General features: G+C 62.3%; 52 protein-coding genes and 3 tRNA genes (1 of these 55 running past the window's edge). 26 read left to right on the top strand and 29 right to left on the bottom strand.

All coding sequences use genetic code 11. From position 1 onward, the window contains the following. Positions 1-196, top strand: partial view of an acyl-CoA carboxylase subunit beta gene (locus QMK17_RS13210; RefSeq protein ID WP_283509721.1) — the 3' portion only. 1,349 nt of this gene lie to the left of the window's left edge; the window shows 196 of its 1,545 coding nt (coding positions 1,350-1,545); its start codon lies beyond the left edge, outside the window; its stop codon occupies positions 194-196. A 175-nt stretch (positions 197-371) separates the two neighbouring features. Here the strand turns inward: QMK17_RS13210 and QMK17_RS13205 are convergent, their stop codons facing one another. From QMK17_RS13205 to QMK17_RS13175, 7 genes are all read right to left on the bottom strand, one after another. Next, positions 372-1,337, bottom strand: a complete 966-nt coding sequence (locus tag QMK17_RS13205; protein WP_283509720.1) for a hypothetical protein — start codon at positions 1,335-1,337, stop codon at positions 372-374. 316 nt (positions 1,338-1,653) lie between these two features. Then, positions 1,654-4,965 (bottom strand): arabinosyltransferase domain-containing protein, encoded by a 3,312-nt coding sequence (locus tag QMK17_RS13200; protein ID WP_283509719.1) that lies wholly within the window; start codon positions 4,963-4,965, stop codon positions 1,654-1,656. Positions 4,966-5,052: 87 nt separating this feature from the next. Beyond that, on the bottom strand, positions 5,053-8,265 hold the full coding sequence (locus QMK17_RS13195) for an arabinosyltransferase domain-containing protein (protein WP_283509718.1): 3,213 nt from the start codon (positions 8,263-8,265) through the stop codon (positions 5,053-5,055). Positions 8,266-8,302: 37 nt separating this feature from the next. Then, the gene (locus tag QMK17_RS13190) at positions 8,303-10,084 is read right to left on the bottom strand and encodes a glycosyl transferase (RefSeq protein WP_283509717.1); all 1,782 of its coding nucleotides are present in this window, start codon (positions 10,082-10,084) and stop codon (positions 8,303-8,305) included. A 35-nt stretch (positions 10,085-10,119) separates the two neighbouring features. Beyond that, positions 10,120-12,111: a galactan 5-O-arabinofuranosyltransferase gene (locus tag QMK17_RS13185; RefSeq protein ID WP_283509716.1), complete on the bottom strand. Its 1,992-nt coding sequence runs from the start codon at positions 12,109-12,111 to the stop codon at positions 10,120-10,122. Next, complete coding sequence (locus QMK17_RS13180; RefSeq protein WP_283509715.1) at positions 12,112-12,876, bottom strand: decaprenylphospho-beta-D-erythro-pentofuranosid-2-ulose 2-reductase; 765 nt, start codon at positions 12,874-12,876, stop codon at positions 12,112-12,114. Then, positions 12,873-14,324, bottom strand: a complete 1,452-nt coding sequence (locus tag QMK17_RS13175; RefSeq protein ID WP_283509714.1) for an FAD-binding oxidoreductase — start codon at positions 14,322-14,324, stop codon at positions 12,873-12,875. The genes QMK17_RS13180 and QMK17_RS13175 overlap by 4 nt, the downstream gene beginning before the upstream one ends. A 73-nt stretch (positions 14,325-14,397) precedes the next feature. On the opposite strand from QMK17_RS13175, the gene QMK17_RS13170 reads away from it, so the two are divergent. Further along, the gene (locus QMK17_RS13170) at positions 14,398-14,907 is read left to right on the top strand and encodes a GtrA family protein (RefSeq protein ID WP_442972756.1); all 510 of its coding nucleotides are present in this window, start codon (positions 14,398-14,400) and stop codon (positions 14,905-14,907) included. A gap of 38 nt (positions 14,908-14,945) precedes the next feature. On the opposite strand, the gene QMK17_RS13165 is transcribed toward QMK17_RS13170, so the two are convergent. From QMK17_RS13165 to QMK17_RS13150, 4 genes are read right to left on the bottom strand one after another with little or no spacing between them, the layout of a single operon-like run. After that, positions 14,946-15,533 carry a dTDP-4-dehydrorhamnose 3,5-epimerase family protein gene (locus tag QMK17_RS13165; protein WP_283509713.1) on the bottom strand — a complete coding sequence of 196 codons (588 nt, stop codon included), beginning with the start codon at positions 15,531-15,533 and terminating at the stop codon, positions 14,946-14,948. A 13-nt stretch (positions 15,534-15,546) separates the two neighbouring features. After that, complete coding sequence (rfbA, locus tag QMK17_RS13160) at positions 15,547-16,416, bottom strand: glucose-1-phosphate thymidylyltransferase RfbA (protein WP_283509712.1); 870 nt, start codon at positions 16,414-16,416, stop codon at positions 15,547-15,549. Between the two features lie 45 nt (positions 16,417-16,461). Further along, positions 16,462-17,316, bottom strand: coding sequence for a hypothetical protein (locus tag QMK17_RS13155; protein WP_283509711.1), 855 nt, complete (start codon positions 17,314-17,316; stop codon positions 16,462-16,464). Then, the gene (locus tag QMK17_RS13150; protein WP_283509710.1) at positions 17,317-18,081 is read right to left on the bottom strand and encodes a hypothetical protein; all 765 of its coding nucleotides are present in this window, start codon (positions 18,079-18,081) and stop codon (positions 17,317-17,319) included. Positions 18,082-18,167: 86 nt separating this feature from the next. Between QMK17_RS13150 and rfbB the strand changes: the two genes are divergently transcribed. Beyond that, positions 18,168-19,172 (top strand): dTDP-glucose 4,6-dehydratase, encoded by a 1,005-nt coding sequence (gene rfbB, locus QMK17_RS13145; protein WP_283509709.1) that lies wholly within the window; start codon positions 18,168-18,170, stop codon positions 19,170-19,172. Here the strand turns inward: rfbB and QMK17_RS13140 are convergent. The 5 genes from QMK17_RS13140 to QMK17_RS13120 are packed head-to-tail and all read right to left on the bottom strand — an operon-like array spanning position 19,169 to position 24,761. After that, a complete protein-coding gene (locus QMK17_RS13140; RefSeq protein WP_283509707.1) occupies positions 19,169-20,002 on the bottom strand; it encodes a glycosyltransferase family 2 protein in 834 nt (277 codons plus the stop codon). The genes rfbB and QMK17_RS13140 overlap by 4 nt on opposite strands. Further along, complete coding sequence (locus QMK17_RS13135) at positions 20,003-20,503, bottom strand: GtrA family protein (RefSeq protein WP_283509705.1); 501 nt, start codon at positions 20,501-20,503, stop codon at positions 20,003-20,005. A gap of 42 nt (positions 20,504-20,545) precedes the next feature. Continuing rightward, a complete protein-coding gene (locus tag QMK17_RS13130; RefSeq protein WP_283509703.1) occupies positions 20,546-21,469 on the bottom strand; it encodes an NAD-dependent epimerase/dehydratase family protein in 924 nt (307 codons plus the stop codon). Beyond that, on the bottom strand, positions 21,466-22,485 hold the full coding sequence (locus QMK17_RS13125; RefSeq protein WP_283509701.1) for a glycosyltransferase: 1,020 nt from the start codon (positions 22,483-22,485) through the stop codon (positions 21,466-21,468). Before QMK17_RS13125 ends, QMK17_RS13130 begins: the two co-directional genes overlap by 4 nt. A gap of 11 nt (positions 22,486-22,496) precedes the next feature. Then, on the bottom strand, positions 22,497-24,761 hold the full coding sequence (locus tag QMK17_RS13120; protein WP_283509699.1) for a hypothetical protein: 2,265 nt from the start codon (positions 24,759-24,761) through the stop codon (positions 22,497-22,499). Positions 24,762-24,901: 140 nt separating this feature from the next. Here QMK17_RS13120 and QMK17_RS13115 point away from each other — a divergent pair, with 140 nt between their 5' ends. After that, the gene (locus QMK17_RS13115) at positions 24,902-26,743 is read left to right on the top strand and encodes a glycosyltransferase (RefSeq protein WP_283509697.1); all 1,842 of its coding nucleotides are present in this window, start codon (positions 24,902-24,904) and stop codon (positions 26,741-26,743) included. Between the two features lie 69 nt (positions 26,744-26,812). Here QMK17_RS13115 and QMK17_RS13110 read toward each other — a convergent pair whose 3' ends face one another. Genes QMK17_RS13110 through QMK17_RS13090 form a run of 5 tightly spaced genes read right to left on the bottom strand, consistent with a single transcriptional unit; the run spans position 26,813 to position 30,937 of the window. Then, a complete protein-coding gene (locus tag QMK17_RS13110) occupies positions 26,813-27,667 on the bottom strand; it encodes a TylF/MycF/NovP-related O-methyltransferase (RefSeq protein WP_283509695.1) in 855 nt (284 codons plus the stop codon). 47 nt (positions 27,668-27,714) lie between these two features. Further along, positions 27,715-28,617 (bottom strand): galactofuranosyltransferase GlfT1, encoded by a 903-nt coding sequence (gene glfT1 / locus QMK17_RS13105; RefSeq protein ID WP_283509693.1) that lies wholly within the window; start codon positions 28,615-28,617, stop codon positions 27,715-27,717. Next, the gene (wzt, locus tag QMK17_RS13100) at positions 28,610-29,407 is read right to left on the bottom strand and encodes a galactan export ABC transporter ATP-binding subunit Wzt/RfbE (protein ID WP_283509692.1); all 798 of its coding nucleotides are present in this window, start codon (positions 29,405-29,407) and stop codon (positions 28,610-28,612) included. The genes glfT1 and wzt overlap by 8 nt, the downstream gene beginning before the upstream one ends. Positions 29,408-29,419: 12 nt before the next feature. Next, positions 29,420-30,295, bottom strand: coding sequence for a galactan export ABC transporter permease subunit Wzm/RfbD (gene wzm / locus QMK17_RS13095; protein WP_283509690.1), 876 nt, complete (start codon positions 30,293-30,295; stop codon positions 29,420-29,422). 54 nt (positions 30,296-30,349) lie between these two features. Continuing rightward, a complete protein-coding gene (locus tag QMK17_RS13090) occupies positions 30,350-30,937 on the bottom strand; it encodes a bacterial proteasome activator family protein (protein WP_283509688.1) in 588 nt (195 codons plus the stop codon). A gap of 219 nt (positions 30,938-31,156) precedes the next feature. Here QMK17_RS13090 and QMK17_RS13085 point away from each other — a divergent pair, with 219 nt between their 5' ends. Then, complete coding sequence (locus QMK17_RS13085) at positions 31,157-32,362, top strand: cysteine desulfurase-like protein (protein ID WP_283509686.1); 1,206 nt, start codon at positions 31,157-31,159, stop codon at positions 32,360-32,362. A gap of 43 nt (positions 32,363-32,405) precedes the next feature. On the opposite strand, the gene QMK17_RS13080 is transcribed toward QMK17_RS13085, so the two are convergent. Next, positions 32,406-33,392 carry an NAD(P)H-quinone oxidoreductase gene (locus tag QMK17_RS13080; protein ID WP_283509684.1) on the bottom strand — a complete coding sequence of 329 codons (987 nt, stop codon included), beginning with the start codon at positions 33,390-33,392 and terminating at the stop codon, positions 32,406-32,408. A gap of 155 nt (positions 33,393-33,547) precedes the next feature. Next, positions 33,548-34,582, bottom strand: coding sequence for an L-glyceraldehyde 3-phosphate reductase (mgrA, locus tag QMK17_RS13075; protein WP_283509683.1), 1,035 nt, complete (start codon positions 34,580-34,582; stop codon positions 33,548-33,550). An 84-nt stretch (positions 34,583-34,666) separates the two neighbouring features. Between mgrA and QMK17_RS13070 the strand changes: the two genes are divergently transcribed. Continuing rightward, positions 34,667-35,164 (top strand): MarR family winged helix-turn-helix transcriptional regulator, encoded by a 498-nt coding sequence (locus QMK17_RS13070; protein ID WP_442972755.1) that lies wholly within the window; start codon positions 34,667-34,669, stop codon positions 35,162-35,164. Positions 35,165-35,202: 38 nt separating this feature from the next. Further along, positions 35,203-35,289, top strand: a tRNA-Ser gene (locus QMK17_RS13065). A gap of 38 nt (positions 35,290-35,327) precedes the next feature. Here the strand turns inward: QMK17_RS13065 and QMK17_RS13060 are convergent. Both QMK17_RS13060 and QMK17_RS13055 read right to left on the bottom strand, forming a co-directional pair. Next, on the bottom strand, positions 35,328-36,470 hold the full coding sequence (locus QMK17_RS13060) for a tyrosine-type recombinase/integrase (RefSeq protein WP_283509680.1): 1,143 nt from the start codon (positions 36,468-36,470) through the stop codon (positions 35,328-35,330). After that, positions 36,470-36,991 carry a helix-turn-helix domain-containing protein gene (locus tag QMK17_RS13055; protein WP_283509679.1) on the bottom strand — a complete coding sequence of 174 codons (522 nt, stop codon included), beginning with the start codon at positions 36,989-36,991 and terminating at the stop codon, positions 36,470-36,472. The genes QMK17_RS13060 and QMK17_RS13055 overlap by 1 nt, the downstream gene beginning before the upstream one ends. Before the next feature lie 129 nt (positions 36,992-37,120). On the opposite strand from QMK17_RS13055, the gene QMK17_RS13050 reads away from it, so the two are divergent. The 7 genes from QMK17_RS13050 to QMK17_RS13020 all read left to right on the top strand — a co-directional run bounded on the left by QMK17_RS13050 (position 37,121) and on the right by QMK17_RS13020 (position 40,612). Beyond that, on the top strand, positions 37,121-37,351 hold the full coding sequence (locus tag QMK17_RS13050) for a DNA-binding protein (RefSeq protein WP_283509678.1): 231 nt from the start codon (positions 37,121-37,123) through the stop codon (positions 37,349-37,351). Further along, positions 37,351-37,926, top strand: coding sequence for a hypothetical protein (locus tag QMK17_RS13045; protein ID WP_283509676.1), 576 nt, complete (start codon positions 37,351-37,353; stop codon positions 37,924-37,926). The genes QMK17_RS13050 and QMK17_RS13045 overlap by 1 nt, the downstream gene beginning before the upstream one ends. Further along, positions 37,923-38,789, top strand: coding sequence for a tyrosine-type recombinase/integrase (locus QMK17_RS13040; protein ID WP_283509674.1), 867 nt, complete (start codon positions 37,923-37,925; stop codon positions 38,787-38,789). The genes QMK17_RS13045 and QMK17_RS13040 overlap by 4 nt, the downstream gene beginning before the upstream one ends. After that, a complete protein-coding gene (locus QMK17_RS13035; protein WP_283509672.1) occupies positions 38,789-39,016 on the top strand; it encodes a hypothetical protein in 228 nt (75 codons plus the stop codon). Before QMK17_RS13040 ends, QMK17_RS13035 begins: the two co-directional genes overlap by 1 nt. Next, on the top strand, positions 39,013-39,786 hold the full coding sequence (locus QMK17_RS26480) for a helix-turn-helix domain-containing protein (RefSeq protein ID WP_442972754.1): 774 nt from the start codon (positions 39,013-39,015) through the stop codon (positions 39,784-39,786). The genes QMK17_RS13035 and QMK17_RS26480 overlap by 4 nt, the downstream gene beginning before the upstream one ends. Before the next feature lie 200 nt (positions 39,787-39,986). Continuing rightward, a complete protein-coding gene (locus tag QMK17_RS13025; protein ID WP_283509670.1) occupies positions 39,987-40,154 on the top strand; it encodes a hypothetical protein in 168 nt (55 codons plus the stop codon). A 140-nt stretch (positions 40,155-40,294) separates the two neighbouring features. Further along, on the top strand, positions 40,295-40,612 hold the full coding sequence (locus QMK17_RS13020) for an HNH endonuclease signature motif containing protein (RefSeq protein WP_283509669.1): 318 nt from the start codon (positions 40,295-40,297) through the stop codon (positions 40,610-40,612). A 5-nt stretch (positions 40,613-40,617) separates the two neighbouring features. On the opposite strand, the gene QMK17_RS13015 is transcribed toward QMK17_RS13020, so the two are convergent. Then, the gene (locus QMK17_RS13015; RefSeq protein ID WP_283509667.1) at positions 40,618-40,908 is read right to left on the bottom strand and encodes a hypothetical protein; all 291 of its coding nucleotides are present in this window, start codon (positions 40,906-40,908) and stop codon (positions 40,618-40,620) included. A 147-nt stretch (positions 40,909-41,055) separates the two neighbouring features. Here QMK17_RS13015 and QMK17_RS13010 point away from each other — a divergent pair, with 147 nt between their 5' ends. The 3 genes from QMK17_RS13010 (at position 41,056) to QMK17_RS13000 (ending at position 44,447) form a co-directional block, all read left to right on the top strand. Next, entirely contained in the window at positions 41,056-41,439 is a 384-nt protein-coding gene (locus QMK17_RS13010; protein WP_283509666.1) for a hypothetical protein, read from the top strand. Positions 41,440-41,683: 244 nt separating this feature from the next. Beyond that, entirely contained in the window at positions 41,684-42,895 is a 1,212-nt protein-coding gene (locus tag QMK17_RS13005) for a phage major capsid protein (protein WP_283509665.1), read from the top strand. A gap of 328 nt (positions 42,896-43,223) precedes the next feature. Further along, on the top strand, positions 43,224-44,447 hold the full coding sequence (locus QMK17_RS13000) for a Fic family protein (RefSeq protein ID WP_336620148.1): 1,224 nt from the start codon (positions 43,224-43,226) through the stop codon (positions 44,445-44,447). 595 nt (positions 44,448-45,042) lie between these two features. Here QMK17_RS13000 and QMK17_RS12995 read toward each other — a convergent pair. Beyond that, positions 45,043-46,212, bottom strand: coding sequence for an MFS transporter (locus QMK17_RS12995; RefSeq protein ID WP_283509663.1), 1,170 nt, complete (start codon positions 46,210-46,212; stop codon positions 45,043-45,045). 1,336 nt (positions 46,213-47,548) lie between these two features. Between QMK17_RS12995 and QMK17_RS12990 the strand changes: the two genes are divergently transcribed. After that, a complete protein-coding gene (locus QMK17_RS12990; protein WP_283509662.1) occupies positions 47,549-48,529 on the top strand; it encodes an arabinofuranosidase in 981 nt (326 codons plus the stop codon). A 15-nt stretch (positions 48,530-48,544) separates the two neighbouring features. Here the strand turns inward: QMK17_RS12990 and QMK17_RS12985 are convergent, their stop codons facing one another. Continuing rightward, positions 48,545-49,459, bottom strand: a complete 915-nt coding sequence (locus QMK17_RS12985) for a pseudouridine synthase (RefSeq protein WP_283509660.1) — start codon at positions 49,457-49,459, stop codon at positions 48,545-48,547. Between the two features lie 58 nt (positions 49,460-49,517). Here QMK17_RS12985 and QMK17_RS12980 point away from each other — a divergent pair, with 58 nt between their 5' ends. The 3 genes from QMK17_RS12980 to QMK17_RS12970 all read left to right on the top strand — a co-directional run bounded on the left by QMK17_RS12980 (position 49,518) and on the right by QMK17_RS12970 (position 52,415). Further along, positions 49,518-49,724 (top strand): DUF3072 domain-containing protein, encoded by a 207-nt coding sequence (locus QMK17_RS12980; RefSeq protein ID WP_283509658.1) that lies wholly within the window; start codon positions 49,518-49,520, stop codon positions 49,722-49,724. A gap of 48 nt (positions 49,725-49,772) precedes the next feature. Further along, complete coding sequence (locus tag QMK17_RS12975; RefSeq protein ID WP_283509657.1) at positions 49,773-51,155, top strand: DUF2252 domain-containing protein; 1,383 nt, start codon at positions 49,773-49,775, stop codon at positions 51,153-51,155. A gap of 222 nt (positions 51,156-51,377) precedes the next feature. Beyond that, positions 51,378-52,415, top strand: a complete 1,038-nt coding sequence (locus QMK17_RS12970) for an alpha/beta hydrolase (protein ID WP_283509654.1) — start codon at positions 51,378-51,380, stop codon at positions 52,413-52,415. A gap of 13 nt (positions 52,416-52,428) precedes the next feature. Here the strand turns inward: QMK17_RS12970 and hisC are convergent, their stop codons facing one another. Continuing rightward, entirely contained in the window at positions 52,429-53,490 is a 1,062-nt protein-coding gene (gene hisC, locus QMK17_RS12965; RefSeq protein WP_283509652.1) for a histidinol-phosphate transaminase, read from the bottom strand. A 91-nt stretch (positions 53,491-53,581) separates the two neighbouring features. On the opposite strand from hisC, the gene QMK17_RS12960 reads away from it, so the two are divergent. The 5 genes from QMK17_RS12960 (at position 53,582) to QMK17_RS12940 (ending at position 57,568) form a co-directional block, all read left to right on the top strand. Continuing rightward, positions 53,582-54,334 (top strand): dienelactone hydrolase family protein, encoded by a 753-nt coding sequence (locus QMK17_RS12960; RefSeq protein ID WP_283509650.1) that lies wholly within the window; start codon positions 53,582-53,584, stop codon positions 54,332-54,334. Positions 54,335-54,419: 85 nt separating this feature from the next. Further along, positions 54,420-54,509: transfer RNA gene (locus QMK17_RS12955), tRNA-Ser, on the top strand. Between the two features lie 63 nt (positions 54,510-54,572). Continuing rightward, positions 54,573-54,645, top strand: a tRNA-Arg gene (locus QMK17_RS12950). Between the two features lie 1,102 nt (positions 54,646-55,747). Further along, the gene (locus tag QMK17_RS12945) at positions 55,748-56,881 is read left to right on the top strand and encodes a type IV toxin-antitoxin system AbiEi family antitoxin domain-containing protein (RefSeq protein WP_283509649.1); all 1,134 of its coding nucleotides are present in this window, start codon (positions 55,748-55,750) and stop codon (positions 56,879-56,881) included. Between the two features lie 72 nt (positions 56,882-56,953). Beyond that, positions 56,954-57,568 (top strand): nucleotidyl transferase AbiEii/AbiGii toxin family protein, encoded by a 615-nt coding sequence (locus tag QMK17_RS12940; protein WP_283509646.1) that lies wholly within the window; start codon positions 56,954-56,956, stop codon positions 57,566-57,568. The last annotated feature ends 103 nt before the right edge of the window (positions 57,569-57,671 follow it).

Here is a 57,671-nt window from a genome sequence, read left to right as displayed (position 1 = left end):
GCCTGCAGTGCGCCAGCAGCTGATCAACTTCTACAACGAACACGTGGCGACTCCGTGGGTAGCTGCCGAGCGTGGTTACATCGACGCCGTCATCGAGCCGTCGAGCACCCGACTCGAGCTCCGCAAGGCGCTGAAGTTGCTCGAGGACAAAGAGGTTTTCAAGAATCCGCGGAAGCATCACCTTCTTCCGATTTAGACGGTTGCTTTGTCCCCTCCTTTCCGCATGAATGGACCACCGCAACGGTTAGCCGGTTGTAATGGTCCATTCATGTTGGCGGCCTTCGGTACTCGGCCGGCATGAATGGACCATTGCAAAGGTTAGACGGTTGCCATGGTCCATTCATGCGAGGGCGGCCGGTCACGAAAATCGCTCAGAGATCTTTCCACGGGCGAACGGTGAGAGATGGCCGCGGCCGGTTCAGTGCAAGTTGGTAGTGAGACCTCAGATCTGCCAACACCTTGGCGGGATTGTCCCGGATGTCCCGGGGTAGGTGAGACAGGACGATCAGGCCGTTTCCCTGCATTTCAGTCCGTCGCGCGATGGTTTTGGCGTGATCGGCAGGCGTCAAGTGATACGCCAATGAGTCGATCTCCCAGCAGAATCCGACTTCGTCGAGCAGATTGTCGGTGATGCACAGCAGCTTGCCCGACGCTGTATAGATCGCACAATTGTGCATCATCGGCGGAAGACCGCTGTCGGCGTACAGTTTCTGTGCTTGCAGCTCGGCCACCGAATGGGCATCGTCGCGGAGTTCTCCGACAACCCTTTTGCTGATTGCGCCGTGTCTGCGCGGACCCTCGGCGAGTTCGAGCGCAATGTCATCGAGCGTTGCGCCACCTCGCTGGACCACTTCAGCGATCAGCCGTACGCAATGCTCGTCGGTTTTGACCGCTCGTGTGGTGTCCGCAAGGCTCCGGACGAGCGGCGCGACGCGGAGGCTGCCCTTCTCGATAGCGTCGGGCATACGCCATGTCCGTTCGACTCGAACGAACGACTTCGATGCCCGACGAATACCTGCCGGGATCAGGACATGCACCTCGTTGGAAGTCCCGTCGGTGCCGTATCCGTGCGCTCCCAGTCCTACCTGTCCGGTGATGCTGGACTTGGGGCCGCCGTAGGCGAGCGCAGCAATCGATCGTTGCAGGGGCGACGGATATCCATTGTGCAACAGGTACACACCGGGAAGCAGTCGTTGCCACGGTCCGCCCGGCGCAGTGCGTGCGGTGAGCGAACTATCGGAGACCTTTGCTTCGCGAAGCTGGGCGCGAGTGGCCACGCCGTGCGTGCTGAGATCCTGTAGCTGTTGGGGCGAGCGAGCCCATGTCGGTTTCTTCATGAGCGCACTGTCCGAACTTGTACCGACACGAAAGTCTCGTTTTCGGGGATCGCAAGCTCACCTGTTGATAGGTGTTCCGGCTGTGTACAACTCGTTCGGATGGGCGATCGATCCGCCGAATGTGTCGGATTCGGATGCTAGAGGCTGGTCCGGTCCCTACTGCTTTGGCATCAATGGGCCATCGCAACGGCTAGACGGCTACAAGGGCCCATTCATGCCGACCGAATACGCAAGTCCACCAACATGAATGGACCACCACAACCGTCTAACCGTTGCGATGGTCCATTCATGCCGAAAAGGGCCCGGGAGCAAAAACCTACTTGTCGAACACCCTCAAGTTTCCGGGCGTCCAGAAGCCCGACCTGGTGGCTTCGCCGGTCTCGATGGTGGCAGGCACAGCGTCGGGGTAGTACTGCTCGTACCGTTCGAGGGAGCCCCAGTCTCGCGCCCAGTCGCGGTTCAGGTACGTCGGAACCGTCATGGGTTTGGCGAGGAGTTCGGCCCATCCGAGCGGGCCGCCGTTGTCACCGGACTGCCAGGTGTCGGTGGAGCTGACGGCCAACGGACGGTCGGGAAGGATGCGGTATCCCGGTACCTCGGCGACGCCGTACTGGTGGTCGAACGGCCTTTGGCACGGGAACTGAAGTCCGACAGCCCAGTCCAGCAGAACAGGCTGCTCGCTGCCGATGAGAGAGTTCAAATTCTCGAGCTGCGGAACGCGCGGCGGTGTGAACGCGAACCACTGGTCGCCGGTGAGGTTCGGATCGTTTGCGACGAGACGGACCGCGTCTGCGTCCTCGGGTAGATCCGCGATCGGAATGCGGAGGTTGCGCCACGACGGTGCGGGGCCGATATCTCGGGGGAGGTAGGTCCCCTTGACGTCGACGGCTCCGTTGGGCTGCCGGGTGCCGTACTCGACGAGCAGCGACTGACCGTACGTCGTGGCTCCGGTGTCGTCGATCGACAGAATGCGTCCTGCCGCGGAGACGACTATGAGCGGCGTGTTGTCCGAGCGTTCCGGAAGGGAGTACCAACTCGATGTCGCTTGTGCAGGTTCCTGGATGCCCGGCTGGTAGGAGCCCAGCACCGGCGTGGTGGCCGGGTCGAGTCCGAAGGGAAGTGCCGCGGTGGAGCCGTTGACTCCGCGATCGCCGATGCCGCCTCCCGTACCCGAACTCTGTCCTTCCTCGAATGCGGGCCCGACGCTCTGCTGATCGGTATTGCCTTGTCCTGGTTTGACTTCCACGGCGTCGGCGCTGAGGTCTGTGGAAATGCCGTTGGGGGTGAAGTTGGACGGGCTCTCGCCGCCAAGTGGTCCGGTCTCGGGGTCGAACGTCGCGGGTATCGGGTTCAGGACACCGGAGTTGGGATTCGATTCCACCAGAACGTCGTTGGCGAGTCCGCAGGTGTTGCCGACCAGTGATTCTATGTTCGAGCGAGCCAGGGAGTACGCCGGATACTGAGTCACCGCGCCCTTGACCAACGAGAGGACCTCGAACAACACCATCAAGCCTGCGATGACGGTCAGCGGCGCGGCGGCGAATTTCTTTATGCGCCTGCCGCGTTCGGTACCGGCACGTGGTTGGGGTGGTGCGTATCCCTCTCGAAGGTACTGCCAGGCGGCGAGCGCGAGTGCGGCGGCGAACAGAATGAGGAACACCGTGTTGGACTGGTGGCCGCTCAGCGACACCGTCTTGTCGAACCACGGAACTCCGTAGCTCGAGACGTACCAGTAGCCGTTGATCCCCGAGAACGACAGTGCCAGAACGAACGCCAGTCCCGCTAGGAATATTGTTCGGTTCCGGCGCGAGCGAAGGGCACTCGCCGAGATCGCGACGGCCGTCAACGCCGCGAGGCTGCCCGCGATACCCGCATACGACCCGAAGTGGTGAGTCCACTTGGTCGGATTGAACATCATGAAGAAAACGGTGCCGAATACGACGCCGATGAGGCGCCAGGCCGGACCGTTCGCGATGCCGGGGACTCGCCGGCGTCGCAGGAGAATGAAGAGCGTCGAGAACAGGCACAGCAGCATCACCAAGAATGCAAAGCGGCGCGCGACGGAGCCGTCGACAGTCTGGACGAACAGGTAGTAGTAGCGCAGGAAGTCTTGGTACCAGGCCTCGCTGGGGCCGATGGCCGTACGCACGCGAGTGGATTCGATGACCGTCGCAAACGTCTGGTCTGCGAAGACCACCACGAGAACGAGGAAGCCTGCCGCTGCCAGTGGCGCCAGCAGTGGCAGCGTCCCGACGAGCCGGTGACGGCGAACGACGATGCGGGCCATCGGCCGGGCACCTGCGAGGAGAGCAGCCACACACATCAGTCCGGTCGGTGCGGCGGCGAGGGTGAATGCTCCGATCAAGAACGCGGAGGCGGCAGGGAGTAGTCGTCCGGTCGCGATGGCGCGCTCGATCGAGCACCACGTCAGCAGCGCGCCGACGGCGACGATGGGCTCCGGGCGAAGACCGTTGTTGTACGGGAGCCAGAAGGCGAGGAACACCAGTCCGCCGGTCCAGAGGGCGACGTTCGACTTTCGGACAGCGCGCCCGAGGCGGGGGACGACCTCGCGGCTGATGACCATCCAGCACAGGACCGCCGCTATCAGTGCGGGGAGCCGCATCCACGGGCTCGCGGTCGAGACCTTGGCAAACAGTGCAAGCACGTCGTAGTACCAGCCGAACGGTGCCTCGGGTACCCCGAACCAGCGGAAGTAGTTCGCCATGTAGCCGGACTTCTCGGCGGCACGGGCCATCGTCAACAGATAGCCGTCGTCGGAGGTGTTCGCTCCGACGAAGTGCCAGCCGACGAGGACGCCGATGACGGTGACGTCGACGCCGGTGAACTTCCACCAGTGCGAAGGGAAGAAACGGCGATGGCGGCGGCCATCGATACCGTCGAGCCGCCCGAGCGCGCCCATCGCGATGATGGTGCAGACGGCCGCGAGGATCATCGCGAGCAGCTTGAGGATCGTGGGGCTGGACGAGAAGCGGGAATCGACGTCGATGGTGACGGACATCCCAGCGGGCGCGGCACCGTCGATGTCGGTGAAGAGTCCGACGACCTGGGGACGTAGATCGCCGTCGAGTCTGCCGCTGCGCGGGTTGCCCTCGTCGTCGAACAGCCCGGTGAATTCGGCGGTGGTTGCGTCGATGTTCGAGGTGATCTCGATGGAGCCGCACGGGGCGCTCTGGACGTCCGCACGCGGTGCCGTCGCGACGACGACGTTGCGGTCGAGGACATCGACCGATCCTGCGCTCACCCGCACGAACAGGCTGTTGAGCGCTGCTCCTTCACCCTGGGCAGGTGCTGTCGCTAGTAGCAGGCCTCCAGACGCCGGCAGACGATCGACGGCAGAGCAAGGAACCGTTGCGCTGAAGTCCAGAGGTGCCTGCGAGACAAGCGGCGCGTCTATATCGGCAATGGACCCCGCGTCAGGCCACTGGATGGTCGAGGTGGTCTGCACCACCGGCAGGAACGGCGTCAGGATCGCGAGGATGGCACCGAGCAGGCCGGTGACGATGGCAACCAGCCGCGTCGTACGCACCTGGGAGCGCAGATCGACCGCTGAACCCTTCGGCAACGGAGCGGAGGGCACGGCGGAGGTATCTGTCACGGCGTCGGGCACGATTCACGATGTTATGCGAGCGTGACCGAATCTCTGCATTCGCATCGTGATAGAACCGGGTAAATGCCGGTTTTATCCGGCCTGCCGTCAACCAACCCGGATCGGACCCTCCGTCTTCCATCCGCTGCGAGTGACGGTGTCGACCGTCAGATCGGCCGGGGTCGCGGATGGGTCGAGCGGGCTGAAACGCTCGAGGGAGCCCCAGTCGCGGTCGAGGTCGTCGCGAAGGTAGGTCGGGATGACCGCTGCCGACAGGATGAGCTGCTGCCAGCCGAGGGGACCGCCGCCGAACGCATCCATCACCGGACTGTGAGCTGTAGCACCGCTTCGATCCGGAAGAATCCGGTACTCGGGTACTTCAGCAACGCCGTCCTTGTGGTTGAACGGACGCTGGCAGGGGAAGCCGAGCGCGACGGTCCAGTCGAGCATCACCGGAACGTCGGGACCGATGACGTCGACGAGTGGAACAGTGCGCGGTATGCGGGGCGGTGTCACCGCGAGCCACTGGTCGGGCGAGATATCGGAATCCGTTGCGACCAGTCGAATGCGGTCGACGCCAGTAGGAATGTCCGACAGCGGCACGCGGAGATTGCGCCACGACGGTTGCGGACCGATATCGATCGGTGTGACCCGGCCGAGAACCTGGTCCCCCGCGGCATATTCGACTTCGAGCGGCTGCCCCGACGCGACGATGCCGTCGGAGTCGACCGACCGGATGCGCCCGGCCGCGCTGATCGCGAGGAAGTCGCCATCAGGAGTGGCGGGCAGCGAGAACCACTGTGTGGTGAGTGTCGCGGGCTCCGACGTGTCGGCGCCGTAGCTGCCGAGGACGGGGGTGCGCGATGGGTCGAGGCCGAATGGCAATGCGACCGAGCTTGCGTTGATGCCGGCGCCGGCGGTCGTGCCGCCTTCGGTTCCGGACGATCCGGCCGATTTCGGCGTCTGCTGATCGGTGTCGGAGTCGTCGCTGAATCCGCGTGTGCTCTCCTGCGACACGTCTTCGGCGTCGGCGGTCAGATCGTCCGGGATGCCGTCGGGGGTGAAGCCGGTGGTGCCTGGTCCTTCGAGCGAGTCCGCGACCGACGAGTCGATCGGGGTCAACATGGCGTCGTTGGGATCCTGTTCCACCAGAACATCATTGGCTAGCGAGCAGGAATTCCCGGCCAAGGCGTTGAGATTCGAGCGCGCCACCGAGTATGCGGGGTACTGGGCGAGGGCACCCTTGGCGAACGAGAGAACCTCGAACAGCACCACGAACGCGGCGACCACTGTCAGCGCCGATACGCCGAAGCGCGCCGATCGATTCGATGCCCGGTAGGGGGCGCGCAGGTGCTGCCAGCCGGCGAAGAGAAGGGTGAGCACGGTGAGTCCGAGGAAGGCCGTCGAGATGCCCTTGCCGAGAATCATCGGCGGCTTGTCGAACCACGGGATGCCGTAGCTGGAGACGTACCACCAGCCGTTGGATCCAGTGAAGGCGAGCGCGGTGAGAAACAACACCGCCGCCGTGAACAGGGTGCGGTTGCGCGGATTGTCGCGAGTGGCCGACGCGACGGCAATTGCGGCGACGGCGGCAAGTGACGCGGCCAGGCCTGCGTAGACGCCGAAGTGGTGGGTCCATTTGGTCGGGGTGAACATCATCAGCGCAAGCGCGCCGACGACGATGCCGACGATGCGTCGCGACGGACCGAGCGCGACCCCCGGAATGCGGCCATTACGACGCAGCATCACCACGACCGTGGTGATGACGCACAGCAGCATCACGAACACCGCGAAGCGGCGAGCAAGCGACCCGTCGGGAGTGATCTCCATGAGCGAGTCCCAGCGCGTGCGTTCTTCGAACCATGGGACGTTCGGCCCGACGGCGGCGCGCGCACGGGTTGCCTCGAGGACCGTCGAGAGGGTTTGGTCGGCGAACACAGCGGCGAGAATCACGACGCCCGAGGCGAAGATCGGCGCGAGAACGGCCATGAAACCCACGGCGCGCGCCCGCGCGAGGACGACGCGAACGAGTGGCCGTCCGCCGGCGAGGAGGGCAGCGACGCAGATCAGTCCGGTGGGTCCGGCGGCGAGCGAGAACGCAGCGATCAGCACGGCTATGGCAGCGGGGAGCAATCGTCCTGTCGCTATTGCGCGCTCGATGGAGCACCATGTCAGCAGCGCGCCGAGCGCGATGATGGGTTCGGGTCGAAGTCCGTTGTCGTACGGGAGCCAGAATGCAAGGAACATGAGCCCCGCAGTCCAGATCGCGACTTTGTCCGAGCGCACGGCGCGGCCGAGACGCGGAATCACCTCACGGCTGATCACGGCCCAACACAGCAGCGCCGCGATCAGGGCAGGGAGCCTCATCCACGGGCTGGCCGTTGACACCTTCGCGAAGGCCGCGAGCATGTCGTAATACGGCATACCGAACGGCGCTTCGGGCACACCGAACCAGCGGTAGTAGTTCGCCATGTAACCGGCGTGCTCGGATACCCGAGCCATGGTCAGCAGATAACCGTCGTCGGACGTGTTCGCACCGATGAAGTGCCACACCAGCAGAACTCCGGCAACCACCCCGTCGACGACGGTGACCCGTAGCCAGTGCGTTGGGAAGAAGCGGCGTCCGCGCCTGCCGTCGCGCAGATCGAGACGGTGCAGGGCGATCAGCGAGATGATCGTGAAGATGACCGCGGCGATCATCGCGAGCTTTTTGAGTACGGTCGGGGTCGACGAGAATCGCGAGTCGATCTGGACGTCGACACTCAGGCCTGCTGGAACGGCGCCCTGAAGTTCGGTGAAGACGCCGACGGTCTGTGGGCGCGAGTCGCCGCCGATTTCGCCGGTCGCCTCGGTACCAACGGCCGACGCCGTCGATCCGGTGGCGGTCGAGCTGATGTCCACCGATGAGCAGTCTGCAAGCTGGGCGTCGGTCAGCGTCAGAAGCACACGCTCGCGCAGAACCGCTTGCAGGCCACTATCGGTACGGGTGACGACGAGTCCGACGCCCTGCGCGTCGGGCGCGCCGGGTGCGGTGGTGGAGAGCAGGAGTGTCTCTGGCGCCGCAGTTTCGATCACCGGGCACGCTATCGACGCGTCGAAGGACAGCGGCGCGTACGACACCAGCGGCGCTTCCACCGAATTCAGCGTCCCGTTCTGCGGCCAATTGATCGACGTCGAATCCTGCGTGACCGGCAACAGCGGGGTCAGTATCGCGGCGAGAACGGCGATTACACCGGAAACGATGGCGACGATTCCCGCGGAGATGCGTGATGACGAGTTGCGGGACGTCGGGCGTGGTTCGGTGGTTACGACAGTGGACACGGTTCTCGATGCTAGGGCACGGCAATGTCGGTAGCGCTCAGCGCACGAGTGCGCGCACGTCCCAGATCCAGACGCCGTCGTGATATTCGGCGTCGATGTCCAGCAGATTTTCGACTGTGTCCCGTAGGGCAACGCTGTTGCGACCGGGTTGGAGGACGACCACGTCGGCGCCCCAGAACTGCAGGTCCTCGCGTGCGTTGGTCCTCTGATCCGCGGTGATTTCCGGGACTGTTCCCGAGTTCAGTACCGACCCGAGTAGCAGGGCCGTCGGGCGGTCGACCGCGCCGTACTTGGCTTTCTTGTCCTCGGAATCGCTCGGCCCGACGAAGTAGCCGCCTGCAAGGGGAAAGCTCATGCCCGCATCGATCTGCCATTTGAGAGGCCGTGCATCTTCGGGGCGGGGCAGGGGAACGGTGACGACCGATCCGTCGTCGACATAGTTCTTCCACTCGCCACTCGCGAAGAACGACGGCGTGGGTGTTCTCGAGACGGCGGTGAGTGGCGTCGGAATCAACGGTACGAGCGCCAGTGCCAACGCGGCGCACCAGAGTGCCGGTACCGGCCGCACGCCGCGCCTGAACGCCTTGTCCGTGGCAAGTACCAGCAGCAGTGCAATGAGTGGAATTGCCGCGAGCGCGAAGCGAGTTTCAAGAACGGATTCGACGAGAGGCTTGTCGGCGAGCCACTGCCATGGCAGTTCGACTTCGGCATCGTTCTTGCCGAGGAACAGTTCGGAACCAAGAGAGAGAACACTCATCACGACGACGGTTACCGCCGCTGCGCGGGCCCGGGACTCGCGCCACAGCCACAGTGCGGCCACACCGCTCAGTACGAGGACGGGCCACCCAAAGTAGGCGTTCTCTTCTGTTGCGTTGATACGAACGTTCTGGCCGGGCGTCGCGACCCCGCCGATGGACTGCGATGGGAACTGGAACAGCGCTTTGGCGTCGTTGCCCATGTTGCCGTGTTCGAGGAACGAGTAGCTCTGAGGCCCGAAGAACTGCCAGTACAGGGGATATGCGACGAGTGCGAGCGCGATGACGGCTGCGAGCGGGATCGGCGCTGCGACGCGGGTGATCACCGGCCAGATCTCGCGGGGCTTACCGGCGTAGTAGACGAGGGCGAACAGTGCGAAAGCGATCGCGAAGATCAGCAACGGTTCCTCACCGAGCATGATCTGCAGTGCGACGACCAGACCGAGCGCGACGGTCGTCTTTTTCGTGCCGTCACCCTTCGCGATGCGGACGACCAGGGCTGCGATGACGGGGAGCATGAACAGGACGACGAAGTTGGGGTGCCCGTTCGCGTGACTGATCATGCCGGGGGCGAAGCCGCACAGTGCGCCGCCGATCGCAGATGCTGCCCGTGAGCCGCCGACTGTCCGCGAGAACAGCCAGTACCAGGCATAGGCGGTGCCGGCGAGGCCTGCGGTGAGCGTGATCGCCCAGGTTACTGTCGGGCCGAAGAGCAACGTGACGGGTGCAAGAGGAATCGACAGCCCGAACATCGCAGTGTTGGCCATCAGGTTTACACCGAGCGGGTAATTCTGCAGATCGCTCGACATCGGGTTCTCGAGATGTGCCACCGAATGAGCGGCAACGGAGAAGAACCATTCCCACATGGCCTGGTCTTGGCCGCTGTTGTACAGGTAGCCGCTGCCGAGGTTGCGCCACTGTCGGTGCATCACGAAGAACGCGACGAGGGTGAACGCCCCGGCGGCCGCGACATCGCCGCGGTGAAGACGCGCCGAAGCGGCCTCGATTTTCGACGACAGAGCCGTCCGTGGCTGCTCCAGCACAGTCTGGTCGGTGTTTGTCATCGCGGTGAACGTTACGTGAACGTTATCGAGTTTACCTAAGAGATGCGGGTGACCAGCGCAAACGGTCCGATATCGGTGACCTGGAATCGCGGATCCTCGAAAAGCGTCTCGTCGAATTCCACGCTGTAGCGGCGCACGTTCGGATCGTTCGGATACACGTCCTCGGCAAGGCGCAGCGTGTAACCGTCGGCGCTCCGGCGAAACAGGAAGGCGTCGGGTGCTCGCCATTCGCTGCTGTCGAGTGCGGCGACGAGTTCGTCGGGCGTCTCCAATGTGGACCAGTCCTCGATGGCGGCTGCTCGACGGTCGAACTGTGCGAGCGGGTTCGCGTAGTGCGACGTCAGTGCCTGGAAACCGAAGTACGGGTAGTAACTGAGGAACGATGTGTCGGCAGTGAGCACCACGGTCTCGTCCCTGGGCTTGCCCAGCTGGTCGGTGAGTGCTCGGTCAATGTCGCCGTAGTACGACACCGCGCTCGGTGGTCGCTTGTCGGCGCGGATGCCGTCACCGTCCGTGTCGGAGTAGGCGACGGTGATCTCGGACTGCAGTACCTGCGGAATGTTCTGTGCGAACGACAGGGCGCCGACTGCCGCCACGACAACCGCCGCAATCTTGAACTTCGGTGGCTCGTTCACGGCCTGATAGATCGCTTTGGATCCTTCGAGAAAACCGAAAACGCCTGCTGCCCCGAGCAATACGATCAGCACAGATTCGAGCCGGAAGGACAGCAGAGTGGTGCCGGCGACGGTGGCTGCCATCGACAGCAGCGTCCACAGGTAGATGGCGAGAACGCCGACACCGAGGGCCTGTGCCCGCCGCGACGTTGCTGCGCGCACCGCGATCCACAGTGTCCCGGCCATACACAGCGCGCCGAGCAGAGAGAATTCGAACATCGGGAACGGCAGTGTCGCGCCCGATTCGGGCAGATAATGCAGCGCGGTGCCGGACGTAGACGGAGTGCCGGTGAGCGCGTCGATCAGATACGGCAACCACACGGTCAGAGCGACGAGTCCGGAGATGACCGCAATTCCTGCGAGCCGAATCACGACTGGAACGGCTGCTCGCCAGGTCTTGTCGGCTCTGATGCCGAGGAACGCCGATACGACGGCCATCAGCGTGATCGCGAACGCAGCCAGGCCGAGGTAGAGGGTGTAGAACGTCGCAGCGAGTCCGAGGAACAGGCCGGTGCCGATGACCGCGCCCCAGCCCCAGTTTTGCTTGCCCGGCTCTGGCGTCACCCCGGTTGGCATCACCCCGGTTGGCATCAATGGACCATTGGAGCCGTCTAGCCGTTGCGATGGTCCATTCATGCCGGCGCGGGCGGCCGAAAACGCCGATACCGGCCGGTTCAGCGCACCCCAAGCCAGCACAAAGGCCGGAGCGATGAGCAGGGCGATGACGGCGCTGTAGGCCTCCGGGGAAGCGTAGGCGAGAACTATTGCCGTGGTGACCGCGCTGACGGCCACGGCCAAGTCGGTTCGGATCAGTTGCTTCCACAGTGTGAAGGCCAGGACGGCGGTGACGGCGAGGAATCCGATTGCGAAGGGCTTGAACACTTCCCAGCCGTCCATGCCGACCAGGTTCGCGACGCGACCGCCGATCCAGAACCATCCGGCGGGGTAGAACGGCGGAATGTCCTGGTAGGTCATGTCTCGCAGCGCAGCAGAGTCGGTGAGCCGCGTGAGGTATTCGGTGCGAAATTCCTGGTCGACAGAGATGCCGAACAGGTAGAGCTTCGTTGCGGCCAACGGCATTCCGAGAGTGACTGTGACGAAGCCCGACAGGCCGGCCCACGTGAGGACTTTGGCCAACCACTCGCGGGTGCCGCGGCGGTACAGCACGATCGCCGCAGCGAACGCGACAGCGCAGACGACCTGGCCGAGCGTCGTCAATGCACGAGTGACGTTGGACGAGTTGAACGCAGGCCATTCGACCAACGAAAATGTGTACAACCCGACCGTCGCAACTACTACGGCGACGAGAGCGGCCAGTAGGCCGTCGACAGCCGTCCCGAGCGCTCGTTTCATCTAGATGGGGAGCTTGCGGAAGATCGGACGCGGTACGTGCCGCAGCGCGATCATGACGAAGCGGAAGGGACCCGGTGCCCAGACCAGGTCCTTGCCCTTCTGCGACGCGGAGACAGCCAGCTTGGCGATGTCTTCCTTGTCGACCGTCAGCGGCGCTTCCTTGACGTGAGCGCTGAACTTGGTGCGCACCATTCCGGGACGGATGACGGTGACGCGTGGACCGAATTCGCGCAGTGCTTCGCCGAGGCCGAGGTAGAAGCCGTCGAGACCGGCTTTGGTGGATCCGTAGACGAAGTTCGATCGACGCACACGCTCGCCGGCGACCGAGGACATGACGATGATGCGGCCATAGGCCTGCGCCTTCATCTTCTGGCCGAGAAGTACGCCGACCGACACCGATGCCGTGTAGTTGATGTTGGCGGTCAGCACTGCTTTGCGCTGGTCCTGCCACAGCTGCTCGGCATCGAAGTCCACCGCGAACGCGACGATTGCGACGTCGACGTCACCCTTCGACCAGGCCTCGTCGATGACCTTCGTATGTGCCTCGGTGTCGAGTGCATCGAAATCGATGACGTCGACGGACTTGGCGCCCTTGGTTTTCAGCTGTGCAACGGAAGCGTCACGGAGAGGGTCGTTCGGCAGAGCCGCGAGGATCACGCGGGCAGGCGACTTCGACAGGTACTCCTCGGTGATGGCGAGACCGATCTCGCTGGTGCCTCCCAACACGAGAATCGTCTGGGGGTTACCGACGGCATCTATCGTCACAGCAGTTCCAACCTTCTGGCCATATCGGAGGCGAAAACGCCTGTGGGGTCGACGGATCGGCGAGTCTTGATCCAGTCGTCGATCTTCGGGTACATCGCGTGGAAGGTCTCGGCGTCGGTGCGTGAGTCCTTGGCGGTGTAGAGGCGTCCGCCGAATTCGAGGACACGCTTGTCGAGCTCGCGAACGAACTCGTTGAGCCCCGCCTTGATGGGGAAGTCGACGCAAATGTTCCAGCCGGGGATCGGAAAGCTCAGTGGCGCTTTGTTTCCGGGGCCGAACAGCTTGAACACGTTGAGGAACGAGTAGTGGCCCGATCGCTGGATGTCGACGATGATCTTCTTGAACTCGTCGACGGCTTCCGGTGGGACCACGAACTGGTACTGCAGAAATCCATTGGACCCGTACGCCCGATTCCACTCACCGAACATGTCGAGCGGGTGGTAGAAAGCAGTCAGGCTCTGGACCTTGTTCCGGTAGTTGCCTGCCTTGCGATACCAGACCTCGCCGACGGCAGAGAACGTGTACTTGTTCGCCAATCCGTTCGGAAATACATCGGGGAACGTCACCAAAGGCTTCGCGTTGAAGCGAAGCGGATCCTTCTGCAGCTTCGACGGTAGCTGATCGAGCTTCGCCAATGATCCACGTGAAACAGCGGCACGACCGAGCTTCGGCGGCGCTGCAACAGCGTCGAACCACGCACTCGAGTAGTCGTAGTTGTTCTCGCTGCCGTCGCTGTGGAGGGCGATGGTCTCGTCGAGATTCTGGGTGACGTCGCCGTCGGCGATGAAGTACGCCGTCTCGGTCGGTGTCATCTCGATGGTCGCACGCAGAATGATGCCGGTCAGACCGTTGCCGCCGACCGTCGCCCAGAAGAGCTTCGCAGTCTTGCCCGTCGGAGTCAGATGCCTGATCTGGCCGTCAGCGGTGAGCAACTCCATCGAGCGCACGTGGTTGCCGAAGCTGCCGGCGCTGTGATGGTTCTTGCCGTGGATGTCTGTACCGATCGCGCCACCGATGGTGACCTGGCGGGTTCCCGGGAGCACCGGAACCCAGAGGCCGAACGGCAGAGCCGCCCGCATCAGCTGGTCGAGGTTGACGCCACCGTCTACATCGACGATGCGTGTCGATGCATCGATGCTGTGGATGCCGCTCAGTGCCGTCATGTCGATGACGAGGCCGCCGGAGTTCTGGGCATTGTCGCCGTACGACCGACCTAGGCCGCGAGCGATGACGCCGCGCCTGAGGTGAGAAGGCTTGGAGTCGTTCTGCTCGGCGACCTGCTTGACCGCGTTCGCGATCAGCTCGGGGTCGGAGGTGGCGAGCACCTCACCGGTCGAAGGCACGGTACGTCCCCATCCGGTGAGCGTGCGGGTCTGCGTGGGTAGCGGCGCAGTGTTCCCGGCCTGTGGTTCCAGGGGGAAGAGTGCGTCGTCGGCTGTCGTGGACATCGGTCTAGAGGGTACCCGGTCATCTGGGTCGCTCCGCAGGCTGCGCTCCCGGTTCCTCAGACGGCTACTCTCAGTGATCGTGTCCACCCCCGATGGTTCCACCGCCGACGACTGGTCAGCCGAGAACGACGAGTTGCATCATCACATCCCGCTTCCCGTCGAACTGCCGCTGACCGAAAATATCGCCGACGAGGCCCTCGACCTCAAGACGCAGGTCATCCGTTTCTTGGCGACGGGTGTGCTGTCGGCCATCGTCGATCAGGGCCTCAACCTGCTGCTTCATTTCGTTTTCGGTGTCGGCGTGACGCTGGCCAAGGCGATCGGCTTCGTGTTCGGCACCACAACGGCCTACTTGATCAATCGGCGATGGACGTTCAACGCGGCGCCATCGCGCGCACGATTCATTGCCGTCGTCGCGTTGTATGCCGCGACCTTCGGCGTTCAGGTCGGCATCTACACGTGGCTCTACCAGGCATTTCCCGACGGCTTCTGGTACTCGAACCTTGCGTTCGTGGTGGCTCAGGGGACCGCGACGGTGATCAACTTCATCGTCCAGCGCGTGGTGATCTTCAAGATTCGGTAATCCCGGCGGCGTCGCGCACGGGAGCACTCGACCCCGGATCAGCCGTCGAATGTAGGGAGGTAGCCGGCCTCGATGGCCTGCGCCAGTGACGGCGCAGCGCGGTCTTTGTCGGAGAGTTGGTACTCGAGGGGGCTGCCGTCGCGGGCGAGGGTGGGCCAGTCGATCCCGAGGCCGGTATCGAGGGGATTCACATCCCGATCCAAGGTCGGGGTGTACTCGATCGAGCACAGATACATCACCGTCGAACCGTCCTCGAGCGACAAGATCGCGTGCCCCAAGCCTTCGGAGAGGTAGACCGCGCGGCGGTCCACATCGTCGATGAGCACACTGTCCCACTGCCCGAACGTCGGAGACCCGACGCGTAGATCGACGATCACATCCAGAAACGCGCCCTTGACGCAGGTGACGTACTTCGCCTGCCCGGGCGGGGTATCGGTGAAGTGGATGCCGCGCAGCACTCCGGCTGCGGAGACCGAGCAGTTCGCCTGCTGCAGTTCAAGCTCATGTCCCACGGCTTCGGTGAAGGCGGAGGATTTGAACCATTCGAAGAACACACCTCGATCGTCCCCGAACTGGCGGGGCGTGAACTCGTAGGCATCTTTGATGTTCAATTCACGAAAAGTCATCGAAACAGATCTCTCATTTACCGTGGTCGAGGAGTTCGAGCAGGTACTGCCCGTATCCGGATTTGACCAGCTTCTCCGCGCGTTCGCGCAGTTCGTCGTCGGTGATGAACCCGCGGCGCCACGACACCTCTTCCGGGGCGCCGATCTTCATGCCTTGGCGCTGCTCGATGGTGCGTACATAGTTCGAGGCGTCGAGCAGGGAATCGAAAGTGCCGGTATCGAGCCAGGCAGTGCCGCGGGGGAGGACTTCGACGGTGAGCTTGCCTGCGTCGAGGTAGTGACGGTTGACGTCGGTGATCTCGTATTCACCACGAGCCGACGGCTGCAGGTCGCGGGCGATGGCGAGGACGTCGTTGTCGTAGAAGTACAGGCCGGGGACGGAGAAGTTGGACTTGGGGACCTTGGGTTTCTCCTCCAGCGAGATCGCTGTACCGTCGGCGTCGAATTCGATGACGCCGTACGCGGAGGGGTCCTTGACCTGGTACGCGAATACGGCGCCGCCGTCGATGTCGCTGAACCGGCTGAGCTGTGAGCCGAGGCCGGGGCCGTAGAAGATGTTGTCGCCGAGCACCAACGCGGCACCCTCGGTGCCGATGTGGTCGGCGCCGAGGACGAAGGCCTGGGCGAGACCGTTCGGCTCGTGTTGGACCTTGTAGGTGAGGTTGATGCCGAATTGGGAGCCGTCGCCGAGGAGGCGCTGGAACTGGTCGCGGTCCTGGGGTGTGGTGATGATCAGGATGTCGCGGATGCCTGCCAGGATCAGCGTCGAGAGTGGGTAGTAAATCATCGGTTTGTCGTAGACCGGGACGAGCTGCTTGCTGATGCCCATCGTGATCGGATGAAGACGCGAACCTGTGCCGCCCGCCAAAATGATTCCCCGCATGAATCAGCAGTCTCCCAGATCAGCAGGGTGTTCGCGCACTCACACTCATTGCCAGGGAATGCGGTACGGCGCATCGTCGGGCTCTAGCGGCCACGCCCGAACGGCGTCTCGCACCTTTTCGGCGATGGCCTGGGACAGGGCGTGAACAGTGCGGCCGCACGGACCCTCCCAGTACATCGCAGCCGTTTGACGTCCCGCATAGTCCGCGAACGATTGTGCTGCCAATCCATTCCAGTACTCGTCGACCCGCCGTACCCCGCCCTCGAACGACGATCCCGCGGCTTCCATCGCGTTTCCGGCAATTTCGAATGCTTGTCCTAGACGACGAATTTCATTCCAGTTTCCTGTGACCGGAATGGTCGCGTCGTTCAGCGGACTCCAACCCGATAGTTCGAAGATGGTGCGGTCGATTTCGCCGAGCCAACCGGCGGCCTCGTCGATCGTTTCGCGGGTGTCGTCGACGGCCGGGGCCGGAGGCGGGTAGTCGATGCCTTCTGGAGATCCGTAATCAGCTGCGGCTTGATACTCCTCGACATTTCCGACGGCTGGTGTTTCGGACGTGCCCGGTTGGGTGAGCGGTAGCGGGAGGAGATCGACGTGAGCGTTGAACGCGTCGTAGTTCTTCTTCTCCTGATCGTCGTACAGCCAGGCCGCTTTTCGCAGTTCGTCACCGATATAGCTGCAGTTGGCCGCGAGGTGGACGTGACGGGTGCGGGTGTACTCCTGATAGTCGGTGATGAACGGCGCCAAGCGCTGCAGTATTTGTCCGGGAACGGTGTCGCTGAGGCCTGCGTGTTGGCCGACATAGCGATGGCTCGCCAAGGTGTCCTGGCCAATACGGTCGGCCAGCTTTCCGAGACCGGCGATCTCATTACTGTCGGTGTACAGATCCTCCGACATTCAGCTCCTCCTTATTGTGGAGAATATTCGGTCGGCCACGGCCCGATCGGCGGCGCCGTCGACACCCTGATCGAGTTGGACCATGAATACAGCTGTCACAGCGGTTGCATACGACACGGTTGTCACGATGTCGAAGATCGCGGCAGGAGGATCGCATGGCGAGTCCTGAACGACGTCGGCGACAGTCGTCGTAATCCGGATCCCGCGACTTCCGGCAATGGTGATTTCTCGGGGTTCCGAGAAGCTGACCGTTGGTTCCGTACCAGGTGCTGCAGCACTGAATATTTTCGACGAGTTCCGTGAATGCTCGGTCGCAACGCGGATGAGATCGCCATCGGCAGACCCGGTCGCGCCGCTCAGTCCAAGCGTCGAACCATTCTGCGCACTGCACGATTCGTAGCCGTACCTTCCGATTGCTCCGTAAACAATGGACCAACCGGTGGCATCCTCCCAGCCTCCAAAGCCAGTGGATGCATTTTGCCAGTCGGCAGGCACGTCGTACGTCAGCCCGAACTTTGTTGCAATTGGCTGAGCCTGTCCGTCCGGCACAACAATCTTGGGCGGCGGCCGGTCCATCGATGGGAACCCCGACGGCAAGGGAGAGGGAGCGGTGGTCTTGGGCGCTGCCGCCGGTGGACGCGCTGCGACCGAAACCCCCTCGTACCGGTCCGGCACTTGCGGCGCGATCTTGGGCAGCCCCCACAGCACCACGTTGAACACGACGAGGCTCGCCGCCAACGTCAACAGCTTCTTACCCAGCCCCATGACACTCCCCCCGAAGTCGACGGAACGTTAACACGATCCGCAGACAAGAACGGCTCGAAACCGGGCAGGCCGGTAGGGTCATCCCCATGAAATTGCTCGTGACCGGGGGTGCCGGTTTCATCGGCGCGAACTTCGTCCATCTGACCGCAGCCCAGCGCCTCGACGTCGAGATCACTGTCCTCGACAAGCTCACCTACGCCGGCAACCGCGCTTCGCTCGATCCGGTCGCGGACAAGATCGAGTTCGTCGAAGGGGATGTCGCCGACCAGGCCCTGGTCGACCGCCTCGTGAAAGGCACCGACCTCGTCGTCCATTTCGCCGCCGAGTCCCACAACGACAACAGCCTCGCCAACCCGTGGCCTTTCGTTCACACCAATGTCATCGGCACGACGACGCTGCTCCAGGCCGTCCGCGAGCACGCTGTGCGCTATCACCACATCTCTACCGACGAGGTCTACGGCGACCTCGAGCTCGACGACCCGGCGCGGTTCACCGAGAACACTCCGTACAACCCGTCGAGCCCGTATTCCTCCACCAAAGCCTCGAGCGATTTGCTCGTACGTGCGTGGGCCAGAAGCTTCGGCGTCAGAGCCACCATCTCGAACTGCTCTAACAACTACGGGCCCTACCAGCACGTCGAGAAGTTCATCCCGCGTCAAATCACCAACGTGCTGAGCGGGCTGCGCCCCAAGCTCTACGGAGCAGGACAGAACGTGCGGGACTGGATCCACGTCGACGATCACAACAGTGCCGTCTGGACCATCATCGACAAGGGCACATTGGGGGAGACCTACCTGATCGGCGCCGACGGCGAGAAGAACAACCGCGCGGTCCTCGAGACCATCCTCGAAGAAACCGGCCAAGCAGCGGATGCGTTCGACTTCGTCACCGACCGCCCCGGCCACGATCTGCGTTATGCCATCGACAGCACGAAGCTTCGCACCGAACTGGGCTGGACACCGACCTACGTCGACTTCCGCAGCGGACTCAAAGCAACCGTCGATTGGTACCGCGACAACGAAAATTGGTGGCGACCGCAGAAGGATGCCACCGAGACGATCTACGCGGCAACGGAGTCGGTGCTGCCCTAACTCTTGGACATGCGGTGGCGTAGCAAGATATAGACTGCGCGACGCATGAAGGAAGTTGCCAGCGCTTTTACGTTACCCAGTCGAATATCGTTGCGAGAGAGCAAGCCCGGGGCCGCCGCGCCCAACGTTCGGTGAAAATCAGCGGCTTGACGGGCTTGCTGCGTCGCCAGTTCCACGCTCCACTGACCGGCGCTGATTCGGAATGACGCCAGCGGTTCCGGGATGGCGACGACATCGCCGTGCAAAGCGACGCCGATGAAGGTGGCTTGGTCGATCAGATACGGGTGGGAGTTGTCCCACAGGCCGATCTTTTCCAGCACGGCGCGCTTCATCAACACGCATCCTGGCTCACCGAAGATGTTGGCACCGGCCCGAACCGCGGTTCGGGCCGCCACTGTGCCCGCGACGAGACCGGAAAGCCCCCCAAGGCCACGGGCCGCGATTACGGTCTTACCGTTTGCGTCGATGAGTGTGCGTTGTGAGGCGACCAACACCGCCGACGGATGGTCGTCGAATGCCGCGACCTGGGTTGCCAGGGACGAGGGGAAGATCGTGTCGTCACCGCAGACCAATTTGACGAGGTCTCCGGTTGCTTCGGCGGTGACGCGATCCCAGTTCCTCTTTGCGCCGCCGCCGGATTCGGTCGTCAGGACTCGGATGCGTGGGTCGTCGTACTTCTCGATTACGGCCATCGTTCCGTCCTTGGACGAATGGTCCGCGATGATCAGTTCGAAATCGGTGAACGACTGCCCCAGAATCGATTCGATCGTCTCGCCGATGTATTCGGCGTTGTTGTACGCCGGTACGACGATGGACACGCGCGGAGTCATTCACTTGCCTTTCATGGGTGTCGACGGATCCGTGGATGCGGACCGACGAAACGAGAAGTCGCGATAACCGAAGAAGCTGACGCCCGCGGTGAACAGGGTGATCACCAATTGGGACGGGATTGGAGTGAATCCCAGAATCGAGACTGCCACGGTCATCAGCGCGAGATTGATTACGAAAGCCCCGGAATTGACGACAACGAATCGCCAAAAGTCTCGGAAGATGCGCCCACGGACCCGGAACACAAGGTAGCGGTTGGTACAGAAGGCGGTGACAACGTTGCACAAATATCCGAAGACGATCGCGGCGTGGTAGCCGAGCTGCTCCCCGACGGTGAGCTGCCAGGCGACAAACCATGCGGTGCCCAGCACAGTGTTGAAGCCGCCGACCAGGATGAACGCGACTCCTTGGTTGCCGATCAGTCTCATCAACGGGCCAGTGGGCTGTGCGTCGACGATGGCCTGATTCCCTGGCGCTGGGTCTGGTGTCTCGTCGTCCTGCATGACCATAGTGTTTCAGCCGAACGCAACCTTTCAAAACCGCGGTCAGGCGTGGCCCGCCAGCAGTGCTCGTCTCGTCGATTCGAGCGTCGACGAGATGCCCGCCGGAAGCGTCCGGTGAGATCTTCGATCGATTTCCGGCCACACGACGGACCGGAGCCGCAGATCCCGACCTTGCATGGCCGATAGCGGCGATGCAGCCTGCACGACGAGAGGTCGACGACGAAACACCGACCGGCAGGCACCGAGGATCGCTCCGATGGTGACTGCATTTCCGGAGGCGTAGATCTTCGTGATCGGTCCAGCTCGTTTTTCGGCGGCAACGTCCAAGGTATCCGCCACCATTTCGGCCGCGTCGCTCACGTAGAGGTAGTCCCTCAACGTGTCGACCGGAACATAAATCGACACTGGTGAAGCGAGAAGATATCCGCGGCACAGATGCGAGATCAGTCCTTGCGGCTTGGACAGGTTCTGGCCTGGCCCGTATAGATTGGCGAACCGTCCGACGATTACCGAGGATCCGGTGCGTTCTCCGAATTCGGTCACCAGGTCCTCAGCCCGTAGCTTGGCAGCGCCGTAATCACCCAACGGGGAGGTCTCGCTCGTTTCGTCGTGCGGCGCATTCGGTGTGCCGGCGTACACTCCACCGGCCGAGGACGCGTGAAATACGGTCAAGGACAGCGCATGACGTTCGAGTTCGGCGAGCGCGTGAGCAAACAGTGCGTTCTCACGGTCGAACGATGCACGAGGGGTTCCGTTGACACCAGCACCTGCGCACCACACCACATTCACTGGCGTCGACGACATGGTCGCCAGTGCGGCTATATGGTCGGTGATTACTATTCGAGCGGCGGACTCGTCGAGCCAGGGGACGTTGACCGAAACGAGGTCGTGGCCGCGGCGCAGTAGTTCCGTGGTGACAGCCCGGCCCAGTAGGCCCCCACCGCCTACGACCCACGAAATAGTCATTCGTCTGGTTCGTCCGGCAAGCGTCGAGCGCGCCCCAAGGGACCAGCGGCCGGGTCTCCGACTATCAGGTATGGAGGTTTGCCCATGGCGGTCTTGACGTTGACTCCGACATATTCGGCGACGACGCCGAGCGAGAACAGAGATGCGCCGAAGCCGAACAGGAGCACCACCATGGTCGACGCCCACCCGCGGACTTCCGTGTCCGGGTCGAAAAATGCGTATGTGACCAACAGATAGGCCACGAGTACAAGCCCGAGTAGCGCGAAGACCATTCCCAGCACGCTGACCAGACGAAGTCCCTTGGTTCCGCTGGAGAGCACCATGCGCCAGAAATGCGACAGCAGGGTGCGCAGGTTGTATCCGGATCGTCGACCCTGCTCTTCGCGCAGTGTGACCGGACTGGTGGTCACCGAGCCCGCGATCCAACCGAGCGCGACGTCGAGGTATGCCTCGGATCCGGCATACGCCGCAACTGATCGGCCCACCTCGCCGACGACCATACGGAAACTGCTGTACTGGACGGTGTTCTCGCCGGACAAGGCCTTCGCGATCAACCACTTCGAGCTCTTGCTGGTCGCATTGCGCCACAACCCGTGCGGCGCGGCATTGACGCCACGGCCGTAAACGACGGTTGCCTGGTCGTCGAGCGCTGTGTCGAGCAATCCGCCGATGGCGGCCGGGTCGTGCTGACCGTCCTCGTCCATCGTGACGATCCACTCGCCGCCGCTCGATGCCATCCCGGCCAGAGTGGCCGGGTGCTGTCCGAAGTTGCGGCTGAGCCAAATACCTCGAACGAACGAGTGTTTCTCCACCAGCTCGCGGATGACGGCAGCCGACCCGTCGGGTCCGTGATCGAAGACCAACAGCACTTCCTCGACCACTGCTGGTCGGCGGCCAGGCGTGACGAAGGGCAGCGTAAGCGCCTCGAGTTCCTCCATCAACGGTCCCAGAGTTCTTTCCCCCTGGTAGACCGGGACGATTACCGAGATCCGGTGAGGTGTCTTCACGTCTGTCACGATTTACGACCTTATATGTCGCCGGACTTTCCGCGTTCCGACGCGGCGGCGTCCGCCTCGGCAGCCGGTGCAGCGGCTGGGTCGGCGGAAACAATTTCGACGCGTCGACGCCGACGGATGTCGAGACCGATCAGAACCACCAGGATCACCAATCCGCCGCCCATCGCGGCGAGCCCGATACGGAAGCCAGGCGGGCGGAACTGTATTTCAAGGTCGGCATCGGTGGTGCCGGCGGGCACGTCGACGTACAGGAACGTGTCACCCAGGCCCTTGGTCTGCAGCGGCTCACCGTTCAGCATCGCGGTGTATCCGGGCCACGCCAGCCGGGCGAAGACCACGCTGCCACCGGTCGGCGACGACACGCGCATCGACTCGTTCACCGCTGACGATGCCACGGGCTCGACGGTCGCATCGACGGTCGCCGATACAGTGCCGTTCTGGAGCGAGACGTACCCGTTGTCGCGTTCGAGAACGGCGACCTGGTCGGACTGCGGCTCGTCGACGTCGACCCAGCGCCACCCGGGGGACACGGGGAGCTGACGCCACTCGGGGTACTGAGCCTTCTGGACCACCACACGGTCCAGCAGCATCAGGTCGGCGGAGGTGCGACCTGTGTAGACGTCGGGACGGAACAGGTTGCTGTACGCGTCCGAGCAGGTGCTTCCTTCGTATGCGACGCACAGAAGCGAACTGAAGGCTTGATGGCCGACTGGTGTGTAGGCACTTACGTAGTTCAGGTCCAGCACTTTCGCGTAGTTGCCGTATGCCTGAGCACGCCACCGATCGACGAGATCGTTCTCGGTGCGCTCGGTCAGGACTCGGCTACCCAGCTGCAGGGTCGTGCCAGTCCAATCCGGGAAACCGGCTTTCGCCTCGCTCTGGCTAGTCGGAAAATGCCACTGGGTGAGAACCTTCGGATAGCTGTGTATCTGGTACAGCGCTACTGGAATGACGCTGATCATCAGCAGAGCTGCAGTGGCCTGGACGCCCCACCTACGGACGACCAGGATGAGCAGTCCTCCCGCCGTCAGGACGAGTACGGCGGCCAGGACGTGTCGTCCGGCGAGCTGTGGTCCGGACGACAGGGCACGAACGAACAGAACGCCGACGAGGATGGCGGCGGCCGTCAGGCGTCCTCGAAGCGACCGCAGAGTTCCGTAGCGGCTCATCAAAACCGCGAGGCCGACCAGCAGGACGCATGCGACGAACGGCAGAAGGCGCGCCGGCCAGCGAATCGGGCCGATGTCGCTAGGGCCCGCCGTGTACAGCAGTAGCGCGCCTAGCAGAATCGCCGGTCCGCTCAGCTCGCGCATTCCCGAGGAGACCCTTCGCCAGTCCACGAAGGCAAGCATCGGAACGCAGAACCATGCGATGTAGGTGACAGGTGCCATCGTGGTTTCGCCGCCCCACGACTCCATGCTGCTCACGGCAGTGGGAAGGCTGGCACTGAACGTCTCCGACCACGGCACCACGAGAAAGTTGTCGTTGAGTGTGCCCTCGGCACCTGATCGCCAGGTGACGCCGGACGTCAATACACCGGGAAGAAAGGTGATCGCACCGCACATCGCCGCCGCTACCGACACCGCGGCGAGCTTCGCGACCGGAAGCAGCTGCCGCGAGTAGATGTACTCGCCGATCATCACTGCACCGGCGGCGACACCTGCCATCAAGGCTGCGTGGACGTACCCGACGCTGATAGCGAGATAGAGGAAGACGAACACCGGCACCGGTCCGGATTTTCCGCGGACGTACCGGACTGCGCTCGCCCACGCCTGAATGACCCACGCCATCCCGATCAGGGAGGTGACCCAGGAGGGCTGTTCGAAGAATAGGGTGAATCCACTGAAGGGCACTGCCGCGGCGGCCACCGCAGCCCAGACCGGGCGCGCGCCGTATTCCAAAGCGACACGGTAAACACCGAGCGCCAGCACGACAGCGAACCCGATTTTGACGATTGCGGCGTACAACGCCATGTTGTCGACGGAGGGGGCCAGAAAATTTATCCCCATCTGAACGGGATTCCAGAGCCCACCCTGGCCCTCGACTGGATAGTTTCCGGCCATCCACTGCGTGGTGACGAGAGGTAGGAACTGGCCTTCGCGCATCAACCGGCCGAGGGCCAGCCAGTTTCCGACCGCGCCGGATTCGGTGTCGTCGAGATAGAAATACCTGTGGTCGCTGAGGAAGATGAGGGCCATTCCCAGCAGCACCACCGCGGAGGAAGCGAGCCCCCACGTCCACCGATCGAATCGGGTGGGTGTTGTGGCGGCGATCATCGAACTCCATCGTTGAGTGGCTGCGAATCGTTGCGCCCTCGCGCGTCGGCGCGTCCCCGCGCTCCAGGTTGTTATCGTAGGTCACAGCCTATGAGGTGCGAGACGCACGCCCTTTCGATCAGCCAGGAGTTGTTACCTCGATGCATTCGATCGCGCCCGCACATTCGCTCACGACCGGTACCGAGTCGTTGGTACTTCAGCGCGGCGTGTTCGTCAGCACGTCACCCCGCGTCAATCCGGACCTATACCTGCAGGTCGAGAGGGGTATCGCGGAGCGGGACCGCCACACGGTGTCCCTGTCGAAGAATGCCTTCGCGCACACCAATACATACTTCGGGCGATTCGCGGCGTCGTACTGGCAGCGCTGGACCACCGTCGACGCTGTAACGGTCTCGGCTCACGTTGCGACTACCGGGCGCGTCCGAGTCCGGGTTCTGGCATCGGACATCGCCGGACATCGTCGCATCGTCGCCGTCGAAGAAACGCGATCCGACGCGCGCATCGTCTTCCAGGTGCCACTCGACAAGTTTGTCGACGGCGGAGCGTTGTGGCTCGAATTCGAGACTTTCGGAAGCTCGGCCGTCGTCGGCGAGATGGAGTGGACCGTCCCGAACTCGGCGCCCCGCCGCCCCGCCGCCATCGCCATCTGCACTTTCAATAGAGCTCAGGATTGTGCCCACACCGTGGCAGCGCTGGCATCGGACCCGGTGGTACTGGACTTGATCGAATCCGTCCACGTCGTCGATCAGGGTACCGATCTCGTCTGCGATCAACCGGAATTCACCGCGACCTCGGACATCATGGGAGACAAGCTCGTCTACATCCGTCAGCCGAATCTCGGTGGGGCCGGTGGGTTTACACGCGGTCTGTACGAGGTCACCGCATCCAGGTCCGGGGTCGACGTCATTTTGATGGACGACGATATTCTCTGTGAGCCGGAATCAGTTCTGCGACTGAGCGCATTCGCCAATGTCACCGTCGAACCGACGCTCGTCGGCGCTCAGATGCTGTTCCTTCTCAATCCTGATTACCTCAACGTCGGCGCCGAAGAGGTCGATCTGAGTCGCCTGCAGCACGGACGGGCGGTCCAAAAAGCGTTGTCCAACAAGAGCATGTTGAAGAAGAATCAGGAGCGACGTGTCGACGCCGGCTACAACGCCTGGTGGACCTGTCTCATTCCGTCGGAGGTGGTGGACCAGATCGGGCTTCCGCTCCCGATGTTCTTCCAGTGGGACGACGTCGAGTACGGAGTTCGCGCGAAGCGCAGCGGCTTCCCGACGGTCACGCTGCCCAACGCCGCGGTTTGGCATGCCGACTTCTACTGGAAGGATTTCGACGATTGGGCTCGGTACTTCAGTACCCGAAACTCGCTGGTGGTCGGCTCCCTCCACAGCGATCTTGACACCTCCGTGTTGTCGCGGCAGTTCCTGCGCCAGATCGCCGAATACGTGGTCGGAATGCAGTACGGGTTGGCTCACACCACGTTGAATGGAATCGAGGACTGGCTGTCCGGGCCTGCGCACCTTTCCGACGGAGGCGTAAAAGCATTGGCCACTATTCGCGCGGAGCGCAAGGACTATCCGGAAACAATCATGCATCCGGCATCGACGGCACCGGTGGACTCGGCGAATATCCGTGTCGAGCGCGCGGGCGGCGAACCGAGCGCAATGCGCCTTGTTCTCGTCAAGCGTGTGGTGGATCAGTGGCGCGGGCGAACGATCGGCGGCCTGGTCGGTGTGACCAGGGAAGACGCTCACTGGTGGCACATCGCCAGATTCGATCACGTCGTTGTCACCGACGCTTCTCAGGGCGGAGTCCGAATTCGGACGCGCGACAAAGCCCGTGGAATTGCACTGATGATCCGCACGATTAAGGTTGTGCGACGACTTCGCCGCGAGGCGCCGGATCTGCAGCAGCAGTACCGGCGCGCCGCGGGAGATCTGATCACGCGCGAAAACTGGGCGAGGCTCTACGGAATTTAGGGCGACTTCGTCGCACGTGAGTGGAAATACGTTCCAGAGGACGTACTTTCACTCACATGCGCGAAGCGCTCACAGCGACGGCGCCTTCCGGATCCGCACGACGACCTGCTCGTTGTCGGCGGTGTACCCGAGATAATCGAACTCGGTACCCGTGCGCCCGACGAACTCGGTCCATGCGCGGTACTCGTGATTGCGCCAACCGGGGAAGTTGAAGTACTCGTCGAACACGATCACTGTTCCCACCGCGAGGCGATCCGCGACCAGGTCCAACACCGTGACGGTCGACGAGTACAGATCGGCGTCGAGGTGCAGGAACGCCAGCTTGTCCGTCCGGCTCTTCAGGAACTCCGGGAGTGACTCCTCGAACAGACCAGGCACAATTTCGGCACCGGGGATCTCCGGGACGCTCTCCTGCTCGAAGACACCCCTCGGGAACCCGGTCCGCCACGTCTCGGGAAGCCCGGAGAAGACGTCGAACCCGGCGACTGTGGAGATGTCCTTCTTCGACGCCATTTCCTCGGCGATGATCTCGAGCGTCGTCCCACTGGCGACGCCGAACTCGAGTGCCATTCCCGGCACGGACACCTCACCGAGAGCGAATCTCAGCGTGGCATGCGGACGAAGGAAGGTCGGCGCCTTCGGCATGACCTCTTCGGCGAACTCGGCGCTCTGCGCGGCAGCTTCGACATCGGACGCGTACGGAATATCGCGTCGCATACGCATTTCCAGGCCGCGGATGAACGCGTGCAGGTCGTCGATCTCGCGACGTTGACGGTCGAGGATCTCCAGCAGCTTGGCTTGCTGGTCGCCGGTTTGTTCCGCGAGTTGCGCGGTCTGCTTGTCCAGAACCTCACCGATTGCGCGTTGCAACTTCTCTCGCGCCGAATGCCGAATTCGATCCGTCAGCTTCCGAGGTTCCGTCATGGGCACACGGTAGCGGAGGTCGATGTCGGGCGTATCGACAGGCAGCGTTAGTGCCGACGAAAGTGCTCTCGGCGGCCCAGTCGGCGGAGACGGAACCACTCGGCCAAACCCTTGGGGTTGTGAGTGGTCACCAGGAAGAACCAGCTGAACCGAATCCATTCCTGCGGCAACAGCTTCCGCATGCCTGGCTGGGACATCAGGTAGCCGCGGTTGCGGTAGGTGAAGTAGCGCTTGGTCGCGTCCTCCGGGTACTGCGTGTGCATGCGTCCACCGAGAATCGGCTTGAACTCCTCGGCGCCGTTCGGATGCACGTACGCGGTGGTGAGGCAGGTGCCGAACTTCAGACCGGAGCGCTGCAACCGTCGGTGCACCTCGACCTCGTCGCCGCGCACGAACAGGCGAAGGTCCGGAACGCCCACGGCGTCGATGGTCGATGCCTTGAACAGCGCACCGTTGAACAGAGACGCGATTCCTTCGAGCAGATCGTCGTCGGGATTGCGCGGATCGATCAGCTCGGAGCGCAGCCGGCGCCACTCGACACCTCGTCGCAGCGGGAAGGCCAATCGGTCGGGGTCGTCGATGTCGCACACCACGGGGGAGACCTCGTCGAGTCCGTGTTTCAGCGCGCAGTCGTACAGAGTTTTCAGGACGTCCGGACCCTCGGGCCTACCGTCGTCGTCGGCGAGAAAGACCCAGTCGGCGCCGAGTGAGAGCGCGTACAGAATTCCGAGTGCAAAACCGCCTGCGCCGCCCAGGTTGTGATGTGACCCAAGATAGGTCGTCGGAATGTCCGCGGACTCGACCAGTTCGCGGACCGCGTCCTCGTGGGCGTTGTCGACGACGACGAGGTGGTCTAGCGGGCGGCTCTGATGGGTGATGACGTCGAGCGACTGCGCGAGGAGTTCACGACGCTTGTGCGTCACGATCACTCCGATGATCACCTCAGGCACTGTCGCGCTCGAGTTCCTTCAGGATTGTCGCCACGTGATCGCCCGCGTCGTTGCCCTCGTAAGCACGGACGACATCCTCGATGCCGCCTTCCTGACGGATCTGGCCGTGGTCGATCCACATCGCTCGGTCACACAGTTGCGCGAGAAACTCGTTCGAGTGGCTGGCGAACACGAGGATGCCGGAGCGCTTCACCAGCTCCTGCAGGCGAATGCGTGCTTTCTTCATGAACTCGGCATCGACGGCGCCGATGCCCTCGTCGAGCAGCAGGATCTCAGGATCGATGCTGGTGACGACGCCCATGGCGACGCGTACGCGCATGCCCGTCGAGTAGGTCCGAAGCGGCATGTCGAGGTAGTCGCCGAGTTCGGTGAAGTCGGCGATCTCGTCCATCTTCGCCATCATCTGCTTGCGGGTCTGACCGAGGAACAGTCCGCGGATGATGATGTTCTCGTAGCCGGAGATCTCTGGGTCCATACCGACGCCCAGATCGAACACCGGCGCGACGCGGCCGCGGACCGAGGCACTGCCGCGGGTGGGCTCGTAGATGCCGGACAGCAGCCGCAGCAGTGTCGACTTGCCCGCACCGTTGTGGCCGACGAGGCCGACGCGGTCCCCGTCCTTCAAGTTCATCGTGATGTCGCGGAGGGCTTCGACGACGACGACGTCGGAGGTGTTTCGGTCGATCGCTCCGCCTGCCTTGCCGAGGAAAGCCTTCTTCAGAGAGCGCGTTTTGGCGTCGAAGACTGGGAAGTCGACGCACGCGTTGTGAGTGCTGATGCTGATTGACATGTAGTTGAGCCCCTAAACCCAGTAGGGCACGCGTGCCCGGTACTTCTTGAGAGCGAGGATCGTCAGTAGCCAGCCGACGACCGTGCAGCCGATCACGATGTACCAGTGGTACAGCTCCTGCGGCTCACCGATCATCGGGGCGCGCACGATGTCGAGGTAGTGGAACAGCGGGTTGATCTCCACGAGACGAGCACGCTCGGCTGCTTGTCCGCCTTGGTTCAGCAGACCCTGGGTTGTCCAGACGATCGGAGTCATGAAGAACAGCAGCGTCACCATCGAGCCCAGGATCGGTGCGATGTCCCGGTAACGCGTGGCGATGATGCCGAACAGCAGCGCGACCCACACCGCGTTGACGATGAGGAGCGCGAAGGCAGGCACCGCGGCCAGATCGGACCACGAGAACGACGGCCGGAAAATTGCAATGATGATGAAGTAGACGATCAGGTTGTGCCCGAACAGCAGCACCTGGCGCCACACCAACCGATACACGTGCACCGACAACGCCGACGGCAACTGTTTGATCAGTCCCTCGTTCGCGACGAAGACGTCCCCGCCTTCGAGTATCGCGGCACTGATGAAGTTCCAGATGATGAGGCCGACCGCGACGTGGGGCAGGAACGACTGGAGATCTACATCCAGCAGCACTGAGTACAGCAAGCCCATGGCGGTGGCTTGCACTGCAGTGGCGATGGTGATCCAGAACGGACCGATGACCGACCGGCGGTAGCGCTGCTTGATGTCCTGCCAACCGAGGTGGAGCCACAGTTCCCGCTGGCTGAACCCGGTCCCGAGATCCCCGAAGGCGCGCTTGTAGGTCTGCGAGTCCGAAACGGGAACGGTCACGCGCTCTCCTGCTTCGCTCTCGGGGTTCTTCGCTGGGGCTGACACGTCGGTCGACCTTACCCGGTCCCATTGGGTCATTCCGCAGGCTCCACTCCTGGCCTACAGGTATTGGCCGGTACCGCTGCCGCCTGTGGGGCCTGCGCCGTGTGTATCGAGACTCACTCCAGGAGGTAACGCGCCTTGCCGCATTTGTTCGAGCTGAGCCCGCGCAGCCATTTGCTGGGCGAACATGGCCGTCTGGATGCCGTGGAACAATCCTTCGAGCCACCCGACGAGCTGAGCCTGTGCGATTCGCAACTCGGCGTCCGACGGAACGGAGTCGTCACCGAACGGGAGCACGAGCCGTTCGAGTTCTTCGACCAGCTCGGGTGCCAGTCCCTGCTCGAGCTCACGAATCGACGACTGATGGATTTCTCTCAATCGTGTCCGGCTTGCATCGTCGAGCGGTGCTGCGCGTACTTCTTCGAGAAGCTGCTTGATCATCGTGCCGATACGCATCACCTTTGCGGGCTGCTCGACCATCTCCGACAGCGGAGGCTCGGAATTTTCCGGCGCCGCGGTCTCGGCTGCGCGGGCCGCCGCGGCGGTTGCTTCCTCGCGGCTCAATGCGAGAGGCTGTCCGTTGGGGCCGATCACAACGACGTGGTCGCCGGCTTCGGGGTTCGAGTTCGAGTCCGAATGCGTCATACCGCCATCCTTGCGCGTCCAGTGACATTGCGCGACGAGCGGGGCGGATTATCCTGTTCATGGGTCGGTGCGAGCGGCGAATCGTGCGACGAGCTGGCCCGATCATCATCGTTCGCGGGACCGTAGGAGGACTGGACATAGTGCCCCAGAGCAGTGACATCGACATGAATAAGGGATGTGGAACACACGCTCACGAAATCGACGCTTAGAGTGTCCGGCATGGGGTACGACGTCGCACGGGTAAGAGGGTCCATTCCCTCATTGGGCGACGGCTGGATTCATCTCGATCCGCAGAACGGTATGCAGATCCCCGACCGTGTGTCGACCGCCGTGTCGACAGCGTTTCGCGGAAGTGCTTCAACTCACACTTCAGGGCACATGTCGTCGAGGCGAAGTGCTGGGCTTCTCGAAGCCGCACGGCAAGCCATCGCCGATCTCGTCGGCGGTGATCCGGCAGGAGTGGTGCTCGGACCGGACCGCGCGACGATGTTGGCGTGGCTCGCGGAGTCGATGTCCTCGCGCTTGGGCCTGGGGACCGGTCTTGTGCTCTCGCGGCTCGACGAGGAAGCCAACGTTGCCCCCTGGTTGCGGATCGCCAACCGTTACGGCGCTCAGGTCCGCTGGGCCGAGGTCGAAATCGACACCTGCGAACTTCCGAGTTGGCAGTTCGAAGAACTCATCACGACGACGACGCGCTTGGTCGCAATGACGGCCGCGTCGCCCATCGTCGGATCTGCCCCCGATGTGCGGGTTGCTGCGGACCGTGTCCACGCTGTCGGCGGACTCATCGTCGTGGACGCCGCAGGAGCCGCTCCCTACGCGCATGTCGACATCGAGGAACTCGGCGCCGACGTCGTGGCGGTCAATGCATCGGCATGGGGTGGCCCGCAGGTGGGCGCTCTGGTGTTCCGCGATCCTGAGCTGCTCGACAAAATCCCGTCGATGTCGCTCAATCCGTTTGCGAAGGGTGCCGAGCGTCTCGAGGTTGCTGGCCATCAGTACGCGCTTCTGGCGGGCGTGGTGTCCTCGATCGACTACCTGTCCAACCTCGACGAGTCGGCGACGGGTACGCGGCGCGAGCGTCTGCAGCTGTCCATCGGATCGCTGCAGGACTACCACGACAGACTGTTCGACTACCTGATGCGTTCGTTGGAGAAACTCGACCACGTGATGGTGCTCGGCGCAGCACCGAGCCGTATCCCGACGCTGAGCTTCACCGTCGAGAACACCGCGGCCGAGAAGGTCTCCGAGCATCTTGCGCAGAACCGGATCGGTACCGTCGCTGGAATCCACAGTGGAAGCAGGCTGCTCGACGCCCTCGGCGTCAACGACGAGGGTGGTGCCGTGACCATCGGTCTTGCGCCTTACACGACGCGTTATGAGATCGATCAGCTCGTGAAGGCGCTCGCTTCGCTCGCCATGTGAGCGGAAATACGTCCCAGGCGACGTATTTCCACTCACATAGGTACTACTGAACGCGGAGAATTACCTTCCCGATCGCATCGGCGTCGAGCAGTCGATGTGCTTCTGCCGCTTCGGTTATCGGTAGTTCGGCGTGAATGATGGGGGTGACGACGCCTTCTTCGATCATCGGCCACAGACGGCGAGTCATGTCTGCGACGATGTCCGCTTTGCTCGACCGCCCTGTCTCCGGCCGGCCTCGGAGCCCTGCGGCGTGGAGGGTGCCGCGCTTGGCGAGCAGTGCGCTGAAGTTCAGCTCACCCTTGACTCCGCCCTGCATTCCGATGGTGATGAGTGTGCCGTCCATCGCCAGCGCATTCACATTGCGCTCCAGGTACTTTGCGCCCATGTTGTCGAGGATCAGATCCGCACCGTGGCCGTCTGTCTCCCCGCGGAGGGCCTCGACGAAGTCCTGCTCCTTGTAGTCGATGAGGATGTCCGCGCCCAGCGAGGCGCAGAAATCGAGCTTCGCCTTGGAACCGGCCGTTACGGCGACCGTTGCGCCGAATGCTTTACCGACCTGTATCGCGTGGGTGCCGATGCCACTTCCGCCGCCGTGAATCAGGACCACGTGGCCCGACCGCATCCCGCCGTACATCACGAGGTTCGACCAGACCGTCGACGCCACCTCCGGGAGTGCCGCTGCAGCATGGAGATCCAGCACGCCGGGGACAGGGAACAGTTGAGCGGACGGCACCGCGACCTGCTCTGCGTAGCCGCCGCCTGCGAGTAGTGCGCACACTCGGTCGCCGACGTTCCAGCCGTGTACGCCCTCGCCGAGTTCGGAGATGATGCCCGAACATTCCAGGCCAAGCGTCTCGCTGGCGCCAGGAGGTGGGGGATAGAAGCCTTGACGCTGCATCAGATCAGCGCGGTTGACGGCCGTCGCGGCGACGTCGACGATGACCTGTCCTCGCGCCGGGCGAGGATCTGGCACCTCGGTCCACTGCATGACGTCGGGGGTTCCGAACTCTGTCAGAGTGATTGCGTGCATTTTTCCACCTTAGGTGCCTCAGGCACCCGTGCGTGATGAGGTACGTTCCTGCGTCACCGAACACGCACGGGCGCGAAGCACCTTAGGTGCCTCAGGCACCCGTGCGTGATGAGGTACGTTCCTGCGTCACCGAACACGCACGGGCGCGAAGCGCACTAGATATCCCAAAGATTGATCCCGAAATCTTTCGCGTGCTCGTCGATTCGGTTCAACTCGTCTTCGCTGAACTCCAGGTTCTCCAGTGCTCCGACGTTGTTCTCCAACTGCCGGACACTCGAGGCGCCGATGAGTACGGACGTCACCCGCGGATCACGCAATGCCCAAGCCAGTGCCAGCTGCGCCAGCGATTGGCCGCGAGAGGACGCAATGTCGTTCAGGGCCCGAAGATGGGACACATGCTCGTCCGTGAACCAGTCGGGATTCAGGGACTTCCCCTGTGTCGCGCGGGAGCCGTCGGGAATGCCGTTCAGGTATTTGTCGGTGAGCATGCCCTGCGCGAGCGGTGAGAACGCGATGACGCCCGCACCAACTTTCTCCACAGTGTCCAGCAAGCCTTCTTCGATCCAGCGGTTCACCATCGAGTAGCTCGGCTGGTGAATCAGCAGAGGCACACCGGCGGCCGTCAACAGGTCCGCCATCTTGGCGGTGTTACCCGGTGTGTACGAGCTGATGCCCACGTACATCGCCTTGCCCTGCTGCACTGCGCTGATGAGAGCGCCCGCGGTTTCTTCGAGCGGGGTGTCGTTGTCGGGACGGTGACTGTAGAAGATGTCGACGTAGTCGAGGCCCATCCGCTGGAGCGACTGATCCAGCGACGACAGCAGGTACTTCCGTGATCCGCCGAAGCCGTAGGGCCCAGGCCACATGTCCCATCCGGCCTTGCTGGAGATGACCAGTTCGTCGCGGTACCCGGCAAAGTCCTCGCGCAGGATCCGTCCGAAGTTCTTCTCGGCACTTCCATACGGAGGGCCGTAGTTGTTGGCCAGGTCGAAGTGTGTAATTCCCAGGTCGAACGCACGACGCAGCACCGCCCGCTGGGTGTCGAGGGGCGCATCGTCGCCGAAGTTGTGCCACAGACCGAGCGAGATCGCAGGCAGCTTCAGCCCGCTGTTTCCAGTGCGGCGGTACTGCATCGAATCGTAGCGATCCGGGGATGCGAGGTACGGGGGATCGATATGGGGTTCGGACATGCGTTCAGCGTATTCTTCGCGGCCGAACCGGACATAGAGGGCCGCGAGATACTCATCGGTACGATAATTGCCTAATATGGTCGGGTGACAGCGGAACGAGACTTTGGTCCAGGGGGGGACCCGCAGTGGCTCGATGCTGCGGAAATGAGAGCGTGGCGCTCCTATGTCGATGGCGCCCAACGACTGATGGGGGTACTAAACAAGGATCTACAGGATGCGCACGATTTGACGATGGCTGAATACCGCATCCTGGTGATGCTGTCGGAAGCTCCGGACGGATCACGGCGCATGAGTGAACTCGCCGATGGTGTCCTGTCTTCGCGTAGTCGTCTCACCCATCAGATCCGCAGGATGGAAGCCGACGGCATGGTCGAACGAAACAACTGCGTCGACGACGGAAGAGGCGTTCTCGCCGTCATCACCGACGAGGGCACGCGTCGTTTGGAGGACGCCGCGCCGACGCATGTCAACAGCGTCCGCGCGCATTTGGTCGACCTACTGACGGCCAAGGAGCTGTCGGTGCTGGGAGATATCTTCGAGAAGGTCGATGCAGCCATGGGGAGCTCGTCCGACAAGGGGTGATTCGACCCCAGGTGCAGCGACCGTTTACTATTTCTGACGGAAGCGTGGCAGAGCGGCCCAATGCACTCGCCTTGAAAGCGAGAGACGTGTAAAAGCGTCCGGGGGTTCAAATCCCTCCGCTTCCGCGTGTAGACAAGGCCCTGATCTCACCGAGAGGTGCAGGTCAGGGCCTTTTCTCTGCCGTGACGACGACGGCGGGTGTGCCGTCTGGCCACGTTTTGGCCACAGATCGAGCCGATACAGCCCGATCGAGGGCGGCCGCAACAGCGTCGAGATCGTCGTCGAACAGGTCCGCGTAGACGTCGAGCGTCATCGCAGCGGAGGCATGACCGAGCATCCGCTGTAGCGCCTTCACGTTGACGCCCGCACTGATCGCCAGGCTCGCCGCGGTGTGCCGCAGATCGTGCGGAGTGAGCCGAGGTACCCCAGACTTCGCGACGGCACGTGTGAACCATCCTGTCGACGACACCGAGCGCCGGAGGTACTCACCACCACGGCCAGCGAACACCAGATCGTCGCGGCCCTTGCCCTCACACTCCCGCGCCAGCTCCTCCACCAGAAAGGCAGGCACCGGGACCGCACGTGACTTGTGCGACTTCGGAGTGCCGACGTGGATCTGTTGCTCGACCTGAACCGCGTTGTCGACGACGTTCAACCGCCGGCGGAGCAGATCAAGGTGACGGACTCGCAGTCCGATCGCCTCACCCCACCGAACGCCGCAGTACGACAGGACGAGGACCAACACCCGGTGCTGACCGGCTGCAGCAGCGAGCAGCTCGACGTCGTCGTGCGATAAGTAGACATGGGTCTTGCGCTGCTTCCGCGGGAGGTTCTCGACGCCGCGGGCGGGATTCTTCGCGAGCCGCTTAGCTTTCACTGCCGAGTCGAGCACGCCGGCGAGTACTCCGTACGCGCGAATCACGACAGTCGCGCCCTTGCCGGCGCGGCCCAGATCGGCGATCCACCGCTCGACCGAATCGAGGGTGATGTCGGCGAGCTGCACTGAGCCCCACCTCGGTTGGACGTGGACACGCCAGGCCGTTTCGATCGACTTGAATGCCGATGGTTTGAGGTCAGTTTCTTTGCGCTGCAACCAATTCGGGCCGAACTCGGAGACAGTGATTCGGCCGAGTTTTGGGGGCACGTACTCGCCGCGCATCATCTCGACCTCGACGGTGACGGCGAAGTCCTGAGCCTGCCGCTTCGTCGCGAATCCACGCTTCTGCGTCGACCGCCGCTCGGGTGTGCGATACCGGACGCGCCACCGCTTGCCGGCCGCCGTGTCGTAGCTCTCGACGGTGGCCATCAGTCGTCCGCGGGTTCGACAGCCCGACCCACGGCATCGTTTCGACGCTCACGGACACGCTTGCTTGCGACCCGCGGAACCGCTACCGGGTTCTCGTTCACCTCGCCGGCTTGCTGGCGCTCTTCGGCGATCCGGAAGTCAATCGGGTTGGAGTCCCGCGCGTACATCGCGTGCTCGACGACCCCTCCGCCGTCGAGAAGTTGGCTGCCCTGTGCCCAGTGCCAAATGCGCTGCGCCTTGTACTCGGTGCCCTTCGGGGTGAGCGCACTGTCGTCGGTGGGGAGGAGTATGGCCAACGGGGACACGTCCAGTGAAATAGCCAGTGCCACAAGGTCATCAGTGTCAATTCGCCTCGATCTGCTCTCGATTCTGGACAGTCCGAGAGTGGCAATCGGCCGGCCCAGCTCGTCGAGTCGCCGGCTGAGTTCGGCGAACGACAAACCGCGTGCTTCGCGCAACCGCTTGAGGTTGCTCGCCGCCGTACTACCAATCGGACCGAGGGGGTTCTTTTGTTCCGCCATGACACCCAGCATGGCACATCAAAGTGATGCTGCGTCCAGTCGTCTTGACTGGATCTCATTCTACTGTGATAGTGATGCGACACGGCATCGAAGTGATGCGAGGACCGATCGAAACCGAAAGGTAGACGAATGAAGGAAGCACGCACCACGGAGGTTCGGTCACCCTTGGCCACGCCCGAGGAAGCAGCGGAGTTCCTGCGAACAACCAAACAGAAGTTGGCTGAGGACCGATACCGAGGCGTCGGCCCGCGATTCGTCCGGCACGGCTCTCGCCGGATCCTCTACTCCTGGGATGAGCTGCACCGATACGTCGAAGCCAACACGTTCCAGCGCACCGATGATCGACCGGTCGCTATCTGATGCCGCTCACACCTGACCCCTATGAAAATGCCCCCGATGCCGGCAAGGGCATCGAGGGCAACGAGACCTGCACCAACACTCACGAAGGAACCGAACTCATGACGAATGATATCGCTACCGCGCTCGCCGCACTGCTGACAATGCTCACGGCTTACAACCGCGAGAAGTTCGAACAGGTCACAGGCGGATGGAAGCTGGCTCGCCAGTACGAATACGCCACGCTGATGCTCGAAGGCCAGAAAGTCGTCGACCATGCAGCCAAGGCCGAGGCGGCCTGTCCTGTCAGGGGCGACGACCAGCCAGCTTGGCACAACGGCGAGCTCGAGCAGTTCACGACGATCCTGTGCGAGAGCGGCCGACCCTTGCGCGAATGGGTCCAAGCAGTCGAATCGCCCGAGGGAACAGCGGTCTGGATCCGTCAGGACGACACGTTCGACGGGTCTACCGTGTGCGCCGGCAAGCCGTTCGTCGTGGTCGAAACCGACGGCGACCAGGCATACGACGCAGACCAGGCCGTCGAGCTCGCCGCAACGCTCACCCGCGCCGCCCAGCTCATCAACGGCGGCCAACTGTGAACACGGCAACCGCCCTGACACTCGTCGCACCGTACGAGGACGACGGACTCGCGACCCTCGAAAAGTACGAGATCTACATGCGCGGTGCAGGACTCGCCGAACGCTCCATCAACGAATCCCTCGCCACTCTCAAGCGCCTCGAAGTGTTCGCCGGCAGACCGGTAGACGAAATCACCACAATCGACGTCTCCCGCTACCTCGGCAGAACCTCGATCGGCGCCAACACCCGCAACACCTACTTCGGACTGCTCCGGCCGTTCTTTCGGTGGCTCGGCAACAACGGAGGACGCGACCTGATGAACGGACTACCGAGACCACGGAAACCCCGCGGCGTCCCGCACCCCGTCTCGAACGACGGACTCATCCGACTCCTCGCCCAACGGATGCACAAACGCACCCACGCCATGATCCTGCTCATGGCACTCGCTGGCCTCCGGGTCCACGAGGTCGCCAAGGTCGCCGGCGAGGACTTCAACCCGATCGCCCGCACCGTCCGCGTCGTCGGCAAAGGTGGCGTCGACGCGACCCTGCCGCTGCACCCACTCCTCGTCGAGCTCTGCTACTCGATGCCCCGCAAGGGCTGGTGGTTCCCCACCAACTCGACGCGCACCGGCCACGTCCTGCCGCGATCGGTAGGAAGCATCGTGAAAATGGTGATGGTCCGAGCTGATATCCCCGGATCCGCACACTCGTTAAGGCATTGGTACGGAACAGCTTTGGTTCAGTCGGGCGTCGACCTGCGCACCACCCAAACTCTGCTGCGGCACGCATCGTTGGCGACGACGCAGATATACACCGAGGTGACCGACGCGAACCGCGAGGCCGCGATCGACCGCCTCGACCCGTTCGGGGGTGTCCGCTGATGTTCGCGACCATCGACGAAATGTCGGACGACCCCGTCACTGTCACCACCGACGGCAACCGCATCCGAGTCCGCTACGGCCGAGGCGTCGCGCTCTCGCTCGATCACGGCGAAGCAGTCGCATTGAGCCTGCAACTCGTCTCCCTGCTCGGTGGCATGGGCGCACACATCACGTTCGCCGACCAGTCGCGCAATGGGCAAGGGAACGGTGGTGATCGGCAAGCATGACCGACTCGACCCGTTTCGCGTGGCGCCGGATGGTGGTGCGCGACCCGCACCTCACCGACGCCACGCGACGTGTCCTGCTCGAACTCGAATCGTATGCAAACCCCGACGGATCAAACGCTCGACCCGGTGTCCAACGCATCGCCGAACAGCTTGGCAGCGGTGACCGACACGTCTCGGAAAAGACTGTTAGACGGGCGCTCGCGAACGGCGTCGAACGCGGGTTCATCCAGTGCGTCTCGAAGGGGCACGGCGGTCGGGGACACAGCGCCGCCGATGTCTACCGGCTCGTTCTGGCTCCGGTTTCGGTGGACACCCAGATGTCCGGTGAAACACCGGCGATCAGTGGACACCCAGATGTCCACCGAAACGAGAATCTCAGTGGACATTCTGAGGACTTCAGTGGACATTTGGCGCCGATCAGTGGACACCCAGATGTCCACCTACCAGTTCATTACACCAGTTCACTTACACCAGATCATTCTCCTCACCTAAGTAACGCGCACCCGCGAGACCAAAGCAGGAATTCTCCGAGGGAAGGAACGGAGATCTCCGAACCCACGCCCTCCGGGCGGTTCCTCGCGGGCCCGCAATCACCAATCGAATGGATCGAAGAAGCAGTCCACGGACTCTCTGCAGAGGAGCTCGAGCTCGCCTGTCAACTTATCGACGAGCACGGCACGAACAAGTACGCGACCGCTCAACGGATCCGCGACGACCGAGAACAAAAACGCGCCCGACGACTCGTCGGCACGCAGAAAGGCACCCAATGAAAGACCGCTACAGCGAGGTAGTTCGATCTCGACACCGACGCACACAAGGGTCGGACTCAGACTCCTACCCTTCACGACCCGGACTGCCGTCGCGGCTGGCTCGGTGTCGACGACGACGGCCGGCCAGTCCCATGCCTCACCTGCCGGCCACACCTCGCCAAAACAGCCAACGTCAACGACTGCGCACCAGACAGGACCGCATGAAGATCAGCGCAATCCCCAAAGCCAAAGTCAGCTACCGCCGCTCAGGAACCCACCGCATCGCCCTGCGCGTCGCAGGGTTCACCCTCGCGCTCAGCATCCCCGAAGCAACAACCCTCGCCGATCAACTCGTCGACGCCGCCGAGCAAGCCGACAACCATGGTTGAGCGAGGCAAGGCACGCGCCTGCATCACCGCGCACTGCACCAACGGCACCCACCACGAGACACGCCGCTGCACCCAATGCCGACGCATCCAGCGAGAGATCAACGAGCACATCGCAGCACAGGACGAACGACGGGACCGCCATGCCTAGCGCACCACCCCGCATCTGCCCACGCTGCCGAGGAAAGATCACCGGCCCACGCTGCACCACCTGCCACCAACCCTGGCAAGGCTCAGCCTGGACCGGGGGCAGCACCCGACGCTGGCGCAAGGTCCGCGCCGAGCAGCTCGCCCGCCACCCCATCTGCCAAGCACCCAACTGCACACACCTCGCACGCGAAGTCGACCACATCAAGAACCGAACGGCCGGCGGCTACCTCTACGACCCGGCCAACCTGCAATCCCTCTGCACGCCACACCACGACGAGAAAACCAAAGCGGAAGCACAGGCCGCCCGATGACGCGACTAGAGACCGATGGTGTTCAGCGGCCGATCACCGTCGAGACCTGTCAGGCGTGCCTCCAAGTCCCCGACAACCTCGATCAACCGCGGCAACGTGAACAGCACAACGTCCGTGGTATTCACCTGCTCCGCCTTGATCGCGTTCACGAGCTCGCGACGCACCCTTTCAGTCTTCTGCGCACGCCCGTCAATAGGCCACTCCTCGACAAGCTCTACAAGCTTCTCCCGCACATCGGGCGCGTCCGTCGTCGCGGCCTTGTAAGCAGCGAGCTTGTCGTCGATCGAATCCGTCATCGAAACCTCCTCGTTTGGTTCGGCACTTTGCCAAGTCAGAGGGTAAGCCCCCAACCAGCGACAGGGAGGGGGCGTCGCCATCGCCAGCCGACCAGCCAGCGGACACCGACTCGGTGGCTCTCCGCGTGCGCGCTCAGGTTGGGGTGCATGGGGGCTATCTCGCCCGCCGGGGTGCCTGACCTACTCAAAATTCTGCTCGGACACGAGTCCGAGCAGCACGAAATTCACGCGGAACGAGAGGAAATCACGACCATGACCGATCGACACGACACCGAGGGCGCGGACTTCGAGCAGATCCGCAACGTCGACATTGGCCGCGCGGCCCGGATGGCGCTGGCGTCTCAGAATCATGACGGCCCCGGTATGGAGCTCGTGCTCCGCGAGGCGTCCACTGAAGACGAGGGGCTTGCTCGACTGATCTCGGCGCTCGCGGCGCAGGGCGGGTCACTGGCGGCGCGTCTATCGCCGAATGACGTTGCCGCGCCACTGCTACGGCTCGTCGACACATCCATGCGCTACTCTGAAAGCTGAGTGAGGGCGAGTAGGTGCATCGTCCGCGAAGCCGCTGGAAGTCGAAGCGCCGCCAGCGATGCGCCTGCCGCGTTCTCAGTCACCGTGTTCCGAATGATGGTCCGCGAGTTGTGGTCCGCGAAGTCGCCGGTAGTCGAGGCGGCCGCCGGCCGTAGTCAACCGCCAGCCTGCCGTCGAGCCGGTTGACCCCCCACAGTTCCTGCGTGCAATCCTGTTGCAGCGCAACATCATCGAGGACCCACAAATGACTCTGAAAGAACGCCTGGAAAAGGCTCTCTCGCGCAAGGCCGAGCTGCAGAAGATCGGCGGCGAGCGGGATTTCACTGAATCCGAGCTCAAGGAAGCCAACGATCTCGTAGACGAGCTCCGAGCGGCTCGAACTGCGGCCGAGAAGAACCGAGAGATCGCCGACAAGCTCAAGAGCATCAACGCGGACAACGACGACGACCCGGACGACGACGACCCGGACGACGACGACCCGGACGACGACGACGGGCACCGGATCCCGCTCGGCGGGAAGAACCTCAAAAAGGGTTACCTGCCGGTACGCGGTAAGAGCGTCGAGCGACTCGCCAACCGCATTGCCAAGCAGGTCCAGGCAAACGGACGCAAGGCGTTGGACAGCAACACGATCACGCCGATCACGCTCGACACGAACCCAATTCCGCTCGACAGGCCTGCCGGTCGGTTGCTGAATCTGATGCCCGTTGTCCAGCGTGGCGTACCGCGGTTCGAGTGGCTACAGCAGACTGTCCGGGAGAACAACGCGAAGATCGTCGCACCGGGCGCAGTCAAGCCGACATCGAACTACGACGTCGAGGCCCGCGGCGGCAAGCTCCGCGTTCTCGCGCACACGTCGTCGCCGTTCGACAAGTATCTGCTGGCTGACTCGCCGTGGCTCGGCCAATTTATCGGCGACGAGCTCCTCTACGGCCTGTACGCCGAGCTCGAACGCCAGATCATCGCTGGCACCGGTGACGGCTCCGACGACGCCCTCGAGCTGAAGGGACTTCTCGCGACCACGGGTGTTCGGCAACAGGCGCACGTGATCGACCGACTGACGACGACCCGAAAGGCGGTGACACAGCTCGAGAAGATTGGTGTTACCACCGGCGGCTACTGGGTAATGAGCCCCGACGACTGGGAAGCGCTCGAGCTGGCGCGCACCGCAGACGGGCACCTCGAGCTCGGCAGCCCCGTCAACGTCGCTGCTAAGCAACTGTGGAGCAAGCCCGTCGTGACCGTGCCGGAGCTCGACCTGGGTACAGGATTCCTCGTCGGCACAGACGGTGCGATGAACCTCAGTACCGACTTGCAGGGCGTCGAGACGCTGTGGTTCGCCCAGCACAACGACGACGCGTTCCGTAACCAGCTCCGCGCGCGCTGCGAGGGCCGGTTCGAGCTTGAGGTCACGCTGCCCGGGCACATCGTCAACGTCGACCTGACGGCGGCTTAGGAACTTCGGCGTCAAGCTCGCCCCGGCCGGATCTTGTGTGATCCTTTCTGCCGGCTCGGGGAGGTATGGCCGGCGAGGTGCCCAATTGTCAGACCTCCGGGCACCCAGGACTCGACCAGCGCTGAAATATGAACGCCCCTCGGAAGTCGATCACCCGAGGGGCGTTCTACTGTCATCGGCGGCTACCCGAAGGGTTCGACGTGGCTGACACTCGGCGGGCTGCTGGTCTACTGAGTCAGCGAACCCCCTCGTACGCAGGGCTTTGCAAGCGAAGCCGCGTGTCGCTTGGCCTTTCACGGCCAATAACAACCTAAGTTGTCTTACATAGGTGCAATTACAAGTGAAGTGGCCTTACACTTGGTTTGTGCAGATAGAACTCTTTCGTGACAGCGCCATAGGAAATTTGCGGCAGATCACCGGAACTGACGGACGCAATGGTCGTGAGTACTCACATTGGGCTTTCATAGCGCACCCGCTTGCAGCGGAGCCTGTGCTGTCCGGGGAGACCTGGCGAGTAGTCACGCGTGCGAGTCGGGCGTTGGCGAACCTCGACCAGGCTTCGCGGCAAGTACCAAACCCTCGCCTGCTCCGGCGCCCGACTCTCAGTAGGGAGGCTCAAAGCACCTCCGCCCTCGAAGGCACCTTCGCGCCACTGGACGACGTGCTGGCAGCCGATTCGACGGGAGGCGAGGGTCACGACGCGGCGCTCGAAGAGGTGCTGAACTATTTCATAGCAGCCGACACTGCTTTCGACTATGTCTCGGAGCGCGGAACAATTTCGACGATGCTCATCGAAAACGCGCATCAGCAGTTGGTCGACGGAACAGACTCGGAGACTCGCGACGCCGGTCGTATTCGGCGATGCCAGGTGGCAATCGGGAGTGGCGACGGGTCGGTCGAACGATCGCGTTTTGTTCCAATGCCACCCGGGCCAGAATTGGAAGCTTCGGTGCGGGACTTGTTCACGTGGGTGAACGAGGGCAAGGAGCGCGACCCACTGGTTGCTGCGGCAATGACGCACTATCAGTTCGAAACTCTCCACCCGTTCAACGACGGCAACGGTCGCCTCGGACGTTTGCTGATCGTGTTGCAACTGATGGTTGACGGCTTGCTCAAGGAGCCGTTGCTAAGTGTGTCGCCTTGGTTCGAAGCACGTCGAGCTCAGTATCAAGACGAGTTGGCTCGCGTATCCCAAACCGGCGAATGGGATTCGTGGATCCAATTTTTCAGCTCAGGTGTTGAAGCTTCCGCGATCGACACCGCCAGTCGAGTGAACCTCATGCTCGATGCTCAGCAGGAGTACATCCGACGACTGTCTGACAGCGGCTACCGGGGGGGTGTTGCGCGCGACATCGTAGAGTCTCTGATCGAGTCGCCTATCGTGCGTGTACCCCATTTGGCTAAGCGGTTTGGCAAATCGGCACAGGGGATTGAGACGGCTGTTCAGAAGTTGAAGGCTCTAGACATACTTCGGGGGCCCTACGGTGGAAGCTACCGACGTTTCTATATGGCGTTCGAGATTCACCAGGCGATTTCTTCGACAACGTCCTAAGTGCAGTGGCCACACTTTGGCCACACTTGGCCACGAAACAGCCCGATGCTGGACGAGTCGACAAGAGGTGAAACCGCTGGTTAGGGGCAATAAGCGCACTCAGCCAGCGAGGCGCGAAAGGGTTCAAATCCCTCCGCTTCCGCCATTTGTTCGTTGTTCAAACTCGGCCCACCCCCAGGGGTGGGCCGAGTTTGTTTGTGCCGGTCGAAGCTGAGCAGCGTCGCCATCTACCGACCGGTGCATCCTCGACGAGTGCGACAATTGCCCGCTCGACGTGGTGTCAGTGCTGGTTCGCTGTAGTTCGACTGTGCGTTCGCCGAGGATGTGTCTCACGCGGCGCTTGTGCTTCTCAAGGAACACGGTCGACAGTCGGGCCAATATCAGCGCGAATGGCTCCTGGATCTCTCCACCGCTGACGCCTCCATCGTTTGCGAGGTTGAGCTTCTTGAAGAATCCCTGGCTGAGCATCGGGCGTGTCGCGGGTCCTGACTGTCGCCAATGCTGTCTCGATTAGTGCGACGATCGCCGTGCGTGGCCGCCTGTCCTCTGCGAGTTCCTTCTCTGCCGCGTTCAGGCCTCTCGGTTACTCTCATTTCTATTGGCGAACCTCGTTCGTGCCAATAGTTTTGGCAACTGCGACCCCGCCAGCGGCAGCCGCGGCGAACAGGATGACGCTGAAGATTGTGACTGCAGTCGGAATGGAAGTCGCATCGATCAAGTATCCAGCAACTAGCGGTAGCAATCCTGCGGGAACATAACCGCCGATGTTCATCAGCGCGTTTCCCTGAGCGCGCGATGTAGAGGGGACATGTATGCCGATCAACGTAAGCCCACCGAGTTGACCGAGGCCTTGCCCTGCACCGGCGAGCAACGCGGACACAATGAGTAGCGCTGCTGTGTCGAGCTGTACGGCTCCGAACAGGGCGACCATGGATAACGCAGTGGACGCTGCACCACCGATAAATATGGTCCGAACTGCTACCCGGGCAACTGCAAACTGAACGCCGGTAGCAACGAGGAACATCGCGCAGGCCGTCCCACCCGCAACTAGCGGGCTTGTCACTCCGAGCTGGCGGGCCAGCAAGGAAGGGCCCAAGGACAGCACGAACGATGTTGCCGTAATGCCTGGTCCGAACACTGCAATCCCGAAGAGTACGTAGCGGCGTAACTCATGCGGAACATTGGGCAGCCGCAGCTGAAATGGGCTGCGTTCTACGCCCTCGTGTACGTGGGACTGAGTCCGGAAGTAGACGACGGCTGCTGCGAGCACGATCAAGGCCGACTCGATACCGAACACCCAGCTGACAGGATCATCAAGGTACTGGGCCAAGAATCCGGCAAACAAGGGTCCAAGCCCAGCGCCGAGGACCATCGCGACGGAGGCCAGACGTGCGGCAATCGCGCGATGGGTGTCGCCTCCGGCATCGACGACGGACGCCATTCCTGCTGAGACGATAACGCCCACCGAGATGCCGGTGAGGAGTCGCGCGACGATCAACACTGCAACGTCATCGGCCATCAAGAAAAGTGCGCTTGCAGCGAGCGCAGAAACGAGTCCGGGCAGGAGAACATGCCGCCGGCCGAAGTGATCAGACAGTTGGCCGGCGATAAGTAGTGTGAGCAGTAATCCCAGGATGTATGCCGCGAAGATGATCGTGAGCGTTCCCGAGCCGAACCCGATCCTCTGCTGCCAGTAGACGTATAGCGGGGTTGGGGAGTTGGAGATTACGAACACGGCAGTGACGACGAAGGCTGCGAGTGTCACTGCGGTCATATTTCCAGGCATGGGTGGGGGCGGATCGGCAGCTGGCTGCTCTGGTGAGGGTCGGACATCGGAGTCGGTCATGGTGCCTCTCTCGTGTTCGGTTCGCGGTACGAGTATTTTCGAACTGGTACGACTGTAGACGCTCGGCCCTGGTCTCTCTACTGAAGTGATAGGCATAGTCGTAGCGGTTCGATAAAAGTGGTATTGCATGTATCCTGCAGGTATGGTCGCAATCTCAGTTCCAGAGGCCGCGGAGACGTATCTTCCACCGCCACTTGACGAGCCGTCCGTTGACGAACTTGCCCTGCCTGCGGTCTTCGCCGCACTTTCAACCCCGATTCGATTCGAGGTTGTCAAGCGCTTGCTGAATAGCTCGACCGACTACGACCACCCGTGTAGTTGGTTCGGCTTTGATCGACCGAAGTCATCGTTGACGCATCACTTCAAGGCACTGCGAGAAGCCGGGGTAATCAGGCAGCGGCAGTATGGAATGGAGCGACGTAGCAGGGTGCGGTACGAGGATCTCGAACACCGATTTCCGGGTTTACTCGACCTTATTTCCCGAAGCAATTTCAGCTTCACTGAGTTCGAAACTTCTTTACAACAATCGATTTAAGGTAGGCCGCAAAGACGAGACCTTCGCACATCTCGACAGGGTGGCCTCAGCAACATTTCGCATATGTTGCCGATGCTTATCACGACGCTGGATCCTTGTCTGGGAGAACTAACTCTGTTCGCAACGACACCCGCCGCAACGACAACTGAGGCACTGGTTTACGAAGTCGAGGTTGTCCACCCCCACGACAACGACTACGGCAGCCGAAACCAAGATTGTTGCGGCCAGGACTGCGGGCACCGACGACTTTCAACAAGGGGTTGCTACCTCCGTGCAGGACCGACTAACGGCGATTAGGTCACAGAGCACAGGATGTATGTAGTCGCTCGAACGTATAAACCTTGCCGTCTACGTCCATCCCTGATGGGTCGTACTGTTTGGTTCTGGGATCGATCTGACAATGCAAGCCCAGGTTTTAACATTCTTTTCATCGATTCTGACGACTGGATTGCAGCTGCCGAAAGCGCTCGCGATGTCGTCAAGGTCGAACTTGTGCAAAAAAGCAGATCGACCGGCAGGTTGCTGCAGCTGAGATTACTTATCCAACATCCGTCGTGTGTCAGTCGAGAGGTTTGAACGCCTTGCACTTACCTCCGCAGAGAGACAAGGCTCTGGCTTGTGACTTACGTCCAGGTCAGGGCCTTTCTTCTGTTCTTTTTCACAGTCGTTGGTAACGATTCCTATACCAGTAACCGAAGTTGCCCATGGTGCATCTAGTTCATGGATACTGCACCGGTGATGCCGAGGAAACGCAACTGCTTCTCCGCTCTGTCGACAGTGATCTTGGTTCTCGGGGGCTTGCTGATATCGGCCCCGAGTAGCGGGGCCGAACCGGCCTGGCGGTACACCATGGTGGCTTTCAGCAATGTCAGCGACCGCGCCATGGACGTCTACGAGTCCAGCGATGCCGTTCAATTCGAACCCGTCCAACGACCTGCCTACCGGCCGCCGTCGGGGCTCGTGCGTGACCCGAGCATCTTCCGGAACGCCGACGGGTTGTACTACGTCACCTACACCACGGGCGGCGGCGCGAACATCGGATTCGCGAGCAGCCCCGACCGCGTCAACTGGACGTCGCTTGGCACCTACCCCGTGCCGTTCTGCTGCGCCTTCATGCCAGGTACGGGCGACGGAAAAGGTTTTGTGAATCTGCCGGGCACCGGGTCGGCTGGGTCGTCGGACGGACCGTCGCTGTCGCCGTTCGTCACCAAAGCGTGGGCACCCGAGTGGTTCGTGGACGGCGGCCGCGTCAACGTGATCCTGTCGCTGTCGACCGGTGGAGGGTTCGTGCCGTACATGATGACGGCGCTCGATCCTTCGCTCCGGATGTGGAGCTTGCCTGTTCCTCTTGCTGGGATCGGCGCTGACCATATCGATACCACCGTGGTCAAGGTGGGATCGACCTATCACGCGTTCACCAAGAACGAGACGAAGAAGGTCGTCGAGCATGCGGTTGCGTCATCGGCTGCGGGACCCTATTCGTTTGTCGCGCCTGGACCGTGGGGCGAGCTGGTGGAGGGCCCGGCCGTGACTCAGTTGCCCAACGGACATTGGCGGCTGTATCTCGACGCCTACACCGAAGGGAAATACCTCTACTCCGACAGTGTGGATGACGAACTGAACACCTGGTCGGACGTGAAAGAACTTCCAGGCCTTTCGGGTTCGGTTCGGCATGTGGGCGTGATGAGAGAGCCTGCGTAACTGCCCGTCACGCTCTCAGATTCGAGCCCACGATTCCAGCGTGCGTCGCGATTCGAACCGTCTCGGAGAGCCACTCAACGGGTCGTCGAATTCAAGGGTCGAGGCCAGCAACTGCAGCGGTGCCGTGAAGTCGTCGACGGATCGTCCGGTCTCGACGGGGTAGAGATCGTCGCCGAGGATCGCGATGCCCAGCGAGTTCATATGCACCCGGAGTTGGTGCGTGCGACCTGTGAGGGGGTGGAGGCGGTAGCGGCCCAGGCCGTTCCGGTGATCGATCAGCTCGATCCGTGTGTGCGCGTTTGGTTCTCCGGCAACTTCCCGAGCGCCGAAGTCGTACTTCTCCTTGACGATTCGACTCTCGACAATGCGAGGAAATTCCAAAGCCGAATCATAGGAGGCGACAGCCTCGTACTCCTTGCGCACCATGCGATCCTGAAACAGTGTCTGATAGGCACCGCGATGGACTGGGTCGACCACGAAGAGCACCACACCCGCTGTGACACGGTCGAGTCGGTGCGCTGGAACCAGGTCGGGTAGATCCAATTCCAGCCGTAATCGGACGAGCGCAGTCTGCAGAATGTGGCCACCCCGCGGAATAGTGGGCAGGAAATGCGGCTTGTCGATCACCAACAGAGTGTCGTCGCGGTAGAGGATCGGGATGTCGAACGGCACGACGGTCTCGGCCGGTAGATCGCGATGAAACCAGACGGCCTCGCCCGGCTTGTAGGGCGCACTGTCGGTGAGAGGCCCGTGCATGTCGACGATTGCACCGTCGTCGAACAGTTCGTCGATACGAGTAGCCGTCATCCGGCGCTGGTTGTCCACCAGAAACTCGCGGATGGTGGACCACTGCCCGTCTTCCGGCATCCGGATGCGTGCCGGATCCAATCCATGACGCTTCGGCAACGGAGGTTGCTGCCGTCGTCTCACTGGGTGAGTCTAAGGGCGCCCGTGTTTGAGAACCCCGACTCGGGCGTATACCGAACATATGAGCGAACAAGAGAATGTCAGTCAGAACCCCGAGAAGGATCCAGAGGATTGGGTCACCGGAGACGAGCCGATCACGGGCCCGCAGGCGAGCTACCTGGGCACTCTCGCGCAGGAAGCCGGGGAGAAGGTTCCCGACAACCTCACCAAGGCGCAGGCGTCGGAGATGATCGACAAGCTCCAGGGAGAAACGGGACGCGGAGAATAATCCCCAACGGATGACGACGTCATCGGCCGGCGGCACAAGAATCGGCTGATGACGCCAATCGAGGGCCGCGACGCCCGTCGCGCACGGGGCAAAGCTGCGAGGCGGGCGACACCACGCAACGCACTCGCCGAGCACCCGGTCGCCGTACGAGACCCGATTGCACTTCTCGAATCGCAGGCCACCACGCGGGTGCCGGAGTTGGTACCCATTCGCTACGGGCGGATGGCGGCGTCGGAGTTCCCGTTCTACCGCGGTGCCGCGTTGCTGATGGCCGACGATCTCTCCCGTGCCCCGAACTCGGGCATCATCACGCAGCTGTGTGGAGATGCGCACCTGAGCAATTTTGGGGTCTATGCCACGCCCGAGCGCCGAATGGCATTCGATATAAACGACTTCGACGAGACCTATCGCGGCCCGTTCGAGTGGGACGTCAAACGTCTTGCTGCGAGTTTGACGGTGGCGGCGCATTCGCGAGAGTTCACGACGACGCAGGCGCGCAAGATCACCATCGCATGCGCGCAACAGTACCGCGAAACCATCAGGCGGCAAGCCGAACTGGGCACCCTTGCGGTCTGGTATTCCAACGTCGAAGTCACCGATGAGCTCGATGCAGTTCATCAGCAGCTGGATTCGACAATGCTCAAGCGCACCCAATCCCTCGTGCGAAAAGCGCGCACCAAGGACAGTATTCAAGCCCTTGGCAAGCTGACCGAGATCAAGGACGGCAGAAGGCAGTTCGTTGCGAATCCGCCGTTGATCGTCCCGGTGGAAGAACTCGTCGATGATGTCGAATGGACATACCGCGAACTCGACCGTCGCCTGCATGCCTACCGGGAGACGTTTGCGCACGACAAGCAAGTCCTGTTCGACAACTACCGACCGATCCAGGTCGCCCGCAAAGTCGTCGGCGTCGGAAGCGTCGGAACTCGCGCGTGGGTGATTCTGATGCAGGGCGCGGACGAGAACGACCCACTGTTTCTACAGGCCAAAGAAGCTCAGAAGTCGGTTATCGCGGGATACGTCGACGGTCCGAAGTTCGACAACGAGGGGCGACGCGTCGTCGAGGGTCAGCGATTGATGCAGGCATCGAGCGACATCTTTCTCGGTTGGCAGCACGGGCTCGATCCAGGCGGTGAGACGCGCGACTTCTACCTCCGGCAACTGCGCGACGGCAAAGGGTCGGCCGTCATCGAGGTCATGTCTCCCGCGGGGATGGAACTGTACGGACGCCTCTGCGGCAAGGTTCTCGCGCAGGCGCACGCCCGGGCCGGGGACCGCGTCGAAATTGCGGCATACCTGGGTTCGAGTTCCGCTTCCGAAAATGCGATCAGCGACTTCGCCGAGGCGTATGCCATCCAAAATGCTGCAGATCACCGTGCACTGGTCGAGGCGGTGGACAGCGGTCGAGTGCTCGCCCACCCCGGGATCTGACGCGCCGCGAAGAGTGTTAGCACTTCCTCGCTGCGTCCCTGCTCATGCGGCGTTTGGGACGTGTCATAAACAAACGGTGGAACTTTTGTACGACCTTCCGGCGAGCTATTGTGAGCGATGCCACAGCCTGCAGCACGCCTACCTACCGGTGGGTTACGTTGGGCGACGGATGTTGTTCGTGTTGCGCCAACACAGGCGCAGCGGGGGAGGATGGATTAGCAGATGCACCGTCGTGTTCTGGCAGCGCTGGGTACCAGCATTGCGTTGTCGATAATGGGAACCGGTGTGGTGTCGGCTCAGCCACTTCCCGGCACTGGAAGCTCCGATGGCGGCGCTGCGCCCTTGGAGCAGTCTGCGCCGTCGCCTGCTGCGCGTATCGATCACGTCGACATGATCACCGACCGTCGGGCCGCCGTATTCATCGATTCGCCCGCGATGAGCAAGATCATTCAGGTTCAGGTTCTGCTCCCGGCGGCGCAGGCAGTCTCGCGCCCAACGCTGTACATGCTCGACGGTGTCAGCGCGGGCAAGGAATCGAACTACGCCGAAAGCACCTGGACGCAAAAGACGGACATCGTCGGCTTTTTCGCCGACAAGAATGTCAACGTCGTTCTTCCGGTTGGAGGCTCCAGCAGCTACTACACGGACTGGAATGTCCCCGATCCGGTTCTCGGTGTGAACAAGTGGGAGACATTCCTGACGTCCGAGCTGCCACCCTTGATCGATGCCAGGTTCTCCGGCAATGGCACCAACGCCATTGCAGGTGTCTCGATGGGCGCCCAGGCAGCCATGGATCTCACCACCCGTCACCGTGATCTCTACACCGGCGTCGTGGGACTGAGCGGGTGCTACGACAACTCGCAGAACAACCTCAAGGACGCAGTGCGTGCCACGGTTGCCACCAATGGCGGCAACGCCAGCAACATGTGGGGCGAGAACTCGGACCCGAGCTGGATCGCGCACGACCCGTCACGCAACGCAGAAGCTTTGCGCGGCAAAGACGTCTACATTTCGGTAGGTACCGGACTACCCGGTCCGTACGAGATCGGACCGGGCGGTACCGGCATAGAGTCGGCCGCCATGGGCGGTCCCCTCGAGGCAGCTGCGCTCTACTGCACCACGCTGTTCGATACCAAGCTTCGCTCGCTGGACATCCCGGCCACGTTCGTCTACCGGCCGTATGGCATCCATCAGTGGGCGTACTGGCAGGACGATCTGCGTGAGGCATGGCCGACGCTCCGCAAGGCCCTCGACCTCTAGTCGAGGTTTCTCCTCAGGAAACGGCAGCAGCGGCGTATTTCAAGAACGCGTCGTTCTCGTGCGGGTCGCCAATGGTGACCCGCACGCCGTCGTTTCCGTAGGCGCGCAGCAGAATTCCAGCCTCGGCGGCACCCTCGGTGTAAGGGCCGGAGCGGTCGCCCAACGGTAGGAACACGAAGTTCGAGTCCGAATGTGCGACGTCGTATCCCAGTGCGATCAGTTCGTCACGCACGCGCTCACGCTCGGCGACGAGAGCGTCGGTGCGGGCCAGTAACTCGTCCTTCGCGGCGAGCGATGCCCGAGCCGCTTGCTGCGCAACAGTGCTGACTGCGAACGCGATGCGAACCTTGCCGAGCGCAGTGATAATCGACGGATCGCCGACGGCATAGCCCACTCGCAGCCCGGCAAGTCCGTAGGCCTTGGAGAAGGTCCGGAGGACGAGAACGTTTCGACGCCCACGTGCCAGCTCGACGCCGTCGGTGTACTCGCCTTCGGGATTTTCGCGGGCGTATTCGAAGTAGGCCTCGTCGAGTACGACGAGGATATGCGCAGGTACCGCGTCGAGGAACTTCTCCAGCGCGGATCGAGTGACGACGGTGCCGCTCGGGTTGTTCGGGTTACAGATGAACATGACGCGGGTGCGGTCGGTGACGGCCGCCAGCATCGCGTCGAGATCATGGACGTGGTTCTCGTCGAGAGGAACCTGCACGGGCGTTGCACCGGCTACGCGAGCGATGATCGGGTAGGCCTCGAACGAGCGCCAGGCGAACACCACCTCGTCACCCGGACTGCAGGTGATCTGGACGACTTCCTGGCAGAGCGCGACGGATCCACTGCCTGCTGCAACGTTTTCGGGTTCCACCTTCAACATCGCGGAAATCTCGGCGACGAGCGCCGTCGCGCGAATGTCCGGGTACCGGTTCACGCCGGTGACGGCCTCGGCGATGGCGTCGCGCACGCTCGGTAGCGGTCCCTGAGTGGTCTCGTTGCTTGCTAATTTGATGGCGCCGGGAAAGCTGCGGCCCGGAACGTAAACGGGGATGGCGTCGAGGTCGGTGCGTATGCGAGCGGTCACAGCTCATATTATGCGCCTGTGCTTCATGTGGGATTTCTGTGCGTCCAGCGGTATTGATGCGAGGGCCGTTTGCAGGCACTATTTTAATACCATGTCGACAATCTTCACGGATGTGGCAGTGCTCCGAATCGATGTGGATCCAGGTGTCGTCGAGGGTGACACCGAGCAGCCCCCTGCGGTGCAGCAGAAGGTGCCGTTGACCGCTATCGAGCCCGAGGGCAACGTGCGAGGCGGGATCGTGGTGCTTCACGAGTCGCGCGACATCCCGGAATCGCTACTCGATCTCTTGCGTGCGCTCGCGATGGAGGGGTGGATCGCGGTCGCCCCCGATCTGTTCCACCGCGATGCGGACACCGACGGCGACGAGGTCTTCGGTGACAATCTCTTCGCCGATTTCGACGCGACGTTCGACTGGCTCACATCGCGAGGCGTCTATCCGGACTGTGTTGGGGTCATCGGGTTCGACGACGCCGGGACCGCCGCCCTCATCGTCGCGACCAACCGTCCCATCGGTGCCGCCGTCAGCGTCGCCGCTGCTGGGATCTACGAGCCACTCAATGCCGACGCTGTGGCTCTCATCGAGGCAGCGCCGTCGCTGCAAGCTCCGTGGCTGGGTCTGTACGGCGAGAACGATCCCAAGACGCCACCGGAACACATAGAGGGCCTCCGTGAGGCAGCCATGCGGAGCTCCGTCGCGACCAACGTCGTCAGCTACAGCGGACTGCAGCATCGCGCCGACAATCCGCCGCTGCCTGGCAGCGCCGAAGACGGTGATCCGGCAGAAGCTGCGCTCGTCGAAGCGCAGACGAGGATCTTCGACTGGTTCGATTCGTTCCTCAGGTGAACGGGAGGTTGACCAGGCGTTTTGCGTTCACTACTTCCCCGTGTGTAATCTCTTCTCTCGGCGGTCCGAGAGGGCCGGCAGCCTAGGAGGCGTGCCAGAGCGGCCGAATGGGAGTCACTGCTAATGACTTGTCCCTTCACCGGGACCGGAGGTTCAAATCCTCTCGCCTCCGCCAAGCTGATCCGCAAGGATCAGCCTGTAGTACCGTTTGTTCGCAAGGACAAGCACAACTGAACATGCGCCCGTAGCTCAACGGATAGAGCACCTGACTACGGATCAGGAGGTTAGGGGTTCGAATCCCTTCGGGCGCACAGATACAGCCCCTGAACTGCAGTTATATGCGTTCAGGGGCTGTTTGCTTTGCTATCGACCCAACACTTTCCCAACAAAATCGATCCTGCGGGGACGGAAAGTGTTGAGTGATTCGGACGGCTGTGGTCGGTGGTGGACCATCAGAGGTTGCGTCCCGCGGAGATACATTCGGCTCTCGTCGCTGGACTCAAGTGTGCGGTCGCGGTCGTCTGGTGTCATCCAGTGCTAAGTGAATAATCGACACTGGAACGTAAGTGTTGACTACCGAATTTTGGCTCGCCTGTGCAACCTAATCCGACCGAGAATTCTGTTCGGAGGTTGCCGCTGTTAATCGCATTTTCAGCACCGTCCGGCTCAAATCACCAGTTCAGCGCAGTTCCGCGTTGCAGAACTGTGGGTGACCTGCGCAAAACTGTCCAATGGACTGCCGGCCAAGCCGAACACCTGCCGCAAGCATTCCGGGAGGTGATGGAGGACTCGCGTCCGCAGCCGTGGAGCCGAGATTTCTCCTGCCGTGCCCAAGCGGATCTCGAAGGCGGTGGACTTATGGCGGTCGGACGGGACTCGCCGCACCTACGCTGTTGGGTGGCGACGCTACGCCGGCCGGTGTGAGCGGGAGGGGCATCTCGCGTTGCCGTCGCACCCGGTCACCGTCGCAAGGCTCTTGTCTCGGTAGCGCGGGAACGTTGCCGTGGGTGGGCCGACGGGGTACTCAAGTGCCGTGATTCGGCGATCCTGCTCGGGTTTGCCGACCCTTCAGCCGCAGCGAGCTCTCAGACCTACTGTGCGGCGACGTCACCGTGCACCGGCACGGCGGGCTCCACATGCGGCTGCGTAAGTCGAAGACAGACCAAGAGGGCAGGAGCGGATCACCGCGGGCCGGCCGCCGACATCGAAGGCCGCTACGACCGTCGGCTTCTGGCTAGGCCGCGGCCAACCCGGCCCGTCTGATGTCACACGCGCTCCTCCAAGTATCACGTCTAAGACTGCAATAGTGTCACTCATCGCGACTTTCGCAGCTACTCAGATGAAGTATGTCACCGCAAATTTTATCCGAGCTTGGTGTACTGCAATAGTGACCCAAGATGGTACTATTGCAGCATGCGAAGGGAACATCCGATCATCGGCCTGGTGGACGTCGCGACAGTCCAATGGGGTCTGTTCACTACCGCACAAGCACGGGCCGTAGGATTTTCCGCCCAGCGAGTCTCACGTCTAGCCGGAACCGGCGCGATCGACCGGGTGCGCCACGGTGTGTATCGGGTCGGTGGCGCGCCCAGTGTGCAGGATGAGCAGCTCAGGGCTGCGTGGCTCGCAATAGAACCAAGCGCTACCGCCGGCGAAAGGCTCAACCAGGAACATCCGGGCGTTGTTTCCCACCGATCGGCGGCGCGCGCGCATGGGCTCGGCGACTTGGACGCGGACATCATGGAATTCATGGTTGCGAGCCGAAAGCAATCTCGCCTAAATGACGTTAGGTACCGCGTTGCATCGCTCGACAGGGACCGTTGGACTCTCGTCGACGGACTTCCTGTTACGACAATCCTCGCAACCATCGACGATCTTGCCTCCGACCATCTCGACGGTGGTCATCTCGCCAGCATCGTCCGCGACGCACTCACGTCCGGTCGTGCCGATGCCGATGCTATTGCTGACGTTCTGCGCGCACATGCCCACAGGTACGGGGCACCGCTGGGAGATGGGTCCGGTTTAGTAAATCGATTCCTCGTCGAGGCAGGTATTCCGAGTTCAATGCATTCTCTCAACAGGCATCTGACGGCCGACGAATCGTCCGCTACCGCCACTTCAGTTACGGAGATCCGGGAAGCAATCGCCCGCCAAACCGCACCCCTGCAAGAAGCCATCGACAGACTCACGACCAGTCCCACATTCCAAGAAGCACTCGCCCGCCAAACCGCACCCCTGCAAGAAGCCATCGACAGACTCACGACCAGTCCCACATTCCAAGAAGCACTCGCCCGCCAAACCGCACCCCTGCAAGAAGCCATCGACAGACTCACGACCAGTCCCACATTCCAAGAAGCACTCGCCCGCCAAACCGCACCCCGGCAAGAAGCACTCGCCCGCCAACCGATGCTGCAACAGAAAGAAACCACCGCCTTGGCGGCACAGGCAGCGCACGTTGCCGCCGCCTTCAATTCCCAGTTGTCGCGGGCTGCAGAAGGTGACGAATCGGCCAACAGCAGCAGCAACAGCGACAATGACAACGACTGAGCCGAGGAGAGGGAAGAGAGCGATGCAGACAAAGCGCGAACATACCTGGCGCCGATCCGCTAGCGGCATATCGTGAACGCTGCTGGGAAGACGCCGACGAATCCCGCCGCCTTTAGCCGTTCTCTCAAGGACCGGCTGAAGAACCAAACTGGCGTGCGAAATCGCACCATTGAACAGCTACGCCGCGAGTTCTTCTTGCAGAGATTCCTTGCGCGTGTTTTCTCTAGCTCTGAAGGTCGTTGGATGCTCAAAGGAGGGGCGTCGTTGTTAGTCCGCCGCCCCGACGCCCGGTACAGCCAGGACATTGATCTGCTTCACACTTCAGCAGCGGTCGAAGAGGCTATGGCAGAGCTCATCGCTATTGCGGATACACCCACTGAGCTCGACTTCTTTCGATTTGTGTTCGACACACCCCGACTGATGACAGGTGGGGTCGCGGGGGCCAGCGTCAAGGTTCGGGTGTACGTCGGCGCCCAACAGCTCGCCGACTTCCCGATAGACCTGTCCACAGAGCTGAGCCCGGTTGGCACTGTCGAATTCCATTCTCCGATACCGGTTATTGAGCTTGACGGCTTGGCGCCTATGCCAAAGTTTGCGTTATACCCTCTTCCGCAACAAATTTCGGACAAGGTGTGCGCGATGTATGAGAGATATGGACAGCTAAACCTGAATACACCGATGAAGTGACAACTGAGCGCGAGTTGTGAATACGAAATGCCCTGTCGTGGTGAAAGAATCAATCTTGTCTAGGGAAAGATTCGGCCACTACGAAGGGCATCTCGCAGATGCA

Source organism: Rhodococcus sp. G-MC3 (assembly GCF_030063335.1).
GTDB lineage: Bacteria > Actinomycetota > Actinomycetes > Mycobacteriales > Mycobacteriaceae > Rhodococcoides.
Note: the sequence above shows the minus strand (reverse complement) of the source record. Positions and strands in the feature narration are given on the sequence as shown.

Coding starts and splice junctions, on each gene's coding strand:
- rfbA (WP_283509712.1), bottom strand. CDS start 16,416: ATGCGGGGAATCATTTTGGCGGGCGGCACAGGTTCGCGTCTTCATCCG.
- QMK17_RS13085 (WP_283509686.1), top strand. CDS start 31,157: ATGGGGTACGACGTCGCACGGGTAAGAGGGTCCATTCCCTCATTGGGC.
- QMK17_RS13025 (WP_283509670.1), top strand. CDS start 39,987: ATGAAGATCAGCGCAATCCCCAAAGCCAAAGTCAGCTACCGCCGCTCA.
- QMK17_RS12975 (WP_283509657.1), top strand. CDS start 49,773: ATGACGCCAATCGAGGGCCGCGACGCCCGTCGCGCACGGGGCAAAGCT.
- QMK17_RS12980 (WP_283509658.1), top strand. CDS start 49,518: ATGAGCGAACAAGAGAATGTCAGTCAGAACCCCGAGAAGGATCCAGAG.
- QMK17_RS13045 (WP_283509676.1), top strand. CDS start 37,351: ATGCCGCTCACACCTGACCCCTATGAAAATGCCCCCGATGCCGGCAAG.
- QMK17_RS13020 (WP_283509669.1), top strand. CDS start 40,295: ATGCCTAGCGCACCACCCCGCATCTGCCCACGCTGCCGAGGAAAGATC.
- QMK17_RS13165 (WP_283509713.1), bottom strand. CDS start 15,533: ATGACTTTTCGTGAATTGAACATCAAAGATGCCTACGAGTTCACGCCC.
- QMK17_RS12960 (WP_283509650.1), top strand. CDS start 53,582: ATGTCGACAATCTTCACGGATGTGGCAGTGCTCCGAATCGATGTGGAT.
- QMK17_RS13010 (WP_283509666.1), top strand. CDS start 41,056: ATGGGGGCTATCTCGCCCGCCGGGGTGCCTGACCTACTCAAAATTCTG.
- QMK17_RS13055 (WP_283509679.1), bottom strand. CDS start 36,991: ATGGCGGAACAAAAGAACCCCCTCGGTCCGATTGGTAGTACGGCGGCG.
- QMK17_RS13155 (WP_283509711.1), bottom strand. CDS start 17,316: ATGTCGGAGGATCTGTACACCGACAGTAATGAGATCGCCGGTCTCGGA.
- QMK17_RS13185 (WP_283509716.1), bottom strand. CDS start 12,111: ATGAAACGAGCGCTCGGGACGGCTGTCGACGGCCTACTGGCCGCTCTC.
- rfbB (WP_283509709.1), top strand. CDS start 18,168: ATGAAATTGCTCGTGACCGGGGGTGCCGGTTTCATCGGCGCGAACTTC.
- QMK17_RS13135 (WP_283509705.1), bottom strand. CDS start 20,503: ATGCAGGACGACGAGACACCAGACCCAGCGCCAGGGAATCAGGCCATC.
- QMK17_RS13090 (WP_283509688.1), bottom strand. CDS start 30,937: ATGACGCATTCGGACTCGAACTCGAACCCCGAAGCCGGCGACCACGTC.
- QMK17_RS13005 (WP_283509665.1), top strand. CDS start 41,684: ATGACTCTGAAAGAACGCCTGGAAAAGGCTCTCTCGCGCAAGGCCGAG.
- QMK17_RS13205 (WP_283509720.1), bottom strand. CDS start 1,337: ATGAAGAAACCGACATGGGCTCGCTCGCCCCAACAGCTACAGGATCTC.
- mgrA (WP_283509683.1), bottom strand. CDS start 34,582: ATGTCCGAACCCCATATCGATCCCCCGTACCTCGCATCCCCGGATCGC.
- QMK17_RS13080 (WP_283509684.1), bottom strand. CDS start 33,392: ATGCACGCAATCACTCTGACAGAGTTCGGAACCCCCGACGTCATGCAG.
- QMK17_RS12990 (WP_283509662.1), top strand. CDS start 47,549: ATGGATACTGCACCGGTGATGCCGAGGAAACGCAACTGCTTCTCCGCT.
- QMK17_RS13150 (WP_283509710.1), bottom strand. CDS start 18,081: ATGGGGCTGGGTAAGAAGCTGTTGACGTTGGCGGCGAGCCTCGTCGTG.
- QMK17_RS13050 (WP_283509678.1), top strand. CDS start 37,121: ATGAAGGAAGCACGCACCACGGAGGTTCGGTCACCCTTGGCCACGCCC.
- QMK17_RS13015 (WP_283509667.1), bottom strand. CDS start 40,908: ATGACGGATTCGATCGACGACAAGCTCGCTGCTTACAAGGCCGCGACG.
- QMK17_RS13190 (WP_283509717.1), bottom strand. CDS start 10,084: ATGACAAACACCGACCAGACTGTGCTGGAGCAGCCACGGACGGCTCTG.
- QMK17_RS13060 (WP_283509680.1), bottom strand. CDS start 36,470: ATGGCCACCGTCGAGAGCTACGACACGGCGGCCGGCAAGCGGTGGCGC.
- QMK17_RS13035 (WP_283509672.1), top strand. CDS start 38,789: ATGTTCGCGACCATCGACGAAATGTCGGACGACCCCGTCACTGTCACC.
- QMK17_RS13140 (WP_283509707.1), bottom strand. CDS start 20,002: ATGACTCCGCGCGTGTCCATCGTCGTACCGGCGTACAACAACGCCGAA.
- QMK17_RS13130 (WP_283509703.1), bottom strand. CDS start 21,469: ATGACTATTTCGTGGGTCGTAGGCGGTGGGGGCCTACTGGGCCGGGCT.
- QMK17_RS13110 (WP_283509695.1), bottom strand. CDS start 27,667: ATGACGGAACCTCGGAAGCTGACGGATCGAATTCGGCATTCGGCGCGA.
- QMK17_RS12945 (WP_283509649.1), top strand. CDS start 55,748: ATGCGAAGGGAACATCCGATCATCGGCCTGGTGGACGTCGCGACAGTC.
- QMK17_RS13115 (WP_283509697.1), top strand. CDS start 24,902: ATGCATTCGATCGCGCCCGCACATTCGCTCACGACCGGTACCGAGTCG.
- QMK17_RS26480 (WP_442972754.1), top strand. CDS start 39,013: ATGACCGACTCGACCCGTTTCGCGTGGCGCCGGATGGTGGTGCGCGAC.
- QMK17_RS12970 (WP_283509654.1), top strand. CDS start 51,378: ATGCACCGTCGTGTTCTGGCAGCGCTGGGTACCAGCATTGCGTTGTCG.
- wzt (WP_283509692.1), bottom strand. CDS start 29,407: ATGTCAATCAGCATCAGCACTCACAACGCGTGCGTCGACTTCCCAGTC.
- QMK17_RS13120 (WP_283509699.1), bottom strand. CDS start 24,761: ATGATCGCCGCCACAACACCCACCCGATTCGATCGGTGGACGTGGGGG.
- QMK17_RS13175 (WP_283509714.1), bottom strand. CDS start 14,324: ATGTCCACGACAGCCGACGACGCACTCTTCCCCCTGGAACCACAGGCC.